Origin of the sequence: Nocardia sp. NPDC058633, from assembly GCF_042717045.1 — a bacterium.
Taxonomy (GTDB): Bacteria; Actinomycetota; Actinomycetes; order Mycobacteriales; family Mycobacteriaceae; genus Nocardia.
The window spans coordinates 170,538-227,031 of sequence record NZ_JBHXRA010000011.1 but is presented as its reverse complement, the minus strand read 5'-3'; the positions used below and the strand labels follow the sequence as shown (position 1 = coordinate 227,031).

57 protein-coding genes (2 of these 57 only partly in view) are annotated in these 56,494 nt (G+C 67.5%); 31 read left to right on the top strand and 26 right to left on the bottom strand.

Annotated features, from left to right (window positions below; genetic code table 11):
* The 3 genes from ACFWUR_RS17100 to ACFWUR_RS17090 all read left to right on the top strand — a co-directional run.
* Positions 1-234: the 3' portion of an ABC transporter ATP-binding protein gene (locus ACFWUR_RS17100; RefSeq protein ID WP_378907939.1), read on the top strand. 411 nt of this gene lie to the left of the window's left edge; 234 of the gene's 645 nt are visible here — the last part of the coding sequence; its start codon lies off the left edge, out of view; it ends in the stop codon at positions 232-234.
* A 52-nt stretch (positions 235-286) separates the two neighbouring features.
* Positions 287-1,684 carry an FAD-binding protein gene (locus ACFWUR_RS17095; protein WP_378907936.1) on the top strand — a complete coding sequence of 466 codons (1,398 nt, stop codon included), beginning with the start codon at positions 287-289 and terminating at the stop codon, positions 1,682-1,684.
* 212 nt (positions 1,685-1,896) lie between these two features.
* Positions 1,897-2,616, top strand: a complete 720-nt coding sequence (locus ACFWUR_RS17090) for a hypothetical protein (protein ID WP_378907934.1) — start codon at positions 1,897-1,899, stop codon at positions 2,614-2,616.
* Between the two features lie 49 nt (positions 2,617-2,665).
* Here ACFWUR_RS17090 and ACFWUR_RS17085 read toward each other — a convergent pair whose 3' ends face one another.
* On the bottom strand, positions 2,666-3,820 hold the full coding sequence (locus tag ACFWUR_RS17085; RefSeq protein ID WP_378907931.1) for a cytochrome P450: 1,155 nt from the start codon (positions 3,818-3,820) through the stop codon (positions 2,666-2,668).
* A 167-nt stretch (positions 3,821-3,987) separates the two neighbouring features.
* Between ACFWUR_RS17085 and ACFWUR_RS17080 the strand changes: the two genes are divergently transcribed.
* The 6 genes from ACFWUR_RS17080 to ACFWUR_RS17055 all read left to right on the top strand — a co-directional run bounded on the left by ACFWUR_RS17080 (position 3,988) and on the right by ACFWUR_RS17055 (position 9,699).
* Positions 3,988-5,016 (top strand): 3-oxoacyl-ACP synthase III family protein, encoded by a 1,029-nt coding sequence (locus ACFWUR_RS17080; RefSeq protein ID WP_378907930.1) that lies wholly within the window; start codon positions 3,988-3,990, stop codon positions 5,014-5,016.
* Positions 5,017-5,022: 6 nt separating this feature from the next.
* Positions 5,023-5,889 carry a hypothetical protein gene (locus ACFWUR_RS17075; RefSeq protein WP_378907928.1) on the top strand — a complete coding sequence of 289 codons (867 nt, stop codon included), beginning with the start codon at positions 5,023-5,025 and terminating at the stop codon, positions 5,887-5,889.
* Positions 5,886-6,245: a hypothetical protein gene (locus ACFWUR_RS17070; protein ID WP_378907926.1), complete on the top strand. Its 360-nt coding sequence runs from the start codon at positions 5,886-5,888 to the stop codon at positions 6,243-6,245. The genes ACFWUR_RS17075 and ACFWUR_RS17070 overlap by 4 nt, the downstream gene beginning before the upstream one ends.
* 118 nt (positions 6,246-6,363) lie before the next feature.
* Positions 6,364-7,383: an NAD-dependent epimerase/dehydratase family protein gene (locus ACFWUR_RS17065; RefSeq protein ID WP_378907923.1), complete on the top strand. Its 1,020-nt coding sequence runs from the start codon at positions 6,364-6,366 to the stop codon at positions 7,381-7,383.
* Entirely contained in the window at positions 7,380-8,147 is a 768-nt protein-coding gene (locus ACFWUR_RS17060) for a glycosyltransferase family 2 protein (RefSeq protein ID WP_378907921.1), read from the top strand. Before ACFWUR_RS17065 ends, ACFWUR_RS17060 begins: the two co-directional genes overlap by 4 nt.
* Positions 8,148-8,184: 37 nt before the next feature.
* A complete protein-coding gene (locus tag ACFWUR_RS17055) occupies positions 8,185-9,699 on the top strand; it encodes a class I adenylate-forming enzyme family protein (protein ID WP_378907919.1) in 1,515 nt (504 codons plus the stop codon).
* A gap of 121 nt (positions 9,700-9,820) precedes the next feature.
* Here the strand turns inward: ACFWUR_RS17055 and ACFWUR_RS17050 are convergent, their stop codons facing one another.
* Positions 9,821-11,104, bottom strand: coding sequence for a hypothetical protein (locus ACFWUR_RS17050; RefSeq protein WP_378907916.1), 1,284 nt, complete (start codon positions 11,102-11,104; stop codon positions 9,821-9,823).
* Between the two features lie 109 nt (positions 11,105-11,213).
* Between ACFWUR_RS17050 and ACFWUR_RS17045 the strand changes: the two genes are divergently transcribed.
* Positions 11,214-11,492: a hypothetical protein gene (locus tag ACFWUR_RS17045; protein ID WP_378907915.1), complete on the top strand. Its 279-nt coding sequence runs from the start codon at positions 11,214-11,216 to the stop codon at positions 11,490-11,492.
* Positions 11,493-11,562: 70 nt separating this feature from the next.
* Positions 11,563-11,886, top strand: coding sequence for a hypothetical protein (locus ACFWUR_RS17040; protein WP_378907912.1), 324 nt, complete (start codon positions 11,563-11,565; stop codon positions 11,884-11,886).
* A gap of 10 nt (positions 11,887-11,896) precedes the next feature.
* On the opposite strand, the gene ACFWUR_RS17035 is transcribed toward ACFWUR_RS17040, so the two are convergent.
* From ACFWUR_RS17035 to secA, 3 genes are all read right to left on the bottom strand, one after another.
* Positions 11,897-12,340 carry a type II toxin-antitoxin system VapC family toxin gene (locus ACFWUR_RS17035; RefSeq protein WP_378907910.1) on the bottom strand — a complete coding sequence of 148 codons (444 nt, stop codon included), beginning with the start codon at positions 12,338-12,340 and terminating at the stop codon, positions 11,897-11,899.
* Entirely contained in the window at positions 12,337-12,603 is a 267-nt protein-coding gene (locus ACFWUR_RS17030) for a hypothetical protein (protein WP_378907907.1), read from the bottom strand. The genes ACFWUR_RS17035 and ACFWUR_RS17030 overlap by 4 nt, the downstream gene beginning before the upstream one ends.
* A 97-nt stretch (positions 12,604-12,700) precedes the next feature.
* Entirely contained in the window at positions 12,701-15,499 is a 2,799-nt protein-coding gene (gene secA / locus ACFWUR_RS17025) for a preprotein translocase subunit SecA (protein ID WP_378907904.1), read from the bottom strand.
* Positions 15,500-15,726: 227 nt separating this feature from the next.
* Here secA and ACFWUR_RS17020 point away from each other — a divergent pair, with 227 nt between their 5' ends.
* From ACFWUR_RS17020 to bluB, 6 genes are all read left to right on the top strand, one after another.
* The gene (locus tag ACFWUR_RS17020; protein ID WP_378907903.1) at positions 15,727-17,139 is read left to right on the top strand and encodes a wax ester/triacylglycerol synthase family O-acyltransferase; all 1,413 of its coding nucleotides are present in this window, start codon (positions 15,727-15,729) and stop codon (positions 17,137-17,139) included.
* 10 nt (positions 17,140-17,149) lie between these two features.
* Entirely contained in the window at positions 17,150-17,692 is a 543-nt protein-coding gene (locus tag ACFWUR_RS17015) for a DUF6912 family protein (protein ID WP_378908023.1), read from the top strand.
* A gap of 126 nt (positions 17,693-17,818) precedes the next feature.
* The gene (locus tag ACFWUR_RS17010) at positions 17,819-18,949 is read left to right on the top strand and encodes a ferredoxin reductase (protein ID WP_378907901.1); all 1,131 of its coding nucleotides are present in this window, start codon (positions 17,819-17,821) and stop codon (positions 18,947-18,949) included.
* 94 nt (positions 18,950-19,043) lie between these two features.
* A complete protein-coding gene (locus ACFWUR_RS17005) occupies positions 19,044-20,447 on the top strand; it encodes a fatty acid desaturase family protein (protein WP_378907899.1) in 1,404 nt (467 codons plus the stop codon).
* Between the two features lie 94 nt (positions 20,448-20,541).
* On the top strand, positions 20,542-21,786 hold the full coding sequence (locus ACFWUR_RS17000) for a fatty acid desaturase family protein (protein ID WP_378907897.1): 1,245 nt from the start codon (positions 20,542-20,544) through the stop codon (positions 21,784-21,786).
* Positions 21,787-21,800: 14 nt separating this feature from the next.
* Positions 21,801-22,445 (top strand): 5,6-dimethylbenzimidazole synthase, encoded by a 645-nt coding sequence (gene bluB / locus ACFWUR_RS16995; RefSeq protein WP_378907894.1) that lies wholly within the window; start codon positions 21,801-21,803, stop codon positions 22,443-22,445.
* Between the two features lie 49 nt (positions 22,446-22,494).
* Here bluB and hpf read toward each other — a convergent pair whose 3' ends face one another.
* The 6 genes from hpf to ACFWUR_RS16965 form a co-directional block, all read right to left on the bottom strand.
* Positions 22,495-23,196, bottom strand: a complete 702-nt coding sequence (hpf, locus tag ACFWUR_RS16990; RefSeq protein WP_378907892.1) for a ribosome hibernation-promoting factor, HPF/YfiA family — start codon at positions 23,194-23,196, stop codon at positions 22,495-22,497.
* Between the two features lie 182 nt (positions 23,197-23,378).
* Positions 23,379-24,023 carry a ComF family protein gene (locus tag ACFWUR_RS16985; RefSeq protein WP_378907890.1) on the bottom strand — a complete coding sequence of 215 codons (645 nt, stop codon included), beginning with the start codon at positions 24,021-24,023 and terminating at the stop codon, positions 23,379-23,381.
* Between the two features lie 33 nt (positions 24,024-24,056).
* Positions 24,057-25,874 (bottom strand): MtrAB system accessory lipoprotein LpqB, encoded by a 1,818-nt coding sequence (gene lpqB / locus ACFWUR_RS16980; protein WP_378907888.1) that lies wholly within the window; start codon positions 25,872-25,874, stop codon positions 24,057-24,059.
* Positions 25,871-27,727: an MtrAB system histidine kinase MtrB gene (gene mtrB, locus ACFWUR_RS16975; protein WP_378908021.1), complete on the bottom strand. Its 1,857-nt coding sequence runs from the start codon at positions 27,725-27,727 to the stop codon at positions 25,871-25,873. Before mtrB ends, lpqB begins: the two co-directional genes overlap by 4 nt.
* Positions 27,728-27,797: 70 nt before the next feature.
* Positions 27,798-28,475 carry an MtrAB system response regulator MtrA gene (gene mtrA / locus ACFWUR_RS16970; protein ID WP_056813049.1) on the bottom strand — a complete coding sequence of 226 codons (678 nt, stop codon included), beginning with the start codon at positions 28,473-28,475 and terminating at the stop codon, positions 27,798-27,800.
* 77 nt (positions 28,476-28,552) lie between these two features.
* Positions 28,553-29,200, bottom strand: a complete 648-nt coding sequence (locus tag ACFWUR_RS16965; protein WP_378907887.1) for a dTMP kinase — start codon at positions 29,198-29,200, stop codon at positions 28,553-28,555.
* A gap of 75 nt (positions 29,201-29,275) precedes the next feature.
* On the opposite strand from ACFWUR_RS16965, the gene ACFWUR_RS16960 reads away from it, so the two are divergent.
* A complete protein-coding gene (locus ACFWUR_RS16960) occupies positions 29,276-29,482 on the top strand; it encodes a hypothetical protein (protein ID WP_378907885.1) in 207 nt (68 codons plus the stop codon).
* A 63-nt stretch (positions 29,483-29,545) separates the two neighbouring features.
* Here ACFWUR_RS16960 and ahcY read toward each other — a convergent pair whose 3' ends face one another.
* The 9 genes from ahcY to cofD form a co-directional block, all read right to left on the bottom strand.
* Positions 29,546-31,030: an adenosylhomocysteinase gene (ahcY, locus tag ACFWUR_RS16955; protein WP_378907884.1), complete on the bottom strand. Its 1,485-nt coding sequence runs from the start codon at positions 31,028-31,030 to the stop codon at positions 29,546-29,548.
* 57 nt (positions 31,031-31,087) lie between these two features.
* The gene (locus tag ACFWUR_RS16950; protein ID WP_378908019.1) at positions 31,088-32,182 is read right to left on the bottom strand and encodes an alkane 1-monooxygenase; all 1,095 of its coding nucleotides are present in this window, start codon (positions 32,180-32,182) and stop codon (positions 31,088-31,090) included.
* Between the two features lie 195 nt (positions 32,183-32,377).
* Positions 32,378-33,037, bottom strand: coding sequence for a TetR family transcriptional regulator (locus ACFWUR_RS16945; RefSeq protein WP_378907882.1), 660 nt, complete (start codon positions 33,035-33,037; stop codon positions 32,378-32,380).
* Complete coding sequence (locus ACFWUR_RS16940; RefSeq protein WP_056813067.1) at positions 33,034-33,216, bottom strand: rubredoxin; 183 nt, start codon at positions 33,214-33,216, stop codon at positions 33,034-33,036. The genes ACFWUR_RS16945 and ACFWUR_RS16940 overlap by 4 nt, the downstream gene beginning before the upstream one ends.
* Positions 33,213-33,386, bottom strand: coding sequence for a rubredoxin (locus ACFWUR_RS16935; protein ID WP_378907880.1), 174 nt, complete (start codon positions 33,384-33,386; stop codon positions 33,213-33,215). Before ACFWUR_RS16935 ends, ACFWUR_RS16940 begins: the two co-directional genes overlap by 4 nt.
* Complete coding sequence (locus tag ACFWUR_RS16930) at positions 33,383-34,621, bottom strand: alkane 1-monooxygenase (RefSeq protein ID WP_378907877.1); 1,239 nt, start codon at positions 34,619-34,621, stop codon at positions 33,383-33,385. The genes ACFWUR_RS16935 and ACFWUR_RS16930 overlap by 4 nt, the downstream gene beginning before the upstream one ends.
* Positions 34,622-34,806: 185 nt before the next feature.
* The gene (locus tag ACFWUR_RS16925) at positions 34,807-35,349 is read right to left on the bottom strand and encodes an NUDIX hydrolase (RefSeq protein ID WP_378907876.1); all 543 of its coding nucleotides are present in this window, start codon (positions 35,347-35,349) and stop codon (positions 34,807-34,809) included.
* Positions 35,346-36,737, bottom strand: coding sequence for a coenzyme F420-0:L-glutamate ligase (locus tag ACFWUR_RS16920; protein WP_378907874.1), 1,392 nt, complete (start codon positions 36,735-36,737; stop codon positions 35,346-35,348). Before ACFWUR_RS16920 ends, ACFWUR_RS16925 begins: the two co-directional genes overlap by 4 nt.
* Positions 36,734-37,720, bottom strand: a complete 987-nt coding sequence (cofD, locus tag ACFWUR_RS16915) for a 2-phospho-L-lactate transferase (RefSeq protein WP_378907871.1) — start codon at positions 37,718-37,720, stop codon at positions 36,734-36,736. Before cofD ends, ACFWUR_RS16920 begins: the two co-directional genes overlap by 4 nt.
* Before the next feature lie 618 nt (positions 37,721-38,338).
* Between cofD and ACFWUR_RS16910 the strand changes: the two genes are divergently transcribed.
* The 8 genes from ACFWUR_RS16910 to ACFWUR_RS16875 all read left to right on the top strand — a co-directional run bounded on the left by ACFWUR_RS16910 (position 38,339) and on the right by ACFWUR_RS16875 (position 45,859).
* Positions 38,339-38,572 (top strand): WhiB family transcriptional regulator, encoded by a 234-nt coding sequence (locus tag ACFWUR_RS16910; RefSeq protein ID WP_133733920.1) that lies wholly within the window; start codon positions 38,339-38,341, stop codon positions 38,570-38,572.
* 121 nt (positions 38,573-38,693) lie between these two features.
* Positions 38,694-39,176, top strand: a complete 483-nt coding sequence (locus ACFWUR_RS16905; RefSeq protein WP_194826429.1) for a metallopeptidase family protein — start codon at positions 38,694-38,696, stop codon at positions 39,174-39,176.
* Positions 39,177-39,303: 127 nt separating this feature from the next.
* Complete coding sequence (locus tag ACFWUR_RS16900; protein WP_378908017.1) at positions 39,304-39,678, top strand: DUF3499 domain-containing protein; 375 nt, start codon at positions 39,304-39,306, stop codon at positions 39,676-39,678.
* Positions 39,679-39,813: 135 nt separating this feature from the next.
* Positions 39,814-41,193, top strand: a complete 1,380-nt coding sequence (locus ACFWUR_RS16895) for a phosphomannomutase/phosphoglucomutase (RefSeq protein WP_378907870.1) — start codon at positions 39,814-39,816, stop codon at positions 41,191-41,193.
* A gap of 136 nt (positions 41,194-41,329) precedes the next feature.
* Entirely contained in the window at positions 41,330-42,550 is a 1,221-nt protein-coding gene (locus ACFWUR_RS16890; protein ID WP_378907867.1) for a tobH protein, read from the top strand.
* Complete coding sequence (gene manA, locus ACFWUR_RS16885) at positions 42,550-43,770, top strand: mannose-6-phosphate isomerase, class I (RefSeq protein WP_378907865.1); 1,221 nt, start codon at positions 42,550-42,552, stop codon at positions 43,768-43,770. Before ACFWUR_RS16890 ends, manA begins: the two co-directional genes overlap by 1 nt.
* A gap of 126 nt (positions 43,771-43,896) precedes the next feature.
* On the top strand, positions 43,897-44,811 hold the full coding sequence (locus tag ACFWUR_RS16880; RefSeq protein ID WP_378907863.1) for a cation diffusion facilitator family transporter: 915 nt from the start codon (positions 43,897-43,899) through the stop codon (positions 44,809-44,811).
* 97 nt (positions 44,812-44,908) lie between these two features.
* A complete protein-coding gene (locus ACFWUR_RS16875) occupies positions 44,909-45,859 on the top strand; it encodes a cation diffusion facilitator family transporter (RefSeq protein ID WP_378907860.1) in 951 nt (316 codons plus the stop codon).
* Positions 45,860-45,862: 3 nt separating this feature from the next.
* On the opposite strand, the gene ACFWUR_RS16870 is transcribed toward ACFWUR_RS16875, so the two are convergent.
* A complete protein-coding gene (locus ACFWUR_RS16870; RefSeq protein ID WP_378907858.1) occupies positions 45,863-47,332 on the bottom strand; it encodes a phytoene desaturase family protein in 1,470 nt (489 codons plus the stop codon).
* Between the two features lie 173 nt (positions 47,333-47,505).
* On the bottom strand, positions 47,506-48,093 hold the full coding sequence (locus ACFWUR_RS16865; RefSeq protein WP_378907856.1) for a TetR/AcrR family transcriptional regulator: 588 nt from the start codon (positions 48,091-48,093) through the stop codon (positions 47,506-47,508).
* 109 nt (positions 48,094-48,202) lie between these two features.
* Here ACFWUR_RS16865 and ACFWUR_RS16860 point away from each other — a divergent pair, with 109 nt between their 5' ends.
* Positions 48,203-48,619 carry a DUF4267 domain-containing protein gene (locus tag ACFWUR_RS16860; protein ID WP_378907853.1) on the top strand — a complete coding sequence of 139 codons (417 nt, stop codon included), beginning with the start codon at positions 48,203-48,205 and terminating at the stop codon, positions 48,617-48,619.
* Positions 48,620-48,692: 73 nt separating this feature from the next.
* Entirely contained in the window at positions 48,693-48,911 is a 219-nt protein-coding gene (locus ACFWUR_RS16855; protein WP_378907851.1) for a DUF4287 domain-containing protein, read from the top strand.
* 56 nt (positions 48,912-48,967) lie between these two features.
* Here ACFWUR_RS16855 and ACFWUR_RS16850 read toward each other — a convergent pair whose 3' ends face one another.
* Positions 48,968-50,332 carry a cation:dicarboxylate symporter family transporter gene (locus ACFWUR_RS16850; RefSeq protein ID WP_378907849.1) on the bottom strand — a complete coding sequence of 455 codons (1,365 nt, stop codon included), beginning with the start codon at positions 50,330-50,332 and terminating at the stop codon, positions 48,968-48,970.
* A 98-nt stretch (positions 50,333-50,430) separates the two neighbouring features.
* On the opposite strand from ACFWUR_RS16850, the gene ACFWUR_RS16845 reads away from it, so the two are divergent.
* Both ACFWUR_RS16845 and ACFWUR_RS16840 read left to right on the top strand, forming a co-directional pair.
* A complete protein-coding gene (locus tag ACFWUR_RS16845; RefSeq protein WP_378907846.1) occupies positions 50,431-51,984 on the top strand; it encodes an ATP-binding protein in 1,554 nt (517 codons plus the stop codon).
* The gene (locus tag ACFWUR_RS16840) at positions 51,981-52,679 is read left to right on the top strand and encodes a response regulator (protein ID WP_378907844.1); all 699 of its coding nucleotides are present in this window, start codon (positions 51,981-51,983) and stop codon (positions 52,677-52,679) included. The genes ACFWUR_RS16845 and ACFWUR_RS16840 overlap by 4 nt, the downstream gene beginning before the upstream one ends.
* Before the next feature lie 10 nt (positions 52,680-52,689).
* Here the strand turns inward: ACFWUR_RS16840 and ACFWUR_RS16835 are convergent, their stop codons facing one another.
* The 3 genes from ACFWUR_RS16835 to ACFWUR_RS16825 form a co-directional block, all read right to left on the bottom strand.
* Complete coding sequence (locus tag ACFWUR_RS16835; RefSeq protein WP_378907841.1) at positions 52,690-54,018, bottom strand: cytochrome P450; 1,329 nt, start codon at positions 54,016-54,018, stop codon at positions 52,690-52,692.
* A gap of 105 nt (positions 54,019-54,123) precedes the next feature.
* On the bottom strand, positions 54,124-54,837 hold the full coding sequence (locus ACFWUR_RS16830) for a TIGR03089 family protein (protein WP_378907839.1): 714 nt from the start codon (positions 54,835-54,837) through the stop codon (positions 54,124-54,126).
* Positions 54,838-54,840: 3 nt separating this feature from the next.
* Positions 54,841-56,259, bottom strand: coding sequence for an LCP family protein (locus ACFWUR_RS16825; RefSeq protein ID WP_378908014.1), 1,419 nt, complete (start codon positions 56,257-56,259; stop codon positions 54,841-54,843).
* Positions 56,260-56,484: 225 nt separating this feature from the next.
* Here ACFWUR_RS16825 and rfbD point away from each other — a divergent pair, with 225 nt between their 5' ends.
* Positions 56,485-56,494 carry the 5' end (the start) of a dTDP-4-dehydrorhamnose reductase gene (gene rfbD / locus ACFWUR_RS16820; protein ID WP_378907836.1) on the top strand. It continues 842 nt past the right edge of the window, so 10 of the gene's 852 nt are visible here — the first part of the coding sequence; its start codon is at positions 56,485-56,487; the stop codon falls past the right edge of the window.

Here is a 56,494-nt window from a genome sequence, read left to right as displayed (position 1 = left end):
TGCCTGGCCCGCGCCCTGGCTCAGCAGCCCCGCTACCTCATCCTCGACGAAGCCACCGCCATGCTCGACGCGGCCACCACCGCAGGCATCATCGGCCTGGTCACGGCCCGCGCCACCGATGACCTCGGCGTCCTGCTGATCAGCCACGACGAGGCGCTCCTCGATGTCGCCTGCACCCGCATCGCGACGATGCACGAGGGCACCCTGACCCCCCGACGAGCATCCGCGCAATAACCCCACGAATACCTCAGGCTGCACACAGGAACCCGTTTTAGCGTGAGGCCCTGTGACATTCGCGCAGGGCAAGCCAGTCAGGACATGCCGCAGCCTCAGTGGCTGGGCCCGCACAGCACCGACGGTCGCCGAGGTGCTGCGGACACCCGACATCGCGACGATCGCCGAACGGGTGCGCACCGTGGGGCCGCGCGGGGTGATCGCACGCGGACTCGGGCGCAGTTACGGCGATCCGGCGCAGAACGCGGGCGGGCTGGTCGTCGACATGACCGCCCTGGACCGCATCCACCGGATCGACCCCGACAGCGGGATCGTCGAGGTCGACGCGGGCGTCAGCCTGGACGCGCTCATGCGCGCCGCGCTGCCGTTCGGGCTGTGGGTTCCGGTGCTTCCCGGCACCAGGCAGGTGACGGTCGGCGGGGCGATCGGCGCGGACATCCGCGGGAAGAACCATCATTCGCAGGGCAGTTTCGGCAATCACGTGGTGTCGATGGATCTGCTGACCGCCGATGGGTCGGTGCGCACCTTGACGCCGGAAGGGGCAGGCTCGGAGCTGTTCTGGGCGACGGTAGGCGGCATGGGACTCACGGGAATCGTCGTCGGCGCGCGAGTGCGGTTGAAGCACACCGAGACCGCGTATTTCCTCGTCGACAACGACCGCACGCGCGATCTCGACGAAACGATGGATCTGCTGACCGACGGGTCCGATGACGGATACGACTACTCGATGGCGGTACCGGACACCATTTCCACCGGGGCGAAACTCGGGCGGGCCGGTTTCAGTCGCGGATCGCTGGCTACTGTCGATCAACTGCCTGTTCAGCTGCGCAGCAAACCCTTGAGCTTCGATGCGCCACAATTGTTCACGGTGCCGGACATCTTTCCGAACGGCATGGTCAATTCGGTCACCACTCGCATCGCGGCCGAGGCCGCGCACCGCCTTTTCCCTCGAAAAGCGCGCGGACGTATCCAGAATCTGACGCAGTTCTATCACCCGCTGGATCTGCTGGGTCACTGGAACCGGGCCTATGGCAAGCGGGGCTTTCTGCAATATCAGTTCTCGATGCCGTACGGGGCAGAGCAGCACCTGGCCGACGCGGTGCGGGCGGTGGCCGAGTCGGGGCACCACTCGTTCCTCAACGTGTTCAAGCGGATGGGGGCGAGCAATCCGGCGCCGCTGTCGTGGCCGCACCCGGGATACATGCTGAGCTTGGACTTCGCGCTGACCAGCGGGCTCGACCGGTTCTGTGTCGACCTCGACGAGCGAGTGCGAGCGGCGGGTGGACGGTTGTACTTCGCCAAGGAATCCCGGACGACACCGGAGACGATCGCGGCGATGTATCCCCGCCTCGACGAATGGCGGCGAGTCAGGGATCGCGTCGACCCAGAACGGGTGTTCGCCTCCGATCTCTCGCGACGATTGCAGCTGGTCACCGGGGTTCGACAATAGTGTGTTTCAGATCACGAGAGTCTAAGGTCGAGTGAAATCGGTTCACGGCTAATCGAATTCGCCCCAGATGACGCACGTCACTGTCCGATTTGATCTCTTATGACTTTCTAAGTTACATCTCAGCAACAAACAGTTGGACACTTGATCATGGGTGCTCGATCGAGGGCCTGCGCTCCCCAGGGAGCATCGCCATTGAGGGAAAGACCGCATTCATGAACATCAGCAAAGTCGCCGCGACCTCCGCACTCGTCATCGCCGCGCTCGGCGTCGCCACCGGCACCTCGCACGCCGCTCCGGCACCGGCTCCCGCGCCCGTGCCTGCCTTCCTCGACGGTGTCGGCCATGGCGTGAACCAGGTGCTGCCCGGCATCAACTGGAAGACCGGTATCGAGGGCGACGCTGTCGTCGTCGAGACCGACGCCGGCTCGCTCACCACCGAGAACAACCAGTTCCAGGTGCGCGACAACCAGGGCAACATCGTCGCCGCCCTGCCGCTCGCCTACACCCTCGGCGACCTCGAGTACCCGATCGACGCCGTCGTCGACGGCACCCGCGCCACCCTGACCCCGCGCACCGACGTGGCCTCGGCCCGCCCGTCGACCCTGCTGAAGGACGTCGTCCGCCAGGACGCCTTCGATGACGCCGTCGCCGCCGCGGCCACCCAGTTCGGCATCATCACCGCGATCGGCACTCTCGTCGGCACCCTCGTCGGCGGCCTGGCCGGCTGCGCCATCGGTGGCGTCGGCGGCCTGGTCCTCGGCATCCCGGTGCTCGCCCTCGGCGGCGCCACCGGCATCGCCGGCTGCCTCGCCGGCGCGGCCGTCGGTATCCCCCTCGGTGCGGCCGCGGGCCTGGTGCTGACCGGCGTGCCCGCCGCGATCGCCGTCGGCATCGGCTTCCACAACCGGATCAACGCCCCGGAAAACCAGTAGTCACCGCCGCGAAGGCCCTGCCCCGATACGGGCGGGGCCTTCGTGGTTGTCAGTGCGCCAGCCGGATACGCAATGTTTCGTAGGTGGGGATGAAAACCTTTCGGCGGTAACGCCGTTCGACGATCTCCCAGGGGCGATCGGCGGCGGTGAGCGCTTCCAGAAGCGCGGTGAGTTCGGAGTGGACGAGTTGCGCGCCCAGGCACAGGTGACGGCCGCCGCCGAACCAGAGCTGGCGGGTTTCGGGGTTGTACCCGCGGTCGACACGGAACTCGCCCGCGGCATTGTTGATGGTCCAGGTGAGGATCTTGACGTGTTCGCCCACGCGCAGGTCGCGGTCGGCGACGCGGACATCGGCGGTGACCGAGCGGCCCACGAGGTAGGCCGGGCTGGTCACGCGCAGGGTCTCACGGACCGCGTCGGGGAGCCGATCCGGCGCCGCGAGCAGGGCGCGATGCTGGCCGGTGTCGTGCATGATCGCGACCATCCTGGTCATCGCGCTGGCGAGGGTGTCGGTGCCTGCCACCGCCATCAGGATCGCCAGGCCGCCCGCGTGCTCGACGTCGAGGCCGAGTTCGCGGCAGCGGCCCAGGGTGGTGTCGGGATCGGCCCTGGCGTAGGCATCGGGGACGTTGACGGTGAGCTGCGTCGCCAGCTCCCGGGCGCGGGCCAGGGCGGCGGGGTCCAGCGTGGTCGAGGCCATGGTGCCGAAACCCAGGTTGACCAGCTCTTCGACGTGATGGAACAGTCGCAGGAACAGGGCGTCCTCGTCGTCGGTGTAGTCGCCGCCGATGGCCGCCGCGATGTCTTCGGGACGCATGCCGACCAGGTCGGAGACGCTGCGGCCGACGAGGATCTGCGCACGGGCGGCGATGTCGACGGTCTCCCCCGCGGCGAGCCGGTCGCGCAGGTCACGCAGGTCGGGGCCGATCACCCGCTCGACCAAGGCGTCGGTGTGGGTGAGGGTGAACAGGTCGCGCACTTTGGTCCGCAGGTCGGTGTGCCCCGGACCTTCGAACAGGTCCTCGACCCAGTCGCCGATGACCTGCGCCCACCAGTGCCCGGCCGCACCCTCGGACACGATGCTGAAATGGGTGCTGTCGTTGTAGATCTGGCGGGCCACCAGCGGATCGGAGACGAACCAGCCGAGCTTGGGAACCTTGCGGATCGGCCGCGCGAACCGTCCCAGCAGCAATAATCCGGGCAACCAGGGTTGACCTGCGGCGAGTAGGGTTAGTTCATGGCGTCGGGCAGAGCTCCACACCCCGGGAGAATCTAATCGACCCGGCCCGATTAGTGAAGGTCTGTGGCTAGGATCGGCGAGATGCGCTGGTGCTGATCTGTGCATCACGCGATATCTGGAAGTGAACAAGCATGGTGAGTTCGACAATCGAAGCCGTCGGCGCGTATCTGCCGACCCGGGAAGTGACCACAGCGCAGTTGCTGGCACAGCTGGCCGTCGACGCACCGCTGGATCTGGAGAAGGTCAGCGGGGTCAGAGCGCGAAGGGTACGCGGTGACTCCGAGGACTCCTTCACCATCGCCCTGGCCGCCGCCCGCAGCGCACTGGACAATTCCCGCTACGACGCCGCCGATCTGGATGTGATCATCTCCTGCTCGATCACCCGGACCCGCGGCGAGAATTTCTGCCTGGAACCGTCGTTCGCCCTGATGCTGCGTACCGAACTCGGGGCGTCGCGGGCGATCCACTTCGACGTGTCCAATGCGTGTGCCGGGATGATGACCGGAGTTCTGCTGCTGGACAGCATGATTCGATCCGGCGCGGCGCGGCGCGGCATGGTGGTGTCGGGAGAGTGCATCACGCCGATCGCCGATACCGCGGTGCGGGAGATCTCGCAGAAGTACGACCCGCAGTTCGCCTCGCTCACCGTCGGTGACGCCGGTGCCGCGGTGGTACTCGACGGCACCGACGGCCCCGGGCTCGACTACGTGGAGCTCAATACCAGCGCCGCCTTCGCCAAGTTGTGCCTCGGGATGCCCAGTGATCAGGGGCCCGGGGTCGCGCTCTACACCGACAATCGAGCGATGCACAACGAGTCGCGCTATCTGCTGTGGACCTCGCGGCAGCTGGAGTTCCTCGCCGCGCGCGGTTCCACCTTCGACGCGGAGGGCTACGACTACCTGATCCACCACCAATTCAGCGGCCCCGCTGTGGAATTGATCAACAAGATCGCCGAGCGTGAATTCGACGCCGCGATGCCGCCGGGACTCGCGGTGCTGGACAGGTACGGCAATACCGCGTCGACCTCACATTTCGTGGTGCTGCACGACGCGTTGCGGCAGGGACTGATCGCGCCGGGGTCGAAGGTACTGATGGTGCCTGCGGCCTCCGGGGTGGTCGCCGGATTCTTGTCGGTGACAATCGGCGATCTGCGGGTATAGGACAGTATGGGAATCATCATTTCTTCGGCCACTACGCACAGCGGCGGAGTCAGCTCGGTAGGACAGGCGGCCGATGCCGCGCGCGAGGCGTTGGCGGGGGCCGGTTGCCGACCGGAGCAGGTGAACGCGCTGATCAACGTAGGGGTTTATCGCGATGCCAACCTGGTGGAACCGGCGATCGCGGCACTGATCCAGCAGGCGGCGGGGATCGGGTTGGACTATCGGCGCGGAGACGTGCCGTGTTTGTCGTTCGACCTGATGAACGGGGCCTGCGGGGTGGTGAACGCGGTGGGAGTGGCCGCGTCACTGCTGGCCGATCTGCCCACCGGGCATGTGGTCGTGGTGTCGGGCGATGCGCATCCGTCGGGGCGAGCCAACGCCGAATTCGCGTTCGAGCCCGTCGGTGCGGCCTTCGTACTCGAGAATTGCGCCGACGCCGTGGGTTTCGGCGGCGTCCATGTGAGCGCCGGCGACGTGCTGCCCGATCCACAGGGCTATGTGGAGTTGTCCGCGATGGGAGCCGAAGGCCGGTCCTCGTTGACCGTGGAATTGCGCACCGGCACAACCGAACTCGTCGAGCATGCCGCTACCGCCGCACGCGAAGCGCTGGCGGCCGACGGCATCGACGCCGCACAGGTGGTGCTGCTGTGCGGTAAACCGACCCCCGACTTCGCCGGGGAACTGGCTGCCCAGCTCGGGGTGGGTGCGGTGGTGACCGACGACTTCGCCGCCGACGCGCACACTTCCGCGTTGACCGCCGCGTTCGTGGCGGCGCGCGATGCGGGACTGGCCGATCGGCCGTTGCTGTTCGTTGCCGCAGACGGCGGACCCACCGCCGCGGCGGTGACCTATCGAGGAGTTGATGTGCGGTGACGCGGTCTCGTTCGTTGCATCTGGTCCCGGATGCGGTCGATGCGCCGCCCGGTCGGCATCGGGCGGTGCCCGATCCGGCGTCGGGACCCAGCCGCAAGACGGTGCTGGCGCTGCGGTCGATTCCGATCGCGGGGTGGGTGTTCCTGATCGTCGGCGTGGTGCGCCCGTTCCGTGGCCGGTTGCTGCGGATCGCCTTCTGGATCGACGTGGTCGCGAGCGTCGGGGTGCACGCGGCGCAGATCCCGGCGGCGCGGAAGGTGGCAGCCGAGCGCGGGATCTCGGCTGGTCGAGCCGCGGCGATGACCATGCTGTTCGGGGCTACCTGGTGGAAGACGCTGGGCGAGGGCGACCGGTGATCGCTGCGCCGGGCGTGGTTGGCGCGGCCGGCGGGTTCGCGTCGGGCGGTCCGGACCACGGCACGGTGACGGTGCCCGGCGACGGCGCACCGGTTCGCCGACGGGACAGCGTGGCGCGATGACTGTGCTGGTGACCGGCGCGTCCGGGTTCGTCGGTGGGGCGATCGTGCGCGGGCTGGTGGCGCGGGGCGTGCCGGTTCGGGCGATGGTTCGCACGTCGGCTTCGGCACCGGAGGACGTCGAGGCGGTCGTCGCCGACCTCGCCGACGCTGCCGCGCTGGCGCGGGCGGTCACCGGAGTGCGCGCCGTCGTGCATGCCGCCGCGCTGCTCGGGGAGTTCGGTCGGCCCGCTGATTTCTTCGCCGTGAACGTGGCGGGAACCGATCGGCTGATGCGGGAAGCCGCGGCGGCCGGGGTGGAGCGGTTGGTGTTCATCGGGAGTCCGAGCGCGTTGATGGCGCCCGACGGTGGAGATCAGGTGGGGATCGACGAAACGGTGCCCTACCCCGCGCGGTTCCTGAACAGCTATTGCGAAACCAAAGCTGTCGCTGAGCAATTGGTGCTCGCCGCGGACACACCGGGGTTCACGACGTGTTCGTTGCGACCGCGCGCGGTGTGGGGGCCAGGGGATCGGCGCGGTCCGATCGTGCAGATTTTGGCGAAGCTGCGTGCGGGCCGATTGCCGGATCTGTCCGGTGGGCGCGATGTTCGGGCTTCGCTGTGCTACATCGACCATCTCGTCGACGCTGTCGCGCTCGCGCTGGTGGCCGAGAATGTCGGCGGGCGAGCGTATTTCGTCGCCGACGCGGAGCCGGTGTCGGTGTGGCCGACGCTGGATCTCGTGGCGGCCCGGTTCGCCTTGGCCGGGCCGAGTGTCACCGTGCCCGCGCCGGTACTCGGTGCGGCGTTGGCCACGATCGAGACGCTGTGGCGGATACCGGCGGTCGCCCGGCGGTGGACTCCCCCGCTGTCGCGGTATGCGGTCGCGCTCGTCACCCGGTCGGCGACTTACGACATCGGGCGCGCCGAAAGCGAATTGGGCTACCGGCCGACCGTGCCCTTCGCGACGGGCCTGGACAACTTCCACCGCTGGGTTGCCCACATCGGCGGGCTCGATCAGCTGTTGGAGGACGTGTGAGCAATCCCGAACCCGGCGCTCTCTGGGTGGTGATTCCCGCTTTCGACGAGGAACGTGGCATCGGCAAGACCCTGGAAGCTCTTGCCTCGCAAAAGGACACGGATTTCACCGTGGTCGTGGTCGACAACAACTCGACCGACAGCACCGTCGAGGTGGTCCGGGCATTCGCCGCGGCACATCCGGTGCCACCCATCGTGGTGATCGACGAGCAGCAGAAGGGCACCGGCGCCGCGGCCGATACCGGCATGCGGTACGCGATCGCTGAGGGGGCGACCTATCTCGCGCGTACCGACGCCGACTGCCTGCCCACCTCCGACTGGACCCAGCGGATCAAGGCCGGGTTCGACTCGGGGCTGCGATTGGTGAGCGGCCAGCTGATCCCGCGCACCGACGAAGGCGTTTCGTGGATCGACCGCACGATCATTCGGGTGGCCCTGGAAGTGGCGTCGACCTTCGGCAAGGTGCGCTCGGGGAATCGGGATCCGAAATATCTCGGCCCGTATGTGATGACGCCGGGATGCAATATGGCGATCACCGCCGAATTGTACGTCGCCGCAGGCGGATTCCCGCGCACCGCGATCGAGGACCTGCACGAGGATCGGGCGCTGGTCAACGCGGTGCGCACGATCACCACCGACTATGGTTTGCGCCGGGACGTGCGCGTGTACGGCTCGAATCGGCGGGTGCGCGCCTGGGGTATTCGCAAGACTCTCGCCTGGTACGCCGATCATCGGTACCGACCCGAGGTGGTCGACATCCGGTGAGCACGACTGTCGTTGTCGACGATCGAGGAGAGTATCGATGACCGACTTTCTCGAAAAGCTTGCCGCGCAAGCGGAACGGATTCCGGACGCATCGGCACTCGGCACGGTCGGCAAGCGCGCGCTCACCTATCGGGAACTGCGGGAGACCGTCGGCCGGGTGGCGCACAATCTCGGCGAAGCGGGATTCGCGCCGGGTGATCGGATGCTGTTCTCGATCCGGCCGAGCGTGTCGTCGGTGACGTTGATCTTCGGAGTGATCGCGGCCGGCGGCACGATAGTGTTCGTCGACCCCGGCGTGGGGCCTGAGCTCTTCGCCGCACGCATCGACCTGGTCGAACCGGCTTGGGCAGCAACAGAATCGCTGCTGTACGCCGTGAGCGGGCCGCTCGCCGGGTTCGGGCGCAAGAAGGGGTTGGCGCTGCCGCGGTTCGGCGCGCTCGATGTACGCCATATCCACAGTGGCGTGTGGCTGCCCGGCACACCGTTCGGATCGATTCCGGTGCGGCGGTTCACCGGTGACGCGAGCGAGACAGCGCTACCCCCTGCGGACCCCGATGCGGCGGCCCTGATCGTGTTCACCTCCGGGACCACCGATGAGCCGAAAGCCGTGGTGCACACCCGTGCTTCGCTGAGTGCGGGTCTCGCCGCGATGGGCGGAAGGACCAGCCTGGCGCCCGGCGCCTTCCTGCACACCGAACAACTCATGATGGGGTTGCCCGCTCTGATGGCGGGGGCGCGGTGGGCGATGCCGCGGTATCCCCGGTTCGGCACGCATATCGACCCCGTGCGATTCACCCGGAATCTACGGAGCGCGACGCACGCGTTCTACACACCGGCCGATCTCGCGGTCGCACTGGACGCGGTCGAGAGCGGCGAACTCGCGGCGCCACCGCAGCTGCGTCAGGTGGCTCTGGGTGGAGCGCCGGTCACGTCGGCGCTGCTGCGTCGGGCACAGAAGTCGTTGCCCGACACCGAGTTTCTCGCGATCTACGGGATGACGGAGATCCTGCCGGTGGCGGTCGCGACCGGCGCCGCCAAGCTCGCCCACGACGGTGACCTGCTCGGGGCGCCCGTACGCGGCGTGCAGGCGCGCATCGCCGACGACGGCGAACTCGTGTTGTCGGGTCCGAACCTGTGTCGCGGATACCTCGGCGCGCAGCCCCTGACCGAGATCGCGACCGGCGACCTCGCACGGTGGGACGGCAAGGAACTGGTCCTCACCGGGCGCAAGAAGGACATGATGATCAGGGGCAAGACCAACATCTACCCCGGGCTGTACGAGCCGGTGATCACCGCGATCGACGGTGTGCGGGAGGCGATCATGATCGGCCTGCCGGACGAGATCGGCGACGAGCGAATCGTGCTCGCCCTCGTCGCCGAACCGGGATCCGGTGACATCGTGGCGCTGCTTCGTGAACGACTGCCGCAGATCATCGACACCACCGCCGTACCCGACGACATCGTGGTGGTGGATCGGATTCCGGTCAGCGGACGGACGAACAAGCCGGACCGGGCAGCGCTCCGGGAGATGGTGCGTGGGCTGGTCGCATAGGCCGGCCGACTCCGCGCATCGCGGCGACGGCCGTTCAGCACGCACTGCCGCACTCCACCCGAAATCCCGCTGACTTCGAGGGAGTCGGGGCCGCCACTTCACATTGTCGCCGTGTAGCGGCTCAGCGGGTGACCGCGCGCAGGGTTCGGTCGGCCAAGGATTCGATGCTCTCCCGCGCGAGCATGGTGTCGACATAGCAGAAGGTGATCGACATCGTGGTGCCGAGAGTGGCCACCGCGACTGTCAGCGCGCTGGCGCAGGAATTCGTGCCGGCGACTGTCACCGCGGTGACGTGTAGTGGCTCGACGGTTTCGGGTGGGGTCAGCCTGCCCAAGTTGCTGAGGGTGACGTTCCACGGGGCTCGGCGGTCGACGAGTTCGATAGTGCGCCTGCCGGATTCGAGGGAGCGCGGGCAGCCGTAGCGAATGGCGGCCAGGGCGGTGAGGTCGTTGTGTTTCGCCAATCGTCGGGTCAGTTGGGTTTTCGCCGCGCGCGCCGCATCCCAGAGGGAGTGGGCGCCACCGTAGGGAACGAAGGTGGGAACCACCGCGGTGAACATCCCGGGCTCGTCGTCGGCAGGGGGTGGTCGAAGGCGGGTGCGGATGTCGACCGGAATGCCGATTCCCGCGACGCCACGGGCTCGGGGGGCGATCTCGCCGAGCGCATCGGCCAGGGCGGCAGCCAAGGCCGCGTTCACGGTGACACCGTGCTCGTGGCAGCGGGCGCGCAGTTCATCGAGGGTGTCGCCCTCGATGACCCGAATCACGGTGCGGGTACGACGAATCGGTAGCGGCGGCGGTGTGCCGGGAAGGCTGGTCGGGCGCCGCGCCATCGCGGCGAGTTGGCCGGTGAAATTGGTGCGCAGACAGTGCAGGAGGCCGGTGTGCGCGGAGGGGATGAGGTCGTCGGGGGGTGGGCTCGGCCGGCGCGAGCCGACGGGCCCGGCGGATCCGAAGGCGTAGGCGAGGATTCGCCAGGCCAGCGACGCCATCGAACGGCCGTCGAGCAGGACGTGCGACAACACGAGGATCAGGTCGTGATGTTCCTCGGAAGTGCCAGGGCGGCAAGCCAAATCGATGAGACGACCGGGTGCTGTGGCCAGGTCGATGGGCTCGGCCAGCTGTTCGTCGAAGACGCGGCGCCACTCGTCGGGGTCGTCGACCATGCGGTGCAGGACCGGCAGGTGCGGGTCGGCGGACGGGGCGAAACAAGGGCCGTCGACGACCGTGGTTCGCAGCAGCGGAAATTCTGCGAGCAGCGCGTCCGTGGCCTCTTCCAGCCGGTAGGCGCCGATCGGGCCTCGCACCCGCAATCGGACGACGCAATTCGCCGGCGACAACTGGTCGACGAGCCAGAACCACCGTTCCGATGCCGACAGCGGGCGAGACACCTCACCGTTGCGCACCTGCGCGGCCTCCTTCGGTCGCCACTTCGAGTCCCCCGCGAGCGTAGCGAACGCGGCCGGGGATACTCAGTGCTTTCACATGGCGTTACTACATGCGTATTATGGACTTATGGGTTTCGAGTGGCCTGATTGGGCGATCGCTCACCTGATCGGCATCGAACCCAGCGAGGTTCGGCAGGTCCTCGCAGCGTCACGACGGTGGCCACGCCCGGCCTTCGACGGCCAGGTGACCGTGTTGACGGTGTGGGGGCGCACCACAGCCGGGCGCCCGTTGATCGTGGTGATGCGACAGCGGGAGGACTGGACGTGGGTGATCATCGGCGCACGTGCGATGCGCGCCGAGGAACTGGCGCAATTCGAGCAGTGGGAAAGTGAGGTCGCGGCATGATCGGTCAGCGCCCGGAGGAGGCAGCTCGCGTAACCACAGAGGGCTCCCGAGCATGCCCAGAGGACACAGCATGAGCGAACAGGGACTTCCGTCCAGTAGAGAAGAACTCGCCGATTTCATGGATCGGCTGAGTTTCTCCGACGAGCCCACCGACGCCCCACCACGGCTGCCCGTCAACGAAGACATCATGGTGACAACGTCGATCCGCCTGCCCCTCGGCCTGCACACCCGCCTGAAATCCCTCGCCGACGAACGCCGGGTAGGCGTGTCGACCCTGCTCCGCGAATGGGCCGAAGCAGCCGTCGCCGACATCGACGACGAAGACCAGATGATCTCCCTGGCCGAAGCCAAACGCGCCCTCTCCCGCGTCCACCCGATCCACCGCGCGAGCTGACGAGCGACGCTCAGACCTGCATCGGACCGCCGTTCTCTCGCGGCGAAATGTCCGTCGCGGCCGTCAGCACACGCACCGCACAGGTGATCCCCGGCGCGTTCGCCAACCGAGAAGCGGTGGTGAGCAGGTCGCAGCCGTAAGCCTCGGCCGCGGCGACGTACACGGCGTCATAGGCGGTCGAGTTGTCGTGGAGCTCCCATATTCTCGGGACGAGAACGCGGGTTACCGGCACCTCGGGGTCGAGTTTTTCCACCGCGGTGACCGCTCGGGCCGCTTGCTCGGTGGTGATGGTGCCCGCACGGGTGAAGCGGCGAATCACCGAGAGGACCTCGACGGTCCAATGCGGTGGGGCGATCCAGCGATTGTCGGCTTCCAGGGCAGCGCGACAGCTGTCACCGAGGGGGTCGGGGTTGAGGAGGGCGTGGACGAAGACCGAGGCGTCGACCACGATCACTCGCGGACCTCCGGACCGGGCAGCATCGAATCACGTTCCGCGCGTTCAGCATCCAGGGCCACCACGACTTCCTGCGCGGTGAAGGCGACATCCCACGTAGCGGGACTGAACTGTTTGAGTACCGCGATGTTGTCCTGACGGCGAGCTTCGTCGCGGACCAGGTCGAAGAGGAATGCCTGGAGCGACTGCCCTCGTCGCTGCGCCAGCGCGACCAGCTGATCACGCAGCGGCTCCGGTACGTCACGAATCTGCAAGGCGACCATGCATGCAATTGCACATGTACTGATCGGAACCGGAAATACGACCGAGGCCCCCGCGAAAGAGCAGGGGCCTCGGTCGTGCTGATCAGCTGGATCCGCCTCAGCGGCGGCGCTTGCCCTTCGAGTCGGTGCGGGCGGCCTCGCGGCGTTCGCGGCGGGTGCCGGACTGCTGCTGGCCGCCGTATTCCTGGGCGTCGGAATGGGATTCGGCGTGGCCGTCTTCGGCCGGACCCGAGTAGTTCATCGCACGGGGGGCCTGGTCGCCGATTCCCTTGGCGCGCAGGGCCGGCGGGGCTTGGGTTTCCGCGGGGGCGTCCTGGGGGCGGGCACCGACCGGGGAGCGCAGACCCTTGTCGACGGAGACGCCCTCCGGCTGGGGCTGTTGGACCTCGACCTGGAGGTTGAACAGGAAGCCGACCGATTCCTCCTTCAGACCCTCCAGCATGGCGGCGAACATGTCGAAGCCTTCACGCTGGTACTCGACCAGGGGGTCGCGCTGGGCCATCGCGCGCAGGCCGATGCCCTCCTTGAGGTAGTCCATCTCGTAGAGGTGTTCGCGCCACTTGCGGTCCAGGACCGAGAGCAGGACCTGGCGTTCCAGGTTGCGCATGGCCCCTTCGCCCGCGAGGCCGTCGATTTCCTTTTCGCGCTTCTCGTACGCGTTGTGGGCGTCTTCGACCAGCAACTCACGCAGCTCGTCGCGAGTGAGTTCGCCCGCGTCGCCGGTGGCGGTCTCGCCGGTGATCTCCTTGTGGTCCAAGGTGACCGGGTACAGGGTCTTGAGAGCGGTCCAGAGCTTGTCCAGGTCCCAGTCCTCGACATAGCCCTCGGCGGTGGCGCCGTCGACGTAGGCGGTGGTCACGTCGGTGATCATGTTCTGAACCTGACCCTCCATGTCCTCGCCGCGCAGGATCTGGTTGCGCTCGCCGTAGATGACGGTGCGCTGCTGGTTCATGACCTCGTCGTACTTCAGCACGTTCTTGCGGATCTCGAAGTTCTGCTGCTCGACCTGGGTCTGGGCGCTCTTGATGGCCTTGGAGACCATCTTCGCCTCGATCGGGACATCGTCGGGCAGGTTCAGCCGGGTCATGATGGCCTCGAGCGCGGCACCGTTGAAGCGGCGCATCAGCTCGTCGCCCAGCGACAGGTAGAAGCGGGACTCGCCCGGGTCGCCCTGACGGCCGGAACGACCACGCAGCTGGTTGTCGATACGACGCGACTCGTGGCGCTCGGTGCCGAGCACGTAGAGACCACCGGCCTCGCGGACCGTCTCGGCGTCGTCCTCGGTCTGCTTCTTGACCTGCTCGAGCGCCGAGTGCCAGGCGGCCTCGTACTCGTCGGGGGTGTTCACCGGGTCGAGGCCCTGCTTGCGCAGCAGGATGTCGGCGATGATGTCGGCGTTGCCGCCGAGCACGATGTCGGTACCACGACCGGCCATGTTGGTGGCCACCGTGACCGCGCCGGGGCGACCGGCCTCGGCGATGATCTGGGCTTCCTGCTCGTGGAACTTCGCGTTCAGAACAGAGTGCGCCACCCCGCGTTTGGTGAACTGCTTGGACAGGTACTCCGAGCGCTCCACGCTGGTGGTACCGATCAGGACCGGCTGGCCCTTCTCGTGCCGCTCGGTCACGTCGTCGACGACGGCGGCGAACTTGGCCTCTTCCGACTTGTAGATCAGGTCGGCCTGGTCCTTGCGGACCATCGGCCGGTTGGTCGGGATCGGCACGACGCCGAGGTTGTAGATCGAGTGCAGCTCGGCGGCCTCGGTCTCGGCGGTACCGGTCATGCCGGACAGCCGGTTGTAGAGGCGGAAGTAGTTCTGCAGGGTGATCGTGGCCAGGGTCTGGTTCTCCGGCTGGATCTCGACCTTCTCCTTGGCCTCGATCGCCTGGTGCATGCCCTCGTTGTAGCGGCGGCCGACCAGGATGCGCCCGGTGAACTCGTCGACGATGATCACTTCGCCGTCGCGGACGATGTAGTCCTTGTCGCGCTGGTAGAGCTCCTTGGCCTTGATGGCGTTGTTCAGGTAGCTCACCAGCGGCGAGTTCGCGGCCTCGTAGAGGTTGTCGATGCCGAGCTGATCCTCGACGAACTCCACGCCCGCCTCGTGCACACCGATGGTGCGCTTCTTGATGTCGACTTCGTAGTGGACATCCTTCTTGAGCAGCGGCGCGATGCGCGCGAACTCGGCGTACCACTTCGAGGAGGCATCGGCCGGGCCCGAGATGATGAGCGGGGTGCGGGCCTCGTCGATGAGGATGGAGTCGACCTCGTCGACCACGGCGAAGTTGTGCCCACGCTGGACCAGATCGTCCAGGGAGTGAGTCATGTTGTCGCGCAGGTAATCGAAGCCGAACTCGTTGTTCGTGCCGTAGGTGATGTCGGCGGCGTAGGCCACCCGACGCTCGGCCGGGGTCATGCCACCCAGGATCACGCCGACCTCGAGGCCGAGGAAACGGTGCACGCGGCCCATCCACTCGGAGTCGCGCTTGGCGAGGTAATCGTTGACGGTGACCACGTGCACGCCGTCGCCGGAGATGGCGTTGAGGTACGCGGGCAGCACACAGGTCAGGGTCTTGCCCTCACCGGTCTTCATCTCCGAGATATTGCCCAGGTGCAGCGAGGCGCCACCCATGATCTGAACCTTGTAGTGCTTCTGGTTCAGCACCCGCCACGACGCCTCACGCGCCACGGCGAAGGCCTCGAGCAGCAGGTCGTCGAGGGTTTCCCCGTCGGCGTAGCGCCGGCGGAACTCGTCGGTCTTGGCGCGCAACTCCTCGTCGGTCAACGCTTCGATCTCGTCGCCGTACGCGATGACCTCATCGGCGAGGTTCGAAAGCCGCTTGACCATGCGACCTTCACCAATCCGTAGCAACCTCGTCAGTGTCAGCGCAGGCACGGGTCTCGTCAGTCCTCTGGTCGGAGTTGTGTTCAACGGCGATGGTAGTCCGCAGACCACCGTACCCGGGCGCGTGGACCCGTGCCCGACGTACCGGCGCAGTCATTGCCCCAGGTCACGATACTCGGCGAGCCTCGTTGCCCGGCACTGCTGTTCACCTGCCGTGACGTAGGATGTAGCGCGTGCCCGATCAGCGCCGTACGGCACCGGAAGGAGCTTCGGAGCGCGTGATCACGAGATTGACGCCGCAGGACGCGTCGTTCTATCGGCTCGAGTCGAGCAGCAACCCGATCCACATCGGCTCTCTCGCGATCCTGAACAACTCCGCGCCGGACGTCGCGGGACAGGTTCTGGACTACGAACGCCTTGTCGACCTGGTCGAATCCCGGCTGCCGATGGTGCCGCGCTACCGCCGCAAGGTGCGCGAGATCCCGCTCGCCATGGGTAGGCCGGTATGGGTCGAGGACAGCCGTTTCGACATCAGCTATCACATCCGGCGCTCGGCGCTGCCCGGTCCCGGCAGCGACTCCCAGCTCTACGATCTCGTCGCGCGGCTCGCGTCGCGACCCCTGGATCAGGGGCGACCGCTGTGGGAGATGTATCTGATCGAGGGGCTCGCCGACGGTCGCGCCGCGGTGTTCACCAAGTCGCACTCGGCGCTCGTCGACGGTGACACCGCCCTCGAGATCGGGCACGTGATCCTCGACAACTCCCCGCTGCCGCGCGAACTCGCCGACGACTCGTGGCGCGCGCCACGCGAGCCCACCGATGTGGAATTGCTGGCCGGGGCACTGTCGCAGCTGGCCGCGCAGCCGCGCGAGGCCTACAGCGTGGTGCGCGACGCGGGATCGAACGCGTTCGGAGTGGTGCGCGGCACGCGGATGGCGGTGAAAGCCGCGGCCAATGTGGTGCGCGCGGCGACCTCGAGCGCCGCGCCGGACAGCCCCCTCAACGCCCGCACCTCACGCAGCCGCCGCTTCGACGTGGTGCGCACGGATCTGGAGGACTACCGCACGATCCGCCGCCACTTCGACTGCTCGATCAACGACACGGTGCTCGCGGTGGTCACCGGGGCGCTGCGCAACTGGTTGCTCTCGCGCAACGAAGCGCTGGTCGAGTCGACCAATCTGCGCGCTGTGGTGCCGATGTCGGTCTACGTCGACGGCGACAACCAGCTGACCCCGGCCAGCGAGGTGTCCTCGTTCCTCATCGATCTGCCCGTCGGCGAACCGAATCCGACGATGCGCCTGTCGCATATCTCGCACGCCACCGAGGCCGCGGGCAGGCAGCGTCGCGGGGTGCGGGCGCGCACGCTCGTGCACCTGGCCGGATTCGCGCCCGCGAGCCTGCACGCGATGAGTGTGCGGGCGGCGAGTACGTTCGCCGACAACAGTTTCAATCTGGTGATCACCAACGCGCCGGGACCACAGACCGCGATGTACATCGGCGGGGCACGCATGCTGGAGATGTATCCGGTATCGCCGCTGCTGCGCAATCAGACGTTGAGTTTCGGACTCACTTCGTACGACGGTCAGGTCTTCTACGGACTCAACGCCGACCGCGACGCCATGGCCGATATCGATGTCCTCGCGGCATCGGTGCACGAATCGATGGAGGAGTTGCTCGGTGCCTGTCTCTGAGAACGACACGATGCGCGTCTACATCCCGGCGACGATTCCGATCCTGCGCCAACTCGTCGACGAGCAGCAACTGCTCCCGCTCGGCGCGACCGCGTTCGCGGTGACGCCCACGCTGCGCGAGGCGTACGCCGCGGGCGACGACGACGAACTCGCCGAAGTGGCGATGCAGGAAGCCGCCCGCGCCTCCCTGCGCCTGATCGCCGCCGAGCGCGACAGCCTCGACGATCCGGACATCGCCGACGGTGACGCGGCAGGCCCGAGCAGCCCGGTGTATCGGCGCGCGGTGATCGCCGCGGATGTGCCCGGGGCGAAACTGCGGCCCGATCTCGACGATGCGGTGGTGAAGTTGTCGGGTCCGATCACCTTCCGCCAGGTCGCCGCGGCGCATGTCGACCTGGCCGACGCCGAGCCGCAGGTCGCCAAAGCCGTGGACGTCATCGACGCCGCCGATCTCGGTGACACCGACGCCGAATTCGTGCTCGGTGACGCCGAGGACCACCAGCTTGCCTGGTACGCGCCGCAGGAACTGCCGTTCCTGCTCGAGCTGTTGTAGGTTTCGGCGGTGGGGCGCGGCGGTTGCCCAATGTTCACAACTGGCGCTGAACCTACGATGCCGTAACCTGGCTGCCAGCGAGCCGCCCCACGGTGGCCAGATGCACGACAGGGAGTAACGGCACAGATGGTCCTGAACAAGTTCCGGGAATGGCTCGAAGCACCGGCGGCGCAGGTCGCCGACCGCGGCGGCAAGCTGAACGTGTTGCGTGGTGCGGTAGCCCGGGTGACCACTCCCCTGCTGCCCGACGACTACCTGCACCTGGCCAACCCACTGTGGTCGGCGCGCGAGCTGCGCGGGCGCATCGTCGAGGTGCAGATGGAGACCGCCGACTCGGCGACCCTGGTGATCAAGCCGGGCTGGGGCTTCGATTTCAAGTACCGTCCCGGGCAGTACATCGGCATCGGCGTGCTGATCGACGGACGCTGGAACTGGCGTTCCTACTCGCTCACCTGTCCGCCGGACTGGACCGGCGAGGGTGGCAAACGACTCATCTCCATCGCGGTGAAGGCGATGCCGGAAGGCAAGTTGTCCAGCCACCTCGTCAACGGGGTGTCCGAGGGCACGATCGTGCGGCTGGCCGCGCCACAGGGCGGGTTCGTCCTGCCCGAGCCGCCACCGGCCAAGGTGCTGTTCCTCACCGCAGGCAGCGGGATCACGCCGGTGATGTCGATGTTGCGCACGATGGACCGCCGCGACGGTGTCCACGATGTGGTGCACGTCCATTCCGCGCCCACCGACGCCGACGTGATGTTCGGCGCCGAACTGCGCGCCCTGCACGACAAGCACCCCACCTTCGTCTCGCACCTGCAGCTCACCGACGAGCAGGGCCTGTTCTCGTTGGCCGGCCTCGACGAGCTCTACCCCGACTGGCGCGAACGCGAGACCTGGGCCTGCGGCCCCGCCCCGATGCTCGACGCGATGGAGAACCACTGGAAGAACGCGGGTGTGGCCGACAAGCTGCACATCGAGCGCTTCGAGGTGGAACGCTCCGCGATCGGCGAGGGCGGCACCGTGACCTTCGGCTCCACCGGGCGCACTCTCACCGTCGACGGTGCCACCAGCCTGCTCGAAGCCGGCGAATCCGTCGGCGTGCAGTTGCCGTTCGGCTGCCGGATGGGCATCTGCCAGACCTGCGTGGTGACCCTGTCCGCCGGACACGCCCGCGACCTGCGCAACGGTGACGAACGTCAGCCCGGCGACAAGGTGCAAACCTGCATTTCCGCCGCCGCGGGCGACTGCACGCTCGACATCTGACTGAGTACTCGACACGTTAGCGGGTATCCTCGAAAACAAGCGCCGGTCATATACTGTGATCGGCGACAATCTCACAGGCCCAGGAGGATCCCCGGTGGCCATCGCCGATATTCAGGCCTTCGCCCATCTGACGGCGGCCGACATCGAGACCCTGGGAAAAGAACTCGATTCGATTCGCCGCTCGGTGGAGACCTCCCGCGGTGAGCGTGACGCCAAGTACATCCGTCGCACCATCGCCGCCCAGCGCGCCCTCGAGGTCGCTGGGCGCGCGGTGCTGTTCGGTAGCCGTAACCGCTGGGCGTGGCTCGGCGGCACCGCGATGCTCTCGGTCGCCAAGATCATCGAGAACATGGAGCTCGGCCACAATGTGAGCCACGGCCAGTGGGATTGGATGAACGATCCCGAGATCCACTCCACCAGCTGGGAGTGGGACATGACGGGCACGTCGGCGCAGTGGCGGCGCGCGCACAACTATTCGCACCACACCTACACCAACGTCCTTGGCAAGGACGAGGATCTCGGTTTCGGCATTCTGCGGATGACGCGTGACGAACAGTGGCGCCCACTGCATCTGGCCCAGCCCGCCGCCAATCTGCTGCTGGCCGCCACCTTCGAGTGGGGCATCGCGCTGCACGATCTCGGCATCGAGAAGGAGCTGGCGGGAATCGACGCGGGCGCCCTGACCTCGCCGCCCGATCTCGATTTCTACCGCAAGGCCGGACGTCAGGTCGTCAAGGACTTCGTGTTGCATCCGGCGATCACCGGGCCGGCCTGGAAGTCGACGATGAAGGCCAACGCCACCGCCAATCTGGTGCGCAACCTGTGGGCCTACGCCGTCATCTTCTGCGGCCACTTCCCGGACGGTGCGCAGAAGTTCACCGCCGAACAGCTCGACGGGGAGACCCAGGGCGAGTGGTACCTGCGCCAGATGCTGGGCAGCGCCAATTTCAAGGCCGGTCCGGTGATGGCGTTCATGAGCGGCAATCTCTGCTACCAGATCGAGCATCACCTGTTCCCCGACCTGCCGAGCAACCGGTACTCGGAGGTGGCGGTCCGGGTGCGCGAGCTGTGCGACAAGTACGACCTGCCCTACACCACCGGCTCACTGGGCAAGCAGTACCTGCTGGCGTTCCGCACCATCCACAAGCTGGCGCTGCCCGACCGATTCCTCAAGCGCACCGCCGACGATGCGCCCGAGACGTCGTCGGAGCGCAAGTTCGCCGGTATCTCGCTGCCCGAGAGCCTGCGGGTGGACCCGGAGACCGGCAAGCGTTTCGGCCTGCGTTCGGCGCTGCACGACGCGAAGCTCTCGCTCGAGATGAAGGCGCGCCACGAGAAGGAAGTACTGCGCGAGGCCAAGACGGCCCTCAAGGCGCGAGCGCGGCAGGAGAAACTGGCGCTGCGCGAAGCCAAGCGAGCGTTGGGCGAACGTGCCGTGCACGAGCGGGGTGTGTTGCGCGACAAGGCGGCTCGCCGGATGGCCAGACCCGCCCGATAACATTCACATCTCGGGCACGCAATAGGACTTATCACACATTTCGTCCCGAAAATCGCCAACCTACGCTCTCGTAACTTACGGTACTGTAGCCGCCATGGCGATCTCGGATGTCAAGGAATACGCACACCTCACCGCAGCGGATGTCGAAGCTCTAGGTGCGGAGTTCGATGCGATCCGCCGGGAAATCGAATCTTCCCGCGGCGCGGCCGACGCGCGCTATATCCGCAATGTCATCCGGTTACAGCGCGCGCTGGAGATCAGCGGCCGCACGGTGCTGTTCGCCAGCTTCCTGCCCCCGGCCTGGCTGGCCGGTGTCGCCCTGCTCGGCTCCGCCAAGATCATCGAGAACATGGAGATCGGGCACAACGTCATGCACGGGCAGTGGGACTGGATGAACGATCCGGAAGTCCACTCCACCTCGTGGGAATGGGACAACGCCGGACCGTCGGCGCACTGGAAGATCACCCACAACTTCCTGCACCACAAGTACACCAACGTGCTCGGCATGGACGACGACATCGGCTACGGCCTGCTGCGCGTCACCCGTGACCAGCGCTGGATGCCCTTCTACCTGGGCAACCCCATCTACAACTTCGTGCTGCAGGCACTGTTCGAGTACGGCGTCGCGATCCAGCATCTCGAGCTGGGCAAGGTCGCGAAGAAGAAGTGGGACAAGGATTCGCCCGAGTGGAAGCAGTTCGAGGCCGACCGCACCCTGGTGCTGAAGAAGATCGGCAAGCAGGCCGCCAAGGACTACCTGGTCTTCCCGCTGCTCACCGGCCCGTCGTTCGTCACCACGCTCACCGCCAACATCGCCGCCAACGTGGTGCGCAATGTGTGGACCAACGCGATCATCTTCTGCGGTCACTTCCCCGACGGCGCCGAGAAGTTCACCAAGGCCGACATCGAGAACGAGACCAAGGGCGAGTGGTACCTGCGCCAGATGCTGGGCAGCGCCAACATCAGCGGCGGACCGCTGCTGCACTTCATGAGCGGCAACCTCAGCCACCAGATCGAGCACCACCTGTTCCCCGACCTGCCCAGCAACCGTTACGCCGCCATCGCGGTGCGCGTGCGCGAGCTGGCCGAGAAGTACGACCTGCCCTACACCACCGGCTCACTGCCGGTGCAGTACTTCAAGTCGTGGCGCACCATCCTCAAGCTCTCGCTGCCGAACAAGTACCTGCGCCACACCACCGACGACGCGCCGGAGACCAAGTCCGAGCGCCTGTTCGCCGGCAACACCACCCCCTCGATCGACCCGGTGACCGGGCGTCGCCAGGGCTTGCGCACCGCGCTGGCCGCCGGTCGCAAGCTGGCCCGCCGATCGATGGCCTGATCGGCTGCGGTTGTATGGTCGGCGTGAGTGCCGACCAACTGAGCGTCTACGACGCGATCCGCCTGCGTCGTGACGTGCGCGCCGAATTCACCGGCGAGCCCGTCGACGACAACACCCTGTGGCGGATTCTCGACGCCGCGCATCGCGCGCCCAGCGTCGGGAATTCACAGCCGTGGGACTTCGTCGTGGTTCGCCAGGCCGACACCCTGCGCCGTTTCGCCGAGCACGTGGCCGACAAGCGAGTGGAGTTCGGTGCGTCGCTGCCCACCGAACGGGCAGCGACGTTCGCGCCGATCAAGATCGACGGAATCGTCGAGAGCGGCACCGGAGTGGTTGTCACCCACGATGATTCGCGCGGTGGGCCACAGGTACTCGGCCGGGCGAGCGTGCCCGAGACGGGCGTGTACTCGACGGTGCTGGCGATCCAGAACCTCTGGCTCGCGGCGACGGCGGAGCGGGTAGGGGTGGGCTGGGTGTCGTTCTACGATCCGGAGTTCCTGCGCGAACTCGTCGGCCTGCCCCTCGCGATCAAGCCGGTGGCCTGGCTGTGCGTGGGGCCGGTGAGCGAGTTCCAGCAGGTGCCGGATCTGGAACGGTTCGGGTGGCGGGCGGGGCGCTCGCTGACCGAGGCCGTGCATCACGAAACCTTCGGCGGCTGAACAAGATCCGGGCACCCGCACACAGCGGGCGCCCGGATCGGTCGTGGTTCTAGGCCAGCTTGATCAGGCCGTAGTCGAAGGCGTGTCTGCGATAGACCACCGACGGGCGGTCGGTCTCGCTGTCGTGGAACAGGAAGAAGTCGTGGCCGACCAATTCCATCTGATACAGGGCGTCGTCGACCGACATCGGTGTCGCGGTGTGCACCTTGGTGCGCACGATATGGCCGGGTCCGGTCTCGTCGACCGCCTCGTCGTGGTCGTGGGCAGCGGAACCGTCCGGCTGGGCGAACAGCGACTCGTCGACCAGTGTCGCGGTGGCCTGCGCGACCGAGACGGGCGTCTTGTCGCCGTAGTGCACGACGCGCCGCTTGTCCTTGGTCCGGCGCAGTCTGCTCTCGATCTTCTGGGTGGCCGATTCGAGCGCGGCATAGAAGCTGTCGGCGCACGCCTCGGCGCGCACGATCGGTCCACGGCCGCGCGCGGTGATCTCCACACGCTGGCAGGCCTTGCGCTGACGACGGTTGCGTTCGTGGAACAGTTCCACATCGAAGAGGAAGATCGACGGGTCGAAGCGCTCGAGCCGAGACAGCTTCTCCGCGACGTAGATTCGATAGTGGTCAGGAATTTCGACGTTGCGACCGGAGACCACCACTTCGGCGTTCGGTGTCTCGTATTCGCTCGTCTCGGTGGCACCGTTCTGGAGTGCCGTGGGTTCAGCATCTTGCACTGATGCCCGTGAAGAAGTCGTCACGCGTACCTCCCGGATATGGCCGCACAACTGAAACGAAGCGCGGCGGGATTGAGCTGTGCCGATCGGGAATCGCCCGGCACCTGTATCCGCGGCACCACCTCCCAAACTTGTGGTTCGGTGTGTGCTCGCGACGCTAGTCCGCCATCGGCAAGTCCGCCACTGTTCACGCGAACTTTCATCAGTCAAGCCGCGCAGGTCACCAAAACAGCCTGCGGAACTATGCCGATTCGGCTAAGAACCCGTGTCGATTCACAGGCGGTGGCGCCGGTGGTGAGTACATCGTCGACCAGCACCACCTGCGTGTTCACGCCGATGGCCGCCCACTTCGCCGGGTCGGCGTCGGTCATGATCTTGTCGCGCAGATTGTGGGCACGTTCACGCGGCGTCAAGCCCACCGAATCGCGGACTCCGCGGGCCATCCGCAGCAGCGGCACGGTTCGGCAATCGGTCAGCCATCGCGCCGCGGCCGCCGCCGAGCGGGCCACCGGGTCACCGCCGCGGCGTCGGGCCACCGAGGCTCTGGTCGGGGCAGGCACGAGCAACAACGGGCGCCCGGGGGCACGCAATCGGGTCAGCGCGTCGGCCAGCGCCGAGCCGAGCGGGGCGGCGAGGTCGCGCCTGCCCTGTTCCTTGGCTGCCAGCACCGCGCGCCTGCCCGCACCGGCGTAGGGGCCGAGGGCCCAGCACGGAACACCCGGATCGGCGCGTGGCCACACCCGGACGGGACCCCGGCCGAGCTCGGCGGCACATCCGGCACACCATTGCTCGCCGACCGAACCACAGCCACCACACCGGTCGGGCAGGATCAGATCCAGCAGCGCCTTCATAGCGAGCAAGCATGGCAGCGGGCACCGACACACTCAGCTGGGCAGCACCGGCACAACCTGATCTCCGGTCAATCCGGGTACCTCTCGCCAGAAACGGTCGTTGCGGGTGGGATCGGCGGTCTGCAGCTGCAGGACGGCACGGGAATCGGCCACGTACTGCGTGGCCGGGGCCGCCGTCACCACCCGTACCGGCGGGGTGAGGTTCTGCGAGGTCACGGCGGTGAACTGGGAACCGTCGATGGAGACGGTGAAGACCGGATCCACATTGCCTTCGCGAGCCACCATGACGGTGTCACCGGTGATCCAGCTCAGCGAGACCGCCCGCGAGCTCAAGCCCAGCGCCACCGGCAGCGGGGAGGTCAGGGCGTACTTGCCGTCCCGGCGCCGTTCGACCACCGCGACGTAGACCTTGCCGTCGGCGATCAGCGCCGCCCGTACGCCGGTGCGCGAGATCGCCACCTCGCTGATCGGGGCGCGCGGAGCGCCCGCGCCTTCGAACAGGGCCGTGGTGTCGACGTCCTCGGTGGAGACGTTGCCGGTGGCGCGATCGGTCACCGCCCGGATGACCCGCTCACCATCGATCACCGTCCAGGCGGCGCCGCCGTCGCTGGTCCACGACGGGCGCGCGATGCTCGCGCCCTCGGCGACCGCGAACGCCTTGGCGCCGTAGTTGCCGATGAGCAGGGTGTGGGCGGTTTCGGGCTCCGGTTTACCCGCGTCGGCGACCGCGGCGACGAACTGGCCGTCGGCCGAGATACCGACCGACTGCAGGTTGGTCGCCTCGCCGAACGAACCGCTCGGCGTGACGATCCCGTCCGGAGTGACCTGAACCAGGGTGCCGTTGCGCAGCGCGTGCAGGCCGATCCGGTTCTGGCCGGGCGCCGACGCGCTGTACTGGTCGACGTCGGCCATCGACCACCCGTTGGCCGCGTAGCGGTCGTCGAGCGGTTTGCCGTCGGCGAGCAGTACGTACGGGCCGAGGATGTCGGCGTCGGACAGGGTGAGCACCACCTGCGCGGCGAGGAGTTCGCGCTCGCGTTGGCCGAGTCCGCCGACCCCGGCGAAGTCGATGCGCACCCCGCCGATGCCGATGCCGACATCACCCGGTTCGTTGTTGGCCTTGGTGATCGGACCGCGCAGCGAGACCGGTTGCGCCAACTGGTTTCGCACCACCGGAGCGATCGCCGATTGCGGACCTTCGGCGAGCATGCCGATCAGGCGCTCGGTGACCTGCGCGCGCGGCGCCGAGATCCAGCGCGGATCCGGGACGAGCAGCGAATTGCCGGGGTCGATGTAGTGCAGAACGTAGCGGTTGTAGGACTTGACGAAAGCGTCGTTGTCCATCACGACGCCCGGCGGCAGATCGGTGATCCGCCACTCGCCGTTGATCTTGCTCATCTCGATCTTGTTCTCGATGGTGCCCTCGGTGGCGCGGTAGCCGCCGTCACGAGCGAGCTCACCGACCTTGCGGGCGCGCAACACATAGCTGGCCTTGTCGGCCGTGCGCGACTCGCGCAGCATGTCGGGGCGGTCGTCGACAACGGTGGTACTCGCCTCGTCGTTCCAGCTGCCCGCCGTCTCGGGCGCCATGTACTGGCGGGCCGCGGCGTGCCGGTCGGTGGGGTCGGCGCTGGCGGTGAGGAAGTCGCCCAGCAACAGGTCGGGGTCGCGGCCGGAGATCGGCGGGGTCGGCCCTTCCGAGGTGGGGGCGCGGTTGATCGTGCCGAGCGCCTGGGGCGCGGAGGACTCCGGCAGGCTGGCGCAGCCGGTGAGCACCATCAGCGCGGCGAGCACCGCCGCGACCAGTGCGCCGCCGTGCCGATCCCGACGATCACCACGCGCACTGGTCATGACTTCCTGTCTCTGGTCTCGGTGGGCATCGAATCGTCGCGGTCGACTTCGGCGCTGCGGCCGTTGGTCTCCGGATGCGCGCCGGTCGGCGGCGGATCGACTTCGGGTTCCTCCGCCGACGGGTCGGCGTGGTGCGGTTCGTCGGCCCCCGCTTCGACAACCGTCGGGTCGACAACCGAGGAGTCGGCTTCCGTCGCCTCGACCCCGCTCGACTCGGCGGGTTCGGCGGGATCGGCGGGATCGGCTTCGATGATCGTCGGCTCGGGGGGCTCGATCTCCGGCAGCGCGGGGACCTTGCGCAGCATCGGTTCCAGGGCCAGCGGGCTCTGCCCGAGCTTGCGGCCGCGCACCATCGGCAGCAGCAACCGGAAGCTCGCGCCGACACCCGGATCGCCCCACGCTTCGAGTCTGCCCTCGTGCAGATTCGCGTCCTCGACACTGATCGACAAGCCCAATCCGGTACCGCCGGAGCGTCGAACACGCGACGGATCCGAGCGCCAGAACCGGTTGAACACCAGCTTCTCCTCGCCCGGCCGCAGCCCGACGCCCTGATCGCGCACCACTGTCGCGACGGCATTGGCCTCGGCGTCACCGCGCATGCGGATCAGCACCGGCTTGCCCTCGGAGTGATCGATGGCGTTGGCGAGCAGGTTGCGCAGCACACGCTCGACGCGGCGCGGGTCGACCTCGGCGACCACCGGCTCCTCGGGCAGGTCGATCACCACCTCGATCTCGGCATCGCGGGCCAGATGGCGCACCGTGGAGATCGCGGCTCGCGCGCACATCCGCACATCCAGCGATTCGATCTGTAGTTCGGCCACCCCGGCGTCGTGGCGGGAGATCTCGAGCAGGTCGTTGAGCAGGCCCTCGAACCGGTCGAGCTCGTTGACGAGCAGTTCGGAACTGCGCGCCAGCGCCGGGTCGAGATCGTCGCTGGAGCCGTGGATGAGGTCGGCGGCCATGCGCACGGTGGTGAGCGGGGTGCGCAGTTCGTGGCTGACATCGGAGGTGAAACGGCGCTGCAGATTGCCGAATTCCTCGAGCTGGGTGATCTGGTTCGACAGACTCTCGGCCATCTCGTTGAACGCCTGTGCCAGCCGCGCCATGTCGTCCTCGCCGCGCACCAGCATGCGTTCTTTGAGTCGGCCGTCGGCGAATCGGCCCGCGATCCGCGCCGCCGACCGGATCGGCAGCACAACCTGCCTGGTGACCAGGGCGGTGATCGCGGCGAGCAACACCAGCAGCACCACACCACCGATGAGCATCGTGCCGCGCATCAGCGACAGGCTCGATTCCTCGCTGGCCAGCGGGAAGATGAGGTAGATCTCGAGGGTGGCGACCTCGGCGCTCGGGCTGCCGATGACCAGTGCGCGCCCTCGGTAGCCGTCGGGGTCGGCGACGGTGGTGAACTGGTAGGAGACCTGGTTGCGCTGGACGAACCGGCGCAGTTCCTGGGGCACCTCCCCGAGTGGTCCCGCCGGGATCTCGTGCGGCGGGGTACCACCGACCATCGCCAGCGCCGAGGTGAAACTGCCCGCGGCGCCACTGGACTGACCGGTGCCGCCACGGCTCGACAGCGCAGCACGCGCGTCGGCCAGTTGCTGCTCCTGGCTGTTGCCGGTTTGGATGCCGGACATCTTGTTCTCGATCGTGCTGCGGGCGCGCACCATCTCCTCGACAGCCGCGTTGATCTTGGCTTCGAGGAGCCGATCGGTGATCTGACCGGTCAGCACCACCCCGAGGATGGTGATCACGATGAGCGACAGGGTCAACGTCGACACGATGACCCGCAGCTGCAGCGACCGGCGCCACAGGTGGCCCAGCGCGGTCCCGACGGCCTGGAACCAGACCATGATCGGGGTCGCCCAACGCCGCAGCTGCGCCACTGGACCAGTGGTCACAGCGGCGCCCCGCAGTGACCGATCACGGCGGTCCGGCCTTGTACCCGACACCGCGAACGGTCAACACGATCTCCGGGTTCTCCGGATCCTTCTCGACTTTGGCGCGCAGCCGCTGGACGTGCACGTTCACCAGACGGGTGTCGGCGGCGTGCCGGTAGCCCCACACCTGTTCGAGCAGTACCTCGCGGGTGAACACCTGACGTGGTTTGCGCGCGAGTGCGACCAGCAGGTCGAACTCCAGTGGGGTGAGCGAGATCTGTCCGGGGCCGCGAGTCACCTTGTGCGCGGGCACGTCGATGACGATGTCGGCGATCGAGAGCAGCTCGGCGGGCTCGTCCTCGGTGCGGCGCAGGCGCGCGCGCACGCGGGCGACGAGTTCCTTCGGTTTGAAGGGTTTGACGATGTAGTCGTCGGCGCCGGACTCCAGGCCGAGGACCACATCGACCGTGTCGGTCTTGGCGGTGAGCATGACGATCGGAACGCCGGAATCGGCCCGCAGCACACGGCATACGTCGATGCCGTTCATGCCGGGCAGCATCAGGTCCAACAGAACGAGGTCGGGGCGGATCTCCCGCACGGCCGACAGGGCCTGTGTGCCGTCGCCGACCACGTGCGGGTCGAACCCTTCCCCGCGCAAGACGATGGTCAGCATCTCAGCGAGCGCCATATCGTCGTCGACGACCAGAATCTTGGGCTTCATAGTCCTATGTTGTCATCTCCCAGGCCAGGATCGGGCCGCCACGCCATTAATGGTGCGAACCCGTCGCGTATCCAACCTTATCCGGAAAAGATTTCCGTACAGAGGCTGAGTAGCGCTGGCCTATCGTCATCGGATCGGTATGTCCACCACCGGCCGAACCAGTCGCGGTCGGCGAGTTCACGATAGACCTCGCCGGTGCGCTGCTGCAGACCGCCGTCCCGTTCGTAGGCGTCGAGGGCGCGGGCGTCGTCGAGTTCGCCACGGCGACGGGCACGTTCGGCGGCAACCTCGGTGGGAACGTCGAGCAACACGGTGAGATCCGGGGCGGGCAATTCGAGCCTGCCGAACTCCAGATCGCCCACCCACGACACCATTTCGCCATCCGCGTCCTGCTCGGCGCGCGCGGCCGAATAGGCGGCGTTGGAGGCCACCCAGCGGTCGAGGATCACGATGTCGTTGCCACCCAACAGGTCCGCCAGTTCCGCGCGCGCGGCGGCCCGATCGAGGGCGAACATGATCGCCATGCCGTTGATCGACCCGGCCAGGTCACCATTGCCGCCACGCAGCGCTTCCGCCGCCAGATCGGCATGGATCGAATGCCCGTACTGCGGAAAGGCCAGACTGTCCGCCCGCAACCCTTTTCCGGACAGTTCGGCGATCAGCCCGTCGATCAAAGTCCGTTTACCGGCACCATCGAGCCCCTCGACCGCCATCAGTACGCCCATGCGCAGCAGGTTACCTGTCGGCCACCCCGGAATTGCCGTCTGGTCCGAACCCGGGCGGCCGAAGAGAATACCGCCATGAAAACGATCGTTCGCACCACCATCGCCGCGCTGGCCGTCACCGCCGCCGCGGCCCTCACAGGCGGCACCGCGTCCGCACAGACCGCCGGCCCGACCGCCGGCGCCGACACGGGGTCGTCGGAGGCCTTCAACTCGGTGATGTGCTCGCTGCTGGGCATCAGCAGCGAACACAACATCTTCTGCACGGGCCTGATCATCGGCTAGCCGACACCGAACATGCCGGTGGCCCGTCGACCGGTTGGTTCGACGGGCCACCGTTGTCGTCGATCAGTAGCGGTAGTGGTCCGGCTTGTACGGGCCTTCCACGTCCACGTTGATGTACTCGGCCTGATCCTTGGTGAGCTTGGTCAGGGTGCCGCCGAGGGCTTCGACGTGAATCTTGGCGACCTTCTCGTCGAGGTGCTTGGGCAGGCGGTAGACCTCGTTGTCGTACTCCTGCGGCTTGGTCCACAGCTCGACCTGCGCGATGACCTGGTTGGAGAAGCTGTTCGACATCACGAACGAGGGGTGGCCGGTCGCGTTGCCGAGGTTGAGCAGACGGCCCTCCGACAGCAGGATGATCGCCTTGCCGGACTCCTGGAAGGTCCACTCGTCGACCTGCGGCTTGATGTTGATCCGGGTCGCGCCCGAACGCTCAAGCGCCGCGATGTCGATCTCGTTGTCGAAGTGGCCGATGTTGCCCAGGATCGAGTGATCCTTCATCGCCTTCATGTGGTCGAGGGTGATGATGTCCTTGTTGCCGGTCGAGGTGATGACGATGTCGGCGTCGCCGATCGCCTGCTCGACGGTGACCACGTCGTAGCCGTCCATCAGCGCCTGCAGCGCGTTGATCGGGTCGATCTCGGTGACCTGCACGCGCGCGCCCTGGCCGGCCAGCGACTCCGCGCAGCCCTTGCCGACGTCGCCGTAACCGCAGATCAGCACCTTCTTGCCGCCGATGAGCACATCGGTGCCGCGGTTGATGCCGTCGATCAGCGAGTGGCGGGTGCCGTACTTGTTGTCGAACTTGGACTTGGTGACCGAGTCGTTGACGTTGATCGCCGGGAACACCAGCTCACCCGCGGCGGCGAACTGGTACAGGCGCAGCACGCCGGTGGTGGTCTCCTCGGTGACGCCCTTGACCGACTCGGCGATGGTGCTCCACTTGGTCTTGTCGGCCTCGAGGCTCTCGCGCAGCAGGTCGAGGAACACCGTGTACTCGGCGGAGTGGTCGGCGTCGGCGGGCGGGACCACACCGGCCTTCTCGAACTGCGCGCCGCGCAGCACGAGCATGGTCGCGTCGCCACCGTCGTCGAGGATCATGTTGGCCGGTTCGTTCGGCCAGGTGAGCATCTGCTCGGCGGCCCACCAGTACTCCTCCAGCGTCTCGCCCTTCCAGGCGAACACGGGGATGCCCTTGGGCTCGTCGGCGGTGCCGTTCGGGCCGACCACGATGGCGGCGGCGGCGTGGTCCTGGGTGGAGAAGATGTTGCAGGAGGCCCAGCGCACGTCGGCGCCGAGAGCAACGAGGGTTTCGATGAGGACGGCGGTCTGCACCGTCATGTGCAGCGATCCGGAGATTCGCGCGCCCTTCAGCGGCTGGACGTCGTGGTATTCACGACGCAGCGCCATCAGGCCCGGCATCTCGTGCTCGGCGAGGCGGATCTCCTTGCGGCCGAATTCGGCCAGCGAGAGGTCTGCCACCTTGTAGTCGATGCCGTTGCGGACGTCGGGGGTGAGCTCGGTACGCGCGGGGAGTTCTGAGGTCGTCACGGTGGCTAGGTTACCGTCTGGGACCGCGCGAGTTCCCCTCCTCCGTCGAGGTGGGGTTCAGGCCGCGGCGCGGTATCGGGCCAGCAACCGTCGCGGCTTGTCGGGTACGACGTTGGCCAGGCGCAGATCGCCGCCGTAGTGAGCGGCGACTCGATGGTCCATCACCGCACGCCACAGCGGTGGGACGGCGGCCAGCACGATCATCGTGGCGTACCCGGCGGGCAGTTGCGGCGCTTCCTCGGTGCTGCGCAGGGTCTGATAGCGGCGCCCCGGATTGGCGTGGTGGTCGCTGTGCCGCTGCAGATGGAACAGGAAGATGTTGGTGACCAGGCGATCGGAGTTCCAGCTGTCGCGCGGGGAGCACCGTTCGTAGCGGCCGTTGGGCTTGCGGGCGCGCAGCAGTCCGTAGTGCTCGACGTAGTTGACGGTCTCGAGCAGTCCGAAGCCGATCACGGCTTGGACCACCAGCCACGGCAGGATCGACGGCCCGAACACCAGCATCAGCGAACCGAACAGCACCGCCGTCATCGCCCAGGCCTGCAGGATGTTGTTTTCGGGGCTCCACCAGCCGCGACCTTGGCGCTGCAGACGTGCGCGCTCGAGTTGCAACGCCGACCTGAACCCGCCGATCACGCTGCGCGGCAAGAACTCCCACAGTGATTCGCCGAGTCGCGCACTGGCCGGATCCTCCGGTGTGGCGACGCGTGCGTGGTGTCCGCGATTGTGCTCGACGAAGAAGTGCCCGTACCCGGACTGGGCGAGCGCCACCTTCGACAGCAATTTCTCAGCACTCTCCACCCGGTGGCCGAGCTCGTGGGCGGCGTTGATGCCGATGCCGCTGACGAAGCCGACCGTGGCCGCCAGTCCGAGCTTGTCGACGAGCGCCAGTTCGGGACTTGTCCACATGAAGCAGGCCACGCCGAGGCTGATCAACTGGATCGGCAGGAACAGGTAGGTGCACCACCGGTAGTACCGATCGGCGGAGAGCGCCGCGTAGTCCTCGTCACGGGGATTGTTGCCGTCTTCTCCGACGATCCAGTCCAGCACGGGGATGGCGATCAGGACGATGACAGGTCCGATCCACCAGAACACTTCAGCCTTGGTATGGAACACCAGCTGGGAGGGCAACAGCGCGCACGCCGGGGCGATCAGCCCTAGAGCCCATAGATACCGTTTGGGATCACGAAAACCTCCCGGTTTGCCAACCGTTTGCACACCAGCTCCGCAGTAAAAAAGACCAATCGCCGACCGATGTGAATACTGACAGACCGTAGGCGCGTTACACAGCGGCAGCGCGTCAAACGTGGTGATGGTTACACAAGAGCGAATCAGAGCTCATGACATGTCTCAGTGATCTACTTCACCGGATGGGGCACGCACGCCCCGTACCTGCACGATTGCTTCGACATACGGGGTGAGCAGGGCGCTCATCTCGGCGGGAGCATCGCGCTGGGGCACCGGCGGATTCGGGATATAGCTCAGCGCGATGCGCACCAGCGCGTGCGCCAGCAGATCGGCCTCCGCTTCGATCGCGTTCACCCAGCTGTGCATGAAAACCTGGGTCAGTCGCGCGGTGGCGTGCTCGAGCAGCGGGGCCGCGTCGAGGGTGATCAATCGCAACAGGTCCGGCTTCATCTCCCCGCTCAGCAGCGAGCGCACCAGCGGGTCGCCCGCGGCGGAGAGGAAGAACCCGGCCATTCCCACTCGGATCGAGGCACGCGCGTCGCCGACATTGGCGTCGAGCGCCTCGCGCACATGGTCGACGAGGTCGTCGGCCAGCCGCAACGCGTAGGCCTGGGAGAGCCCGGAGCGCGAGCCGAACTCGTTGTAGAGCGTCTGCCTGCTCACCCCCGCTCTGGCCGCGACGTCACCGAGGGTGACCTTGGACCAGTCACGCTCGGTGAGCAGTTCGCGCATCCCGTCCAGGACCGAATTGCGCAGCAGTTCGCGCGCGGCCTCCTGGTACGGGATGCGCGAACCGGCGCGCGGAGTGCCCGCGACGCTCACGAACGTTCGATCTCGACCATGAAGAAGTCGGACTTACGGGCGCCGCAGTCCGGGCAGGTCCAGTCGTCGGCGATGTCGTCCCAGCGCGTGCCGGGGGCGATGCCGTCGTCGGGCCAGCCCTCGGCTTCGTCGTATTCGAAACCGCACTGGACACACTGGTAGAGCTTGTACTCGGTCACTGCGACACTCCTACCACCTCGAAGTCGATCTTCTCCCGCACCCCGCAGTCCGGACAGCACCAGTCGTCGGGAACGGCAGACCACAGTGTGCCAGGCGGAAATCCCTCGCGTGGCGCGCCTTTGACTTCGTCGAAGACGAAATCACATACCGGACATTTGTAAGCACTCACGACTGGTCCTCGGTTCCGTACTTTTCCAGCACCTTCGCTCGGCGCTTGGGTTCGATATTGGCGAGCGTGACATCGCCGCCGTAGTGCGCCAGCACTCGCTTGTCCATCACCTTGCGCCAGATCGGCGGGAAGTAGCCCAGCAGGATCATGCTGGCGTAACCGCTGGGCAGGTTCGGTGCGCCGTCCCAGCTGCGCAGCGTCTGGTAGCGCCGGGTGGGATAGGCGTGATGGTCGCTGTGCCGCTGCAGGTGGTAGAGGAAGATATTGGTGACGATGTGGTCGCTGTTCCAGCTGTGCGCCGGCGCCGGGCGCTCGTAGCGTCCGCTGGCGGTCTTCTGCCGGACCAGGCCGTAGTGCTCGAGGTAGTTCACCGACTCGAGCAGACTGAACCCGATCACCGCTTGCAGCACCAGGTACGGCAGCACCTCGATCCCGAACGCGACGGTCAATCCGAGCCACAACACCACCGACATGGCCCAGGCGTTGAGCACGTCGTTGCGCATCGTCCACGGGCTCTTGCCGAGGCGGCCGAGACGTTCCTTCTCGAGGTGCCAGGCCGAGCGCAGACTCCCCCAGACGGTGCGCGGCCAGAAGGCCCAGAAGGATTCGCCGATCCGCGAACTCGCGGGGTCCTCCGGTGTGGCCACGCGCACGTGGTGGCCCCGGTTGTGCTCGATGTAGAAGTGCCCGTAGAACGACTGCGCCAACGCGATGCGGGCGAGCCAGCGCTCGAGTTCGACCTTCTTGTGGCCGAGCTCGTGGGCGGTGTTGATGCCGATGCCGCCGATCATGCCCACGCTGATCGCGATACCGATCTTGTCGACCACGTTGGCGCCGCCAGGGAAGCCAAGCCAGTGCAGGTTCGGCGCGGTGATGATGTAGCAGGCGAAGATCAGCGACGCGTACTGGAACGGCAGGTACAGGTAGGTGAGGTAGCGGTAGTACTTGTCGTTTTCCAGGTACTCCATCACCTCGTCGGGCGGGTTGTCGCCGTCCGGGCCGAAGAACAGGTCGGCCAGCGGGATCACCAGATAGACCAGTACCGGCCCGAGCCAGAACGGGACTTCGGCGAGGCGATGCCAGCCCAGTTGATTGAGGCCCCAGATCAGGGGGATCGCGATTGTGAACAGGCCGGTCGGGGCGAACAGGCCCCACAGCCACAAATAACGTTTGGAATCTCGCCACTGCGGCGGCGCGACCCGCTGCTCGGACGCGTTGGTATCGGTCGACATCATCGTCTCCATCCCGAGGCACATCTCACACCTGTGATGTGCGTAACTCTCTGTCACAGACGATAGAGCCCGAACTGTCCGCTGTCTAGACAAATTCGCCAATTTGTAAAGCAGATGTTGCCGTACCGACGAGAACGGCCGTGTCCCACGGGGGACACGGCCGTCGTCGTTACAGGTCAGAGACCTTTTCAGGGGGCTTGACTTGGCCCCTCTGACCGCAAGAGAACGTCGGCGCCGACCGGTAGCCCGTCGACCGGCCACCACCGCAGATCGGTCGATTCGGCACTGCGAACGGGTGCCGCGCCGGGCGGCGCGACGATCTCGAACAGCAGGTCGAGATGGCGCGTCGGCACCCCGAGCGAGCAGGTGATCGGGTGCGCCTGGGCGCCGTAGAGACCGGGCGTGAGGTGCAGATCAGGGATGCCCGATTCCTCCACCGCCTCGCGGAGCGCCGCGTCCTGCACGGTCTTGTCGTCCGGTTCGCAATGACCACCCAGCTGGATCCAGCGACCGACGCGCGGATGCAGCGTGAGCAGGATGTCGCGGCGATCGTGGGACAGCACGATCGCCGAGGCGGTGATGTGGCCGGGAGCGTGCTCACGCAGACAGCCCAAAGGCGCCGAGCCGAGAAATGCCAGAATCGCTTCGCGCAGTGAGCGATCCGAGCCCGTGGCCGGCTCCCACTCGGTGAGCAGTTCGGTCGCCGAGGCGTGCAGCGATTCCGCGCTCACAGTTCCACCAGCCCGGCACCGGCCGAGCCGACTCCGCGCGGGGCAGACTCGTGCAGGGGTCGGCCGATCGCGATGGCGCCCAACGGCATCCAGTCCTCGTCGAGTTCGAGGACCTCGCGCACGATCTCGGGCGCGAAGATGGTCGAGCCGATCCAGCAGCTGCCCAGCCCGTCGGCGGCCAGGGCGACCAGCAGGCCCTGCACCGCCGCGCCGACGGCCACCGTGAACATCGTCTGTTCGGCGGCCTGGCGGCGCGCGTCGGGATAGTCGTGCGCGCCGTCGGGCACACAGAACGGGATGATCACCTCCGGCGCGTCGAAAAGGATGCGACCGCGCGCGATTCGGCGCCGCACCCGGTCGGGGGCGAGGCCGTCGGCGGTGAGGTCGGCGCTCCACTTCTCGGCCATGGCCTCGAGCAACCGCGCTCGCAGGGCCGCCGTGCGCAACCAGACGAAGCGCACCGGGCGGGTGTGGTGCGGCGCGGGCGCGGTGAGGCCGACCGCCACGGCGGCCCGGATCCGTTCCGGATCCACCGGCTCGTCGGCGAACGCGCGCACCGAACGGCGCAGCGGCACAGCCTCTTTGCGGCCCTTCTCGATCGCCTCGGCGGTGCCGAGCCAGAACAGGTCGTCGACACCACCGCGCAGCAGCGCTGCCGCGGTCGACCCGTCGTCGTCGGTGCTCAGCCCGCGTACCACCGCCACCGGGACACCGCCGAGCTTGCCCTTGACCAGGTCGGCGGCCGCGGCGAGTTCGTCGGCGACGGCCACCTGGGTGACGTGCAGTTCGTTGCCCTGCCCGTCGACGGCGCCGTCGTAGTCGTGCAGCACCCGCAGCCCGGCCGAGCCGATGGCCGCGTCGATCTGCCCGTTGCGCCAGGCCCTGCCCATGGTGTCGGTGACGACGACGGCCACGTCGACGCCGAGTCGCCGAGCGAGCGCGGTGCGCAGGGATTTCGCGCTGCCGTCGGGATCGACGGGCAGCAGCACCAATTCGCCCTCGGCCACATTGGAGCCGTCGACACCGGAGGCCGCCTGCACGATCCCGAGCCGGTTCTCGGTGATGAGGGTGCGCCCCTTGCGCGCGAGCACCCGAACGGCTTCGTCCTCGACGAGCTTGCGGCGTGCGGTGTCGCGCTGCTCGGGGTCGATCGGCGCGACGACGATGCGCCCTTCGACCTTCGACACGATCTTGCTGGTGACCACGACGATGTCACCGTCGGCGAGCCACGGCGCTTGTGCCGCAAGGTGTTCGGCGATGTCGTCACCCGGCCGGAACTCCGGCAGTCCTGTCACCGGCAGGATCCGCAGCTCGTCGGCGGCGTGGTCGGGCAAGGCCCCGACGCTGCCGCTGTCGGACCCGTTCGAGGCCGGCTCCTGCGCACTCATGCCTTGACTCCCGCCAATTCCAGTGCGGCGCGCGCCATTTCGGCGGTCGCCTCGGGATCGCTCATCAACAGCGGCACGCTGCGCACCTCGACACCAGGAACCTCGGCGGAGTCGGTGGAGTGCACCAGCCATCCGTCGAGGATGCCGGTGGCCGAGCGCGCGCCGTAGTGACGGCCGATCGCCTCCGCGGTGGACTCGACACCGATCGCCGTGAGGCACTCATCGGCCATGCCGCGCAACGGCTTTCCGTCGATCACCGGCGAGAGCCCGATCACCTTGGCCGCGCTGGTGCGCAACGCGCCCCGAATTCCGGGCACGGCGAGGATCGCGCCGATGCTCACCACCGGGTTCGAGGGGGCCAGCAACACGGCGTCCGCGGCCTCTATGATTTCGGTCACATTCGGCGCTGGAGATGCTTGCTCGGCGCCGATCGAGGCAAATCCGTGAGTCGGGAGCGCCGCGCGATACCGCACCCACCATTCCTGGAAGTGGATCGCGCGACGTTCGCCAGCATTGTCGGGATCGCTGACCACGACATGGGTTTCGCAGCGGTCGTCGGTAGCGGGGATCAACTTCACGCCCGGTTGCCATCGATTACACAGCGCTTCGGTGACCGCCGACAGCGGATATCCGGCGCGCAGCATTTCGGTGCGAATGAGATGGGTGGCGATATCGCGATCGCCCAGGCCGAACCAATCGGGCTGGGCGTTGTATTTCGCCAACTCCTCTTTCGCATGCCAGGTTTCGTCGGCGTGGCCCCAGCCACGCTCGGTGTCTATGCCACCACCGAGGGTGTACATGCAGGTGTCAAGGTCGGGACAGATACGAAGGCCGTGCATCCAGACGTCGTCGCCGACGTTGACGATGGCCGAGATGTCTGCTTCGGGCAGCAGCTGCCGGATGCCTTGGAGGAACCGGGCACCGCCGACGCCGCCGACGAGAACGGCGATCTTGGGCTCGCGCACCGCGCGTTGTGCAGTCACAGGGTCACAGCCTAATGAGCGCGGACGCGTCGGCGATCCTCAGCCTGCGCGCGGCCGGAGCGACATCAGGTGCGCGATGGTTGCCGGTTCGGCTCGGGACGAATTCCAGCGAAGTTGCTGATCATTTGCCACAGCACATAACAAGATCAACACGAAAGGCGGGTGCGGAGTGTAACGGAAGGGTGACGGCGGGTTGACCACCGGCGAGTGCGGCGTGTCTAATCACAGACATGTCATTCCGGTCACCGCGAGAGGGCATAGCGCGGGGGCGTTTGCGAGAAGGTTCCAACTCGCCTGAAAAGGCCACTGCGCGAGGATTTGGCGCAAGGGCGGGGTTGCGAGACGGTTCCAACTCCTCGGAAGGCAGGCTCGGGGAAGCCCGCGAGACTACGTCGCGGTGTTGGGCCGTCGGGGTTGCATCTGATCCGACGGAAAGAATCATTCTGCGCTAACACATAGTGAGGAGGCGGAACGATGACCGAAAATCTGGTCTCGCCGACCGATTCCACAGCAGGCGCAGCTCACGCTGTCTGCGCTGACATGAGCTGGCAGGAACCGGACGTGGTAAGCGAAGTCGCGGCTCCCCGGCTGAGTCTGGTCGTTACGGGCTTCGACGAAATGTTCGAGTCGATCGAAGAGCAGTGGCAGGAACGTGCCCTCTGCGCTCAGACCGACCCCGAGGCGTTCTTCCCCGAGAAGGGCGGCTCGACGCGTGAGGCCAAGCGAATCTGCTTGGGCTGTGAAGTACGTGATCAGTGCTTGGAATACGCACTGGCACATGATGAACGCTTCGGCATCTGGGGCGGTCTCTCGGAACGAGAGCGTCGCAGGTTGAAGCGCGGAATCGGTTAAGTGACTGTTCGAAAGTAGACTCTCTCCAGGCCTGGCCCGGAGCCACGCAGGCGCAGTACGTCGGTGTCTCCGGGCGAACGCCCTTTGTCCACGCGGTGCAGGCGAGAGAGGTGAAAGACCCATGGCACGTTCCCGGCGTCATTCCCCGGCACCCACCGCTCGTTCGGTGACCCGCCGCGGCCGCGGAGTTCGTGGCCCCATGCTTCCGCCGACGGTGCCCGCCTGGCGCACCAGGGGCCAGAAATTCGATCGGCTCGTGCTCGAGGCGTTCGCCCCACTGGACACCCGCTGGCACGATCGCCTCACCAAGCTCGATATCGCCGTCGACGATGTACCGAAAATCCGCCCGCTGCATCCTGATTCGGTCACCTGGCCGGACGAGGTCGTCGCCGACGGGCCGGTGCCGCTGTCGCGGCTCATCCCCGCGGGCGTCGACCGCCACGGTGCCGCCACCCGCGCCAGGGTGGTGCTGTTCCGCAAGCCACTGGAACTGCGTGCCGCCGATCCCGACGATCTGGTCGAGTTGCTGCGCGAGGTCCTCGTCCAGCAGATCGCGACCTACCTCGGCGTCGACCCCGACCTGATCGATCCCGAACCCGAATAGGCCTACCTCCGCGTTCGCTGCGGCCGTGCGCGCAAAAACCGACGAACGCTACGCGACAGCGCCCATTTAGGGCGTGTCCGTATCCACTTTTGGGGTGTGGAGGGCTAATCTCGACGTCGTGATCCCTATGCGTCGTTGCTGCCGACCCGGCTGCAAGAACCCGGCTGTAGCGACGCTGACGTATGTGTACTCCGACTCGACCGCCGTCGTCGGACCCCTGGCCACCGTCGCCGAACCGCATTCCTGGGATCTCTGCGAAACCCACGCCTGCCGTATCACCGCGCCCAAGGGTTGGGAACTGGTCCGCCACGAAGGCGGCTTCTCCTCGAGCACCCCGGACGACGACGACCTGACAGCCCTGGCCGAAGCGGTCCGCGAAGCCGGCCTACGCCGCCGCCCCGCCGACGCCGACCAGCCGGGCTACCGCGACAACGCCCCCGCCGCCGCGCGCACCGCGCGCACCGGCCGCCGCGGCCACCTCCGGGTCCTGCCGGATCCGTAACCGATCTCGCGCGACCACCGGTAACGCCCCGACCACCTCCCGGCCCAGTCCCTGTCCGCGCGGGACCGACCGAAAACATTCGGGCTACCGGACCTGTACGGCCGAAGTCGCGAAGCGGCGGATAGGCTGACAGCTATGACGACCCTCGCGCGCTCTGGCGAACTCGTGAATGCCGTGATCAAGGCTTATGACGTCCGCGGGGTGGTGGGCGAGCAGATCGACGAGGCGTTCGTCAGCGATGTCGGTGCTTCCTTCGCTCGCCTGATGCGCGCCGAAGGCGCCCAGCGCGTGGTGATCGGCCACGACATGCGCGAATCCTCCCCCGCCCTCTCCGCCGCGTTCGCGCAGGGTGTGCGGGCCCAGGGCCTGGATGTGGTGCACATCGGCCTCGCCTCCACCGACCAGCTCTACTTCGCCTCGGGCAAGCTCGGCTGCCCCGGCGCCATGTTCACCGCCAGCCACAACCCGGCCCGGTACAACGGCATCAAACTGTGCCGCGCGAACGCGCTGCCCGTCGGCCAGGACACCGGGCTGGCGACCATCGCCGCCGAGGTCATCGAGGGCGTGCCTGCCTACGACGGCGCGGCGGGCACCGCGACCGACACCGATCTGCTCGCCGACTACGCGAGCTTCCTGCGCGGCCTCGTCGATCTCGACGAGATCCGTCCGCTCACCATCGCGGTCGACGCGGGCAACGGCATGGGTGGCCACACCGTCCCCGCCGTCCTCGGGACCCTCGGCCCGATCACGATCGTGCCGCTGTACTTCGAACTCGACGGCTCGTTCCCCAACCACGAGGCCAACCCGCTCGATCCGAAGAACCTCGTCGACCTGCAGGCGCTGGTGCGCTCCAGCGGCGCCGACATCGGCCTGGCCTTCGACGGCGACGCCGACCGCTGCTTCGTCGTCGACGAGCGCGGCGAACCGGTCTCCCCCTCGGCGATCACGGCCATCGTGGCGCAGCGTGAGTTGGCCAAGGAGCCGGGCGCCACGGTGATCCACAACCTGATCACCTCGCGCGCGGTGCCCGAGCTGGTCGAGGAGCTGGGCGGCAAGCCGGTGCGCACCAGGGTCGGACACTCGTTCATCAAGCAGGAGATGGCCTCGACCGGCGCGGTGTTCGGTGGCGAGCATTCCGCGCACTACTACTTCCGCGATTTCTGGGGTGCCGATTCGGGCATGCTGGCGGCGCTGCACGTGCTGGCCGCGCTCGGTGAGGGCGATCGCCCGGTCTCGGATCTGATGGCCGCCTACGACGTGTACGCCGCCTCGGGCGAGATCAACTCGACCGTCGCCGACGCCGCCGACCGCACCGCCGCCGTGCTCGCCGCGTTCGCCGACCGCACCGAGTCGGTGGACCGCATGGACGGCGTCACGGTCGATCTGGGCGGCCACGCCTGGTTCAACCTGCGCGCATCGAACACCGAACCGCTACTGCGACTCAATGTCGAGGCCGGATCGCACGACGATGTAAACGCACTCGTGACCGAGATCCTGAGCATCGTCCGCGCCTGACTGGGAAGATGAAACCAGTAGCAGTGCAATCACATGCCCGGTATTCGGCGACGGCGGATTACGAGCATTGCCGGTGCCCGGCTGCAATAGTGGAGTCACAGACGACACAGCGCGATGAGGGGAGGTGGATTCGGCGATGATCGCTGGAACACCGGTATTCGACCTCGACGACGCCGAGTCGCTGGCGGCGGCCGACACCGGCGGCGCCCTGCGCTCGGCTGCCTCGGGCGGCGCCCAGGTGCGGGCCACCGCCGCCGCGGTCGCCGAGACCTCACTCATCGAACGGCTCGCCGACCTGCGCCCGCGCAGCCTGGTGGTGGTCACCGGTTCGGGTCGCGCCGCGCGCGCGGCCGGGCTGCTCGTCGCCACGCTCGGCGACCGGGCCGGGCTGCCGATCGTGTCCGTCACCTCGCTGCCGCCGTGGGTCGGGCCGCTGGACGTGGTCCTGGTGGCCGGTGACGACGCGGGCGATCCGCGGCTCATCGACGCCGTCGACCGTGCCCTGCGCCGCAGTGCGGAGGTGGTGATCGCGGCGCCCAACGAGGGTCCCTTGCGCGCGGTCGCCGCCGGTCGCGCGATCGTGCTCGAACCGAGGGTGCCCGTTCTCGACCACAATCGGCTGCTGCGTTTCCTGGCCGTCGGGATCGCGGTGTTGCGCGGTGTCGACGCCCAGCGCAGCGGTCCGGCGACCCCCGACCTCACCGGGCTGGCCGACATGCTCGACGCCGAGGCGCTGCGCGACGGCCCGCACACGGAGGTCTTCCGCAATCCCGCGAAGACTCTCGCCGCCCGCATGCACGGGGTCGGCATCGTCCTCGCGGGCGACTCGCCCGCCGCCGTCGAGCTGGCGGCGCACGGTGCCGAGGTACTGCTGCAATCAGCGGGCAGGCTCGCTTCGGCCGCTGATCTGTCCGACGCGGTGGCCTCGATCGGGCGCCTGTCGCAGGCGACCGCCGGTTCCGCACCCGGCTTCGATCCGCTGTTCCACGACGAGGAGCTCGACGGACCTGCTCCGGTCGAGCGGGTGCGGGTGCTTGCCTTGAGCGTGCACCCCGATCAGGCCGCCGCACGGCGCAAGCTGGCGGTCTTCGACGGCGCGGGTGGCGGCTTGGTCGAGGCCGACCTGGTGCACGCCGATGTCGACGTGCTGCAATCCCAGCTCGCCGATCCGGGTGCCGTACCCGCGATCGAACAGACCGCTGCAGCCTCCGCCGCGGGGGGCGGACACGGCAGCGAACTCGAGCAGCTCGCGGTCCTCGCGCTACGGCTGGACATGGCCGCGGCCTACCTTCAGCTGACCGGTGCACGCGGTGCCACCGCGCCCGAACCGGATCGATACGACGGGGGACGCTACTAGTGCAGGAACTCGTGGGTGCGCTGCGTTCTTACGCATGGGGGTCGCGCACCGCGCTCGCTCAGCTGTGCGGAAGACCGGTGCCCTCGGCCCATCCCGAAGCCGAACTCTGGTTCGGCGCGCACCCGGCCGACCCCGCGCACGTGCAGACCGACTCGGGCCAACGTTCACTGCTCGAGGTACTCGTCGCCGATCCGGTGAACGAATTGGGTGCGGTGGCCGACACTTTCGGCCCGCGGCTGCCGTTCCTGCTGAAGATCCTCGCCGCCGAGGAACCGCTGTCGTTGCAGGCGCACCCCAGTTCGGCGCAGGCACGGGTCGGATTCGAACGCGAGAACCGCACCGGCGTGGCCCTGGATTCGCCGCTGCGCAACTACCGCGACGACAGCCACAAACCCGAACTCGTTGTCGCGTTGGAGCGTTTCGAGGCGTTGGCCGGGTTCCGCGACCCGCACCGCACCGTGGACCTGTTGCGCGCACTCGACGTGCCCGGCCTCAATGTCTACGCCGAACTCCTTGCCGCCCAGCCCGACTCGGCCGGCCTGCGGACCCTGTTCACCACCTGGATCACCCTGCCGCCCGCCGCGCTGTCGAAACTGCTGCCCACGGTGCTCGAGGGCTGTGTGCAGTATCTGTCCGGCAAGGGCGCGCGGGCGTTCACCGCCGAGGTGCGCACCGCGCTCGAACTGGCCGAGGTCTACCCCGGCGACGCGGGGGTCCTCGCCGCACTGCTACTCAACCGGCTGACCCTGGAACCGGGCCAGGCGCTGTTCCTCGCGGCCGGCAATCTGCACGCCTACCTGCGTGGGGTCGGCGTGGAGATCATGGCCAACTCCGACAACGTGTTACGTGGCGGGCTCACGCCCAAGCACGTGGACGTGCCGGAACTGCTGCGGGTCCTCGACTTCGAACCGATCGATCTGCCGGTGATCGAACCCGATCCCGGCAGCGACGGCGGCATCCGATATCGCACGCCGGCACCGGAATTCGCCCTGTGCCGGTTCGACCTCGGCGCCGACGACGAGCCGGTGGTGCTCGCCGATGCGGGGCCCGGCATCGTGTTGTGCACCGCGGGCACGGTCGAGCTCACCGAGAACGGGCGCACTCTCGTGGTCGAACGTGGCAGCGCGGCCTGGATCTCCGCCGCCGACACCGACATCAAAGCCCGCGCGCTGCGCGGCCCCGCGCAGCTGTTCAGCGCCTGCGTCGGCGACGGCCGCTGATCTGCCCGACGAGGCGAGATTCGTGCCTTCGCCCCGGGCGGGCCCGAAGGACTGATCGAGCGGATCGGGCCCGTGCCCTATTAGGCTGTGGCGAATCGTGTTCAGTGAACAGAAGGGCGGGCCGGCATGTCGGCTGGTGGTGGCAAGAAGGCGATCGTCGCGGCGTTGGTGGCCAATGCGGGGATCGCGGTGGCGAAGTTCATCGGCGCGTTCATCACGGGGTCGGCGTCGATGATGGCCGAGGGAGTGCACTCGGTCGCCGACACCTCGAATCAGGGCCTGCTGCTGTTCGGTCAGCGTGCCGCCGCCAAGGACGCCGACGAGCTGCACCAGTTCGGGTACGGCCGCAACCGCTATTTCTATTCGTTCGTCGTGGCGCTGGTGCTGTTCACCCTCGGCTCGGTGTACGCGGTCTACGAAGGCATCCACAAGATCCAGCATCCCGAGCAGCTGAGTCAGCCGATCGTCGCGGTCGTCATCCTCGTGATCGCGATCGGCCTGGAGACCTACAGCTTCCTCACCGCGGTGCGCGAATCCAGGCCGCTCAAGGGGAATGCGAGCTGGTGGCGGTTCATCCGTAACTCGCGCAGCCCCGAGCTGCCGGTGGTGCTGCTCGAGGACACCGGCGCACTGGTCGGCCTGGTGCTCGCGCTCGGCGCGGTGGGCCTGACCATGGTCACCGACAACCCGATCTACGACGGTATCGGCACCCTGGCCATCGGCGTCCTGCTCGGCATCATCGCGATCGTGCTGATCGTGGAGATGAAGAGCCTGCTCATCGGTGAAGGCGCCACCCCGGAACAGGGTCGTGCCATCCACGACAACCTGGTCGACGGCGCCGAGATCACCTCGGTGATCCACATCAAGACCCAGTACATCGGCCCGGAGGAAATGCTGGTCGCCGCCAAGGTCGCCATCGCACCGAATCTCGATATCGCCAGTATCGCCGGAGCCATCGACGCGGCCGAGGCGCGGATCCGCGCCGCGGTCCCGACGGCGCGCCTGATCTACCTCGAGCCGGATCTCTACCGAGACAAGTAGCGACCCTGGGGTTCTCGGCGATCGACGAGGACCCAAGGCCCGGCGACACGGCGCCGAGGTGGACAGTGCCGCCCGGCGGCGGCGGTAGCGTTCGACTATGGCCGAGCAAGGTGAAGACAGCAAGATCGCGATCCTTGCCGCGCTCGGGGCGAACGCGGGCATCATGGTCGCGAAGTTCATCGGCGCGTACATCACCGGCTCGTCGTCGATGCTGGCCGAGGCGGTGCACTCGGTCGCCGACACCGGCAACGAGGCGCTGCTGCTGGTCGGGCACAACCGTTCCCACCAGCCGCCGGACACCCTGCACCCGTTCGGATACTCGCGCAATCGGTACTTCTATTCCTTTGTCGTCGCGCTGGTGCTGTTCACGATGGGCTGCTTGTTCGCGATCAACGAAGCGATCCACAAGATCCGGTTTCCGGAGCAGATCCAGTCGCACTGGGTCGCGATCGGCATTCTCGGTGTGTCGATGGTGCTCGAGACCGCCAGCTTCCGCACCGCGCGCAAGCAGTCGGCGCCGCTGAAGGGCAAGGGCTCGTGGTGGCACTTCATCCGCACCACCCGCAATCCCGAACTGCCGGTGGTGCTGCTCGAAGACGCGGGCGCCGTCATCGGCCTTGTCTTCGCGCTGGCGGGCGTGAGCTTGTCGGTGGTCACCGGCAACCCGGTATGGGACGGCATCGGCACACTGCTCATCGGTGTCCTGCTCGGCGTGAACGCGCTGATTCTGATCGTGGAGACCAAGAGCCTGCTGATCGGTGAGGGCGCGACGATCCAGGAGGACATCGCGATTCGGTCGGCGCTGCTCGCCGATCCGCGCATCGAGGGCGTCATCCGGATGCAGACCCAGTACCTGGGGCCGCAGGATCTACTGATCAACGCCGAGATCGCACTGCGGCCCGACCTCGATATCACCGAGGTGTCCGAAACCATCGACGCCGCGGGCGAGCGCGTTCGCGCCGCTGTGCCGAACACGTACACGATCTATCTCGAGCCCGATGTGTTCGAACCCGACAAGGTCAACGACCTACCGATGAAGCCGAGCTGACCGCTACCGGTAGGCGGGCGCCTCGCCGCGCAACAGCTCGAGCGGGTCGGTGACGATGCCGAATCGGTTGCGCAGCAGGTGTTGCGCCGCGTGCAGTCCCGACATGCCGTGGACGCCGGGGCCCGGCGGGGTCGACGACGAGCACAGGTAGGTGCCCGGAATCGGTGTGGAGTAAGGGTTCCACCGCGCGAGCGGCCGGAACAGGGTCTGGCGCGTGGTCATCGCGCCCGCCGAGATGTCACCGCCGATGTAGTTGGCGTTGTGGGCAGGCATGAATGCCGCCGGTCGCACGTGTTTCGCGAGGATCACGTCGCGAAAACCGGGTGCGAACCGTTCCACCTGATCGATCACCTGGTCGCTGATATCGCGATCGGTTCCGTTGGGGACGTGGGCGTAGGTGTAGAACGTCTGCTGACCCGCCGGAGCCCGGGTGGGGTCGACCACGCCGGGCTGGATGGCCAGGACGTACGGCCGATCGGCGAAAGCGCCGGTGGCCACCTGATGTTCGGCGCGCATGGCTTCGGCCCTGGTGCCGACCAGGTGCAGGGTGCCGGCCAGGTCGGCGCCCGGCGCGGCCCACGGCACCGGTTCCGACAGCGCGAAGTCGACCTTGCAGGCGGCGTTGCCGTACTGGAAACGCCCGAGGCTGTTGCGGTATCGCGATGGTAGACGGTCGCCGGCGATACGCAGCAGCTCGGCGGGTGAGGTGTCGAACAGCACCGCGCGCGCGGTGGCGAGTTCGGCGAAATCGTCGACCCGGTGCCCGGTGATCACCTCGCCACCGAGGCTTTCGATTTCGGTGATCATCGCGTTCGGGATCGCCTGGCTGCCACCGCGCGGGATCACCCACCCACCCGCGTGCGCGAGGGTGCCCAGCAGCAGTGCCGCACCCACCGCGGGGAACGCACGCGGGGAGGTGATGGCATGGGCGGCCACGCCGCTGAACATCGCGGGCGCCACATCGTCGCTGAAACGGTTGTCGGACAACGGCGATGCCTGCTCGAGCAGGCGCATCGCGAATGTGATGCCGGTGCCGACGCGCAGCGGTGGGTGCCGCAGATCCGACATGGCCAGCTCGACCACATCGGACCAGTGCTCGACCAGCGGCGCGAACAAGGCACGCCACGCCCGACCGTCGCGCCCCAGGTCGGCGACGGTGGACTCGAGGTTGCGCCAAGCCAATCCGGCGATACCACCGTCGAGCGGGTGTGCGTAGGAGACGGTCGGGGTGAGCAGCTCGACTCCGTGCGCCGCGAGGTCGAACGCCTGAAAGAACGGTGACGCCAACGCCATCGGATGCGCACCGGCGCACACGTCGTGATGGAAACCGGGCAGCGTCAGCTCGGCCGTGCGCGATCCGCCGCCCGCCTGCTCATGGGCTTCGAGGACTCGCACCGACAGCCCCGCGCGCGCGGCGATCACCGCCGCCGCAAGACCGTTCGGCCCCGACCCCACTACTACGACTTCCGCCATTCGCCGTCCCTTCGCCCTCGGCCGCTCTGCCGACCTGCGTCGTTGCCTCCAACCTACGCGGAGCGGCGCGCCTGTCGAAGTGCGCTCGGTCACCGGCCGAGTAGGCAGGGGGCAGCACCGCGCCCGCACCGGCCCGACGTGACGCGCGATGGTGGCGAGCGGCGAGCCTGGGCTCAGGCCGGATCGGCCGCCACCTCGCTGGTTCCGTCCACCAGCAGGGTGATGCGTCGTTCGCGCAGTTCGGGGCGTAGGCGGCCGTTGCGATCGAGGGTGGCCAGGCCGTGCAGGGAGGCCCAGGCCACCTCGGTCCGGGCGCCGAGGTCGTCGCCGGTGGCGTAGGGGGAGAACATCGCTTCCAGGCCGGCGAAGGCGTCGCGCAGGGGTTGTGGGGCGTCGAGGCCGAAGTTCAGGTCGGTCTTCTGCTGGAAGATGGCGTCGTATCGGGCCGGGTTGGCAGTAGCGAAGTCCAGGTAGGCGCGCGCGACATTGGCGATCACCTCGGAGTGGGTGGACGCCGCCTCCCTGGCCGTGTTCAGTTGTTCGGCGAGCTCGACGCAGCCTTGGAGGGCGACGGCGCCGACGATCGCCGCCTTGTTCGCGAAGTGGCTGTAGAGCACCGGCTGGCTGTATTCGATGCGGTCGGCCAGTTTGCGGATGGTGACCGCGTCCCAGCCTTCCGCTTCGGCCATCTCGCGCGCGGTGTCGATGATCCGCTGATGCCGTTCGGCACGTTCGCGTTCCTTGCGCTGTTGAGTGCTCATGCTCGAAATTCTAGCAACGCTAGACAAGATAGCGAGGATCGAGTTATTGTTCTCCCAACACCTAGCGCCGCTAGATTTTAGAGCAAGCACCAAGATTCAGGAGCACCTCATGACCGCCTCGCGCATCGCCACCGCCCTCTCCCTGCTCGGCGGGGTCTTCATCATCTACGTCGGCGTCAACTACCTGATCGTCCCGGAGGCGACGGCCGCGGGCTTCGGCCTCCCCGCTGTGCCCGAGGGTGAAGCGGTGGCCTTCCTCAACCTCAAGGGCGTCCGAGATGTGGTGAGCGGCCTGGTGATCCTCGGCCTGCTGGCCACCAAGCAGCGCTTCGCGCTCGGCGTCGCCATGCTGGCCAGCTCGCTCACGCCGTTCGGGGACATGGCCACCGTCCTGAGCTGGCACGGCTCCACCGCCACCGCGTTCGGCGTCCACGGCTTCACCGCCGTACTCGTCGCGCTCGCCGGCGTGCTGCTGCTGCGCGAAGGCCGCGTGAGCACGACGCAGGGCCGACTCGTCGCGGCATGAGCACACCAGCGATGAATTCCGGCCCACCGCACCGTCTTCACCGATAACGAACACCCATCGAGGAGAAACCACCATGGCGAACGCCCCGCACGGCCCCGCGTCCTACTTCCCCACCATCGAGACCAAGTACGGGCGCGCCGTCGACGAGTGGTTCACCCTGCTCGACGCGGCCGAGCCGACCGGGCACACGGCCCTGGTCACCTGGCTGAAGTCCGAGCACGGACTCGGCCACGGTCACGCCAACGCCCTGGTGCAGTTCCACCTCAACCCCGGCAAGTGGTCTCGCCTGTGACATCCGAGACCGACGAAAGGCCCCGCGGTTTCTCATCGTGGGGCCTTTCGGTTGCCTCACCGCACCTCGACCCGCTGCGCCGGCACACGTTTCGCGAGTTCGACGGGCTGATCCGCCTCGTGGCCGTCGACCATCGTCTCCTCGTCGAACGGCAGTTCACGATCGAGCACGAGCCGGGTGCGGTCCGCGTCGACGGTCTTGGTCCAGGTCCCGATGAGCAGCGTGGCCACGGCGTTACCCGAGAAGTTGGTCAGCGCACGGGCTTCCGACATGAAGCGGTCGATACCGACGATCAGGCCGACACCGTCGAGCAGGTCGGGGCGATGGCTCTGCAGACCGCCCGCGAGAGTCGCCAGACCGGCACCGGTGACGCCCGCGGCACCCTTGGACGCGATGATCATGAACAACAGCAGGCCGACCTGTTCGCCGAGGCTCAGCGGTTTGCCCATGGCGTCGGCGATGAAGATCGAGGCCATCGTCAGGTAGATGGCGGTGCCGTCGAGATTGAACGAATACCCGGTCGGCACAACGACACCCACGGTGGTGCGTTCCACCCCCGCGTGTTCCATCTTCGCGATCAGTCGCGGTAGCGCCGACTCCGACGACGAGGTCGCCACGATCAGCAGGTACTCGCGCGACAGATACCGGCACAGCTTCAGGATCGAGACGCCCGAGACCATCCGCAGGATCACGCCGAGCACACCGAACACGAACACCAGACACGTCAGGTAGAACGCGATCATCAGCGTCGCCAGCTGCACCACCGCCGACCAGCCGGTGCGCCCCACCACGTTCGCGATCGCGCCGAACGCGCCGATCGGGGCCAGCCACAGGATCATCGACAGGATCCGGAACACCAGCTTCTGGGCCAGCGAGACCGCGCGCAGGATCGGCGCGCCCGCATCGCCCATCGCCTGCACCGCGAACCCGACCAGCAGCGCGACGAACAGCGCCTGCAGCACGCTGCCCGCGGTCAGCGACGACACGAGCGTGGTGGGCACGATGTTCTGGATGAAGTCCCAGGTGCCGCCCGCGCTGTGCGCTTGATCGGCGTATTTCGCACCCGCTCCCGTGGTGCCGACATCGAGCCCCTCGCCCGGATCGATGAGATTGCCCACGACGAGACCGATACCGAGGGCAACCGTCGACATCACCAGGAAATAGCCGATGGCCAGGCCACCGACCTTGCCGACCGTGGCGGCCGCGCGCACCGAACCGATGCCGAGGACGATCGTGCAGAAGATGACAGGTGCGATCATCATCTTGATCAGGTTCACGAATACTGTGCCGAGCGGCGCCAGCGCCTGACCGAATTCCGGGGCCACCCGGCCGACGACGACGCCGGCCACGACGGCGAGGATCACCGCGATGTACAGCCAATGGGTATGGTCGCGTTTCCGCGCTGCGGTGGTATCACTCATGCCGACGAGCATGAGGAACTATTGTGACGGCCGTCACTTTGGTCCATAAGTTTCATATCGATGCATAACGTTCGAGAAATCCAGGTCGGAGGCAAGAGGTGCGACGAGGACGACTGTCGCTCGCGGGACAGGCCTTCGTGTGGCAGCTGGTGGTGCTGGCGCTGCTGATCGCCGTCGGCACCATCCTGGCGGTGCTCGATGCCAGGCGAGACCATGATCTCGCGGCGGAAATGCAGGTCAGAGACGTCGCGGTGACGGTGGCACGCTCGCCGTCGACCCTGGCCGCGGTGAACTCGCCCTACCCGAGCGGGCTGCTGCAGCCGACCACCGAGCGGATCCGGGCGGCCACCGGCATGGACTTCATCGTCGTGATGGCTCCCGACCGCACCCGCTACACCCATACCAACCCCGATCTGATCGGCAAGCCGTTCGTCGGCAGCATCGACGGTGCGCTGGCGGGCCAGACTCTCACCGAAACCTTCACCGGGACCCTCGGCCCCTCGATCCGCGCGGTCACCCCGGTCTACGACAGCGGCCGGGTGGTGGCGCTGGTCTCGGCCGGCGTCACCCGGGCCAAGATCAGCACCCAGGTCACCTCCCAGCTGCCCCTGATCCTCGGGGTCGCCGCGATGGGTCTAGCCCTGGCCGCGCTGTCGTCGTTCCTGATCAGCCGCAGGTTGCGGCGCCAGACCCATGGCTTGGCCCCCGACGAACTGCGCGCGCTCTACGAGCACCACGACGCGGTCCTGCACTCCGTGCACGAGGGTCTGGTGGTGTTCGGCGACCAGGCCGAGGCCGCGGAGGTGGTCAACGATCAGGCGCGCACCCTGCTCGACCTGCCCGACGGTCCGGTGCACCGCAGCGACCTGCCCGTCTCGCTGCAACAGATGAGCGGGGGCGTGGTGCGCGACGAGACGCACGTGACCACCGACCGCATCCTGCTGGTCAATCAGGACCTGGTCAGCTGGGAGGGCAGCCAGATCGGCACCGTGCTCACCATCCGCGATCAGACCGAGCTGCGCGCGGTGCTCGGCGAGCTCGACTCGGTGCGCGGCTTCGCCGAATCGCTGCGCGCCCAGGCGCACGAGGCGGCCAACCGGCTGCACACCGTGGTCACCATGGTCGAGCTGGGTCGCCCCGACGAAGCGGTGGCCTTCGCCACCGCGGAATTGCAGCTCTCGCAAGTGTTGATCGACCGTTTGCTGGCCGCCGTCGGTGACGCGGCGCTGGCCGCGCTGCTGCTCGGCAAGGTCGACCAGGCCGCCGAGCGCGGGGTGAGCCTGGCCATCAGCGAGGACACCGCGCTGGACTCCACCGATCCGCTGTCTCCACACGAGACCGTCACCCTGGTCGGCAACCTGATCGACAACGCGATCGACGCGGCCGCGGGCACTGTGGACAAGCGCGTCGAGGTGTCGGTGTGCCATCGTGACGGTGCGCTGTGGGTTCAGGTATCCGACAGCGGGCCCGGTATGTCGGCCCAGATGTTCTCCCGTGCCGCCGAACGCGGCTACACCACCAAGTCCGACCACGCGGGCCTCGGCCTCGCTCTGGTGCACCGCCTCGTCGACCGACATCGCGGCACCATCACCACCACGGCCGCACCACACAGCGCGGTCATCGTTCGCATTCCGCTGAGGGAGAAGTCATGATCCGGGTCTTGATCGTCGAGGACGAGCCGCTGATCGCCCAGGCCCATCGGGCCTATCTCGAACGGCTCGACGGCTTCGTCACCGGTGGCGTGGTCCATACCGGACGCGATGCGCTGCGGGTAGCCGCCGAGGCGATCGCCGAGGGCAATCCGTTCCACCTGGTGCTGATGGATATCGGGCTGCCCGATATCAGTGGGCTCGATGTGGCGGCCGCGCTCAACGGGCTCCAGCCGCGTCCCGATGTCATCGCGATCACCTCGGCGCGCGAGCTGACCATGGTGCGCAACGCGGTGGCCCACGGCGTGGTGCTGTATCTGCTCAAGCCGTTCACCTTCGCCGCGTTCCGCGAAAAGCTGGAGCGCTACCGCGATTTCGATTCCGCGCTGCCCGCGGGCGAGGCGGCGTTGTCGCAGTACGACATCGACCGTGCCCTCGGCGCGCTGCGCACCGCCGACCAGAAGGCCGGTGCGCCGAAAGGCGTGGTGCAGCACACGCTGGAGGAGGTGTCGCGCGCGGTGCGCTCGACCGAGTCGGGCATCACCGCCACCGATGCCGCCGCGGCCGTCGGCGTTTCGCGCATCACGGCATGGCGGTATCTGGAGAAGCTCGCCGACGACGGATTGGCCGAGCGCCGAGCCGATTACGGTCGCGCCGGGCGCCCGAAGACCCGCTACCGCTGGCGCGCGGTCACCTGACCTCGCGGGTTCAGGCCGGTCGCGAGGCGCCTGCCAGATCGTCGGGCGCCGAGGCGCGCGCGACCGGGCCGAGGTCGACCGGCATGTGCTCGAAACCGTGCAGCGTGAACAGGTTTCGCCGTACCGGCGCGCCACGCAAACGCAGACTCGGGTAGCGGGTGTAGAGCGCGCGCAGGGCGTGTACCGCTTCCATCCTGGCCAGGCTCGCGCCGAGGCAGGAGTGCACGCCGCTGCTGAATGCCAGGTGCTCCTTGGCGTTGCGACGGTCGATGTCGAAGCGGTGCGGGTCGGGGAAGACCGCCGGGTCGCGGTTGGCTCCGGCCAGCGACAAGATGATCGTGCTGTCGGCCCGCACCCGGACGCCATCGAGCTCGACGTCGGCGAGCGTTTGGCGTGCGGTGGTCTGGACCGGCGGATCGAACCGCAGGGTCTCCTCCACCACGTCGGGCCAGCGTTCGGGGTCGGCCTGGGCGAGGGCGAGCTGGTCGGGATGGGCCGACAGCGCGGCCACCGCGTTGCCGATCAGATTGACCGTCGTCTCGAAACCGGCGCCCATCAGCAGGCTCGCGCCAGCCTGCAATTCCCGCAGACTCAGATCGCCCGAGCTCACCAAGGTGGACAGGATGTCCTCACCCGGTGCGCGACGCAGCGTGGCGATGTGGTCGGCCAGATAGTCGTTCATGGACTCGATCGCGGCCATCGCCGCCCGATACGACCGCCACGAGGTGCCGAGATCGAGCAACGGCGTCACCATGTCGCCCCACCGCAGGAACATCTCACGGTCGGCGGGCGGGAAGCCGAGCATGTCGGCGATGATCGCGATCGGCACCCTGGCCGCGAAGTCGGTGATCAGGTCCACCGATCCGTCCGCGGGCATCGCCTCGAGCAGTTCGGCGGTGACCACTTCCACCCGCTCGCGCAGCCGGGCGATGGCGCGCGGGGTGAACGCCGAGGCCACCGGCTTGCGCATCCTGGTGTGCTCAGGCGGGTCAAGGACCAGCATCGACGGCGGCTCGACCGGGTTGGGCGGCACCGTGACCCGGGCGGCGAGCTTGCGCCACGGAGCGGGCAGATCGGTGTTGAGGGCAGGCCGTACGCCGAATCTGGGGTCGCGCAGGATCGCTCGCACCTGCGCGTGATCGAACGTGGCGAACGACACCGACGTCTTGATCAAGCCGCCGCGACCGCGCAGTTCGTCGATCAGCGAATAGGGGTCGTGCAGGCCCTGCTGACCGTTGAGCAACGTCGCGAAAGGATCGCCGCGCCGCACCTGCCATCGCAAGATCGCCCGCGGCGCGCCGTGTTCGGCCGACCATCGAACCCAGTACTGCGCGATCATCGCCACCCCAACCGTCGAAGCCGGAAAACTTGCTTCCACAGTACGGACGGGCTGTGATGGGCGACACGTTCCAGGGGCGGACCCGGACCTATACCTGGGTAGGAGTCAGCGCCGGACGGTCACCTTCTCGGTGACGACCCGATGATCGAGCGCGCCCGGATCGGGGTTGGCGACCTGCACCAGCGACGCCCCGGCGAACAGCACCGCGACGAACCCGTCGATCACTTCCTCGGCTGTCTCCCACGGCGTACTCGACAACACCCGGTCACCGGCGGAGAACCCTTGTAGTGCGGCGGATCTGCGGGCCATCGCCAGTATTTCGTTCACCGGGAGCCCGTCGATCGCGGCCCGAAAACCACCGGGCAGGAACTGATCACCGTGCACTCGCACGGCGGTCGCGAAATCGGTGACTCCGACCGGCAGGTCACGCACCGGCGTGCCCATCGCGTCCAGCGACAGCACCGCCACCTCACCGACACCGTCGGCATCGTCGAGCCGATCCGGTGTCACCAGCGCGAGGTCGGCGTCGGGATCGGGGGCGAGCACCACTTCGGTTCCCGCCCACCAGCATCCGAGCAGCACCGCGGCGGTCTGCCAGTGCGCGGGCAACAGCACCGCGACCCTGGCACCGGGGGTGAGCGCGAATTCGTCGCGGATCAGGTTCGCGGTCTTGGCGGCCCAGTTGGCCAACGTCAGCCCGGACAGTTCGATCCGCGCGCCGGTGGCGTCGTCGTACCAGGTGACGCGCGGTCCGGCGGGATCACGTTCGAGAATCGGGTCGAGGAGGGCGTCGGTCAGGGTCGAGTTCGGCTCACGCATGGGTCAATTCACACATTTCGGTCCGTTCTGGCCTGCGTCGATCGGCGGGGCGGGCGGTATCGGTGTCGCGGTCGCCGAGGATGTCGCGTCGAGATCGAACATGCCTGCCGCGGCCGAGCCGGGACCAGAGTAGTCGCTCGCCAGCACCACGCTCACGGTATCCGCCGACACCGTCGGATCGGCGACCACCGTCAGGCCGCCGAGCGCCTCGGCGACGGCCGCCGCCTTCGGGTCGGCGGCGTCGGCGGCAAGCACCCGACTCGAGCTCACGCTGCCCCCGGTGAAGTTGCCGATCGTGCCTTCCTGGAAACCCTTGCCCGTCAGAGCCGCCGACACCTTGGCGGCGAGCCCGGTGGCCCCGCCCGCGTTGAGCACGCTCACCGTCACCGTCGAGGTGTCGATCTTCGGCGCGGTGTCTTCGTCTTGCTCGTCCTCACCCACGAGCCCGGCGACGAAACGCTGCACCGTCTTGGGGTCGACCTTGACCACCGACTCCCCGGCCGAGGTCATGCTGTTGAGATCGGAGACCGGGATGGTGTCGAATTCCACCTTGCCGCCGGACAGATCCTTGAGCTGCTGGAGGAAGGCCAGCACGTCCCAGTCCTCGTCGAGCACCACGGTGCGGCCGACCGCTTCGCTGATCTCGCTGAGCTTGCCGGGATTGGCCAGGATCTTGGCATTGAGCAACTGGCCGACCAGTTGCGCCATGAACACCTGCTGACGCACGATCCGGTCGATGTCGCCGCGTTCGAGATCATGTCGCTGACGCACGAAGCTCAGCGCCTCCTGACCGTCGAGACGCTGGCGCCCGGCCGGGAAGTCCGCGCCCGACATCGGTTCGTCCACCGCCTGGTTCAGGCACACCTCGACACCGCCCACCGAGTCGGTGAGCAGGACGAAGCCGAGCAGGCTCACCTCGGCGTAGTGGTCGACGGTGATACCGGTCAGATCGGCCACCGACTTGATGAGGGCCTGGCGGCCCGCCTTGGTCGACTCGCGTTCGGCGTCGGCCTCGGATTTGCCGTCGGCGAGCAGTTCGGCGCGTTCGGTCTCCTTGGTCGCGCCGTACGCGGAGTTGATCTTGGCCTTGCCCTGGCCGCCGACATCGACGTAGGAGTCGCGTGGGATGGAGATCGCGGTGGCCGAGCGGCCGTCGTTGGGGACACGGATCAGCACGATGGTGTCGGTATTGGTGCCCACCTCGTCGCCCGCGTGCAGCATGGCGCGTTCGGCGGTGGTGAGCGGGTTGCCGTGCGCGTCGGTGCGGCTGTCCACGCCGACGAGCAGGATGTCGACCGCCCCGTCACGATGACCGCCCAGACCGAGCCCACCGATCCGGTCGATATTGGCGATCAGGTTGTCGACACTGCGCCAGGCGAATCCGGTGAGCGCCAGCACCAGCACCGCAGAGATCGCCACCATCAGTTTGACCGGACCGAAGGTGCCCGGCGGCCCGCTGACCGGCCTTGTCGACTCTCGCACTCGTGCATCCTCTCGACGAACTCCGCGCCCGGACCGCTGCACCCCCGGCAAACACCGCCTTGTCGTTGGCCCGGGCTCGTCCACGGACACCAGCCCTCACAGGCTAACCAACAGTTACCACACTCGGGCCCAACCGCAGGTGCCCCGGCGTGCCAGACTGGCCGCGTGAACGCCG

Coding starts and splice junctions, on each gene's coding strand:
- mtrA (WP_056813049.1), bottom strand. CDS start 28,475: ATGAAGCCCAAGATTCTGGTCGTCGACGACGATATGGCGCTCGCTGAG.
- ACFWUR_RS17090 (WP_378907934.1), top strand. CDS start 1,897: ATGAACATCAGCAAAGTCGCCGCGACCTCCGCACTCGTCATCGCCGCG.
- ACFWUR_RS16910 (WP_133733920.1), top strand. CDS start 38,339: ATGTTCGAGTCGATCGAAGAGCAGTGGCAGGAACGTGCCCTCTGCGCT.
- ACFWUR_RS16850 (WP_378907849.1), bottom strand. CDS start 50,332: ATGAGTGATACCACCGCAGCGCGGAAACGCGACCATACCCATTGGCTG.
- ACFWUR_RS17055 (WP_378907919.1), top strand. CDS start 8,185: ATGACCGACTTTCTCGAAAAGCTTGCCGCGCAAGCGGAACGGATTCCG.
- ACFWUR_RS16905 (WP_194826429.1), top strand. CDS start 38,694: ATGGCACGTTCCCGGCGTCATTCCCCGGCACCCACCGCTCGTTCGGTG.
- ACFWUR_RS17080 (WP_378907930.1), top strand. CDS start 3,988: ATGGTGAGTTCGACAATCGAAGCCGTCGGCGCGTATCTGCCGACCCGG.
- ACFWUR_RS16900 (WP_378908017.1), top strand. CDS start 39,304: ATGCGTCGTTGCTGCCGACCCGGCTGCAAGAACCCGGCTGTAGCGACG.
- ACFWUR_RS16985 (WP_378907890.1), bottom strand. CDS start 24,023: ATGAAGGCGCTGCTGGATCTGATCCTGCCCGACCGGTGTGGTGGCTGT.
- ACFWUR_RS17015 (WP_378908023.1), top strand. CDS start 17,150: ATGCGCGTCTACATCCCGGCGACGATTCCGATCCTGCGCCAACTCGTC.
- ACFWUR_RS17065 (WP_378907923.1), top strand. CDS start 6,364: ATGACTGTGCTGGTGACCGGCGCGTCCGGGTTCGTCGGTGGGGCGATC.
- ACFWUR_RS17000 (WP_378907897.1), top strand. CDS start 20,542: ATGGCGATCTCGGATGTCAAGGAATACGCACACCTCACCGCAGCGGAT.
- ACFWUR_RS17010 (WP_378907901.1), top strand. CDS start 17,819: ATGGTCCTGAACAAGTTCCGGGAATGGCTCGAAGCACCGGCGGCGCAG.
- ACFWUR_RS16870 (WP_378907858.1), bottom strand. CDS start 47,332: ATGGCGGAAGTCGTAGTAGTGGGGTCGGGGCCGAACGGTCTTGCGGCG.
- lpqB (WP_378907888.1), bottom strand. CDS start 25,874: ATGACCAGTGCGCGTGGTGATCGTCGGGATCGGCACGGCGGCGCACTG.
- ACFWUR_RS17030 (WP_378907907.1), bottom strand. CDS start 12,603: ATGGTCGCCTTGCAGATTCGTGACGTACCGGAGCCGCTGCGTGATCAG.
- ACFWUR_RS16895 (WP_378907870.1), top strand. CDS start 39,814: ATGACGACCCTCGCGCGCTCTGGCGAACTCGTGAATGCCGTGATCAAG.
- ACFWUR_RS16960 (WP_378907885.1), top strand. CDS start 29,276: ATGAAAACGATCGTTCGCACCACCATCGCCGCGCTGGCCGTCACCGCC.
- ACFWUR_RS16880 (WP_378907863.1), top strand. CDS start 43,897: ATGTCGGCTGGTGGTGGCAAGAAGGCGATCGTCGCGGCGTTGGTGGCC.
- ACFWUR_RS16840 (WP_378907844.1), top strand. CDS start 51,981: ATGATCCGGGTCTTGATCGTCGAGGACGAGCCGCTGATCGCCCAGGCC.
- ACFWUR_RS16830 (WP_378907839.1), bottom strand. CDS start 54,837: ATGCGTGAGCCGAACTCGACCCTGACCGACGCCCTCCTCGACCCGATT.
- ACFWUR_RS16965 (WP_378907887.1), bottom strand. CDS start 29,200: ATGGGCGTACTGATGGCGGTCGAGGGGCTCGATGGTGCCGGTAAACGG.
- ACFWUR_RS16835 (WP_378907841.1), bottom strand. CDS start 54,018: ATGATCGCGCAGTACTGGGTTCGATGGTCGGCCGAACACGGCGCGCCG.
- ACFWUR_RS16865 (WP_378907856.1), bottom strand. CDS start 48,093: ATGAGCACTCAACAGCGCAAGGAACGCGAACGTGCCGAACGGCATCAG.
- ACFWUR_RS17045 (WP_378907915.1), top strand. CDS start 11,214: ATGGGTTTCGAGTGGCCTGATTGGGCGATCGCTCACCTGATCGGCATC.
- bluB (WP_378907894.1), top strand. CDS start 21,801: ATGGTCGGCGTGAGTGCCGACCAACTGAGCGTCTACGACGCGATCCGC.
- ACFWUR_RS16890 (WP_378907867.1), top strand. CDS start 41,330: ATGATCGCTGGAACACCGGTATTCGACCTCGACGACGCCGAGTCGCTG.
- ACFWUR_RS16920 (WP_378907874.1), bottom strand. CDS start 36,737: ATGAGTGCGCAGGAGCCGGCCTCGAACGGGTCCGACAGCGGCAGCGTC.
- ACFWUR_RS17040 (WP_378907912.1), top strand. CDS start 11,563: ATGAGCGAACAGGGACTTCCGTCCAGTAGAGAAGAACTCGCCGATTTC.
- ACFWUR_RS16860 (WP_378907853.1), top strand. CDS start 48,203: ATGACCGCCTCGCGCATCGCCACCGCCCTCTCCCTGCTCGGCGGGGTC.
- ACFWUR_RS16855 (WP_378907851.1), top strand. CDS start 48,693: ATGGCGAACGCCCCGCACGGCCCCGCGTCCTACTTCCCCACCATCGAG.
- ACFWUR_RS16825 (WP_378908014.1), bottom strand. CDS start 56,259: ATGGTGGCGATCTCTGCGGTGCTGGTGCTGGCGCTCACCGGATTCGCC.
- ACFWUR_RS17075 (WP_378907928.1), top strand. CDS start 5,023: ATGGGAATCATCATTTCTTCGGCCACTACGCACAGCGGCGGAGTCAGC.
- mtrB (WP_378908021.1), bottom strand. CDS start 27,727: ATGGTCTGGTTCCAGGCCGTCGGGACCGCGCTGGGCCACCTGTGGCGC.
- ACFWUR_RS16930 (WP_378907877.1), bottom strand. CDS start 34,621: ATGATGTCGACCGATACCAACGCGTCCGAGCAGCGGGTCGCGCCGCCG.
- ACFWUR_RS16875 (WP_378907860.1), top strand. CDS start 44,909: ATGGCCGAGCAAGGTGAAGACAGCAAGATCGCGATCCTTGCCGCGCTC.